This window comes from Citrobacter sp. R56 (genome assembly GCF_016811995.1).
In the GTDB taxonomy this organism is placed as follows: Bacteria; Pseudomonadota; Gammaproteobacteria; order Enterobacterales; family Enterobacteriaceae; genus Citrobacter_D; species Citrobacter_D enshiensis.
In genome coordinates, this window is record NZ_CP069159.1 from 1952716 (window position 1) to 2009050 (window position 56335).

The 56335-nt window shown below is 52.8% G+C and carries 60 protein-coding genes and 1 pseudogene (1 of these 61 cut by a window edge); 26 read left to right on the forward strand and 35 right to left on the reverse strand.

Annotated features, from left to right (window positions below; translation table 11 throughout):
- Positions 1-745, reverse strand: partial view of an arginine--tRNA ligase gene (argS, locus tag JM656_RS09325; protein WP_203360912.1) — the beginning only. The gene continues 989 nt to the left of window position 1, outside the view; 745 of the gene's 1734 nt are visible here — the first part of the coding sequence; it begins with the start codon at positions 743-745; its stop codon lies beyond the left edge, outside the window.
- 239 nt (positions 746-984) lie between these two features.
- On the opposite strand from argS, the gene JM656_RS09330 reads away from it, so the two are divergent.
- Together JM656_RS09330 and cutC are read left to right on the forward strand one after the other, a co-directional pair.
- Positions 985-1554, forward strand: coding sequence for a VOC family protein (locus JM656_RS09330; protein ID WP_203360913.1), 570 nt, complete (start codon positions 985-987; stop codon positions 1552-1554).
- Between the two features lie 71 nt (positions 1555-1625).
- Positions 1626-2372, forward strand: coding sequence for a copper homeostasis protein CutC (cutC, locus tag JM656_RS09335; protein WP_203360914.1), 747 nt, complete (start codon positions 1626-1628; stop codon positions 2370-2372).
- A 147-nt stretch (positions 2373-2519) separates the two neighbouring features.
- Here the strand turns inward: cutC and cmoB are convergent, their stop codons facing one another.
- The 5 genes from cmoB to JM656_RS09360 are packed head-to-tail and all read right to left on the reverse strand — an operon-like array spanning position 2520 to position 6097.
- A complete protein-coding gene (gene cmoB / locus JM656_RS09340; protein ID WP_203360915.1) occupies positions 2520-3488 on the reverse strand; it encodes a tRNA 5-methoxyuridine(34)/uridine 5-oxyacetic acid(34) synthase CmoB in 969 nt (322 codons plus the stop codon).
- The gene (gene cmoA, locus JM656_RS09345; protein WP_203360916.1) at positions 3485-4228 is read right to left on the reverse strand and encodes a carboxy-S-adenosyl-L-methionine synthase CmoA; all 744 of its coding nucleotides are present in this window, start codon (positions 4226-4228) and stop codon (positions 3485-3487) included. Before cmoA ends, cmoB begins: the two co-directional genes overlap by 4 nt.
- A gap of 40 nt (positions 4229-4268) precedes the next feature.
- Positions 4269-4664 carry an MAPEG family protein gene (locus JM656_RS09350; protein ID WP_192612502.1) on the reverse strand — a complete coding sequence of 132 codons (396 nt, stop codon included), beginning with the start codon at positions 4662-4664 and terminating at the stop codon, positions 4269-4271.
- A 51-nt stretch (positions 4665-4715) separates the two neighbouring features.
- Complete coding sequence (locus tag JM656_RS09355; RefSeq protein ID WP_203360917.1) at positions 4716-5534, reverse strand: DUF72 domain-containing protein; 819 nt, start codon at positions 5532-5534, stop codon at positions 4716-4718.
- Positions 5531-6097 (reverse strand): hydrolase, encoded by a 567-nt coding sequence (locus JM656_RS09360; RefSeq protein WP_203360918.1) that lies wholly within the window; start codon positions 6095-6097, stop codon positions 5531-5533. Before JM656_RS09360 ends, JM656_RS09355 begins: the two co-directional genes overlap by 4 nt.
- A 322-nt stretch (positions 6098-6419) precedes the next feature.
- Between JM656_RS09360 and aspS the strand changes: the two genes are divergently transcribed.
- From aspS to ruvB, 6 genes are all read left to right on the forward strand, one after another.
- Complete coding sequence (gene aspS, locus JM656_RS09365) at positions 6420-8192, forward strand: aspartate--tRNA ligase (RefSeq protein ID WP_203360919.1); 1773 nt, start codon at positions 6420-6422, stop codon at positions 8190-8192.
- 117 nt (positions 8193-8309) lie between these two features.
- Entirely contained in the window at positions 8310-8762 is a 453-nt protein-coding gene (nudB, locus tag JM656_RS09370; protein ID WP_192614362.1) for a dihydroneopterin triphosphate diphosphatase, read from the forward strand.
- A 27-nt stretch (positions 8763-8789) separates the two neighbouring features.
- On the forward strand, positions 8790-9533 hold the full coding sequence (locus JM656_RS09375; RefSeq protein WP_192612498.1) for a YebC/PmpR family DNA-binding transcriptional regulator: 744 nt from the start codon (positions 8790-8792) through the stop codon (positions 9531-9533).
- A gap of 34 nt (positions 9534-9567) precedes the next feature.
- A complete protein-coding gene (gene ruvC, locus JM656_RS09380) occupies positions 9568-10089 on the forward strand; it encodes a crossover junction endodeoxyribonuclease RuvC (protein WP_203360920.1) in 522 nt (173 codons plus the stop codon).
- Between the two features lie 81 nt (positions 10090-10170).
- Entirely contained in the window at positions 10171-10782 is a 612-nt protein-coding gene (gene ruvA, locus JM656_RS09385) for a Holliday junction branch migration protein RuvA (protein WP_203360921.1), read from the forward strand.
- 8 nt (positions 10783-10790) lie between these two features.
- Positions 10791-11801 (forward strand): Holliday junction branch migration DNA helicase RuvB, encoded by a 1011-nt coding sequence (gene ruvB, locus JM656_RS09390; protein WP_192612496.1) that lies wholly within the window; start codon positions 10791-10793, stop codon positions 11799-11801.
- 76 nt (positions 11802-11877) lie between these two features.
- On the opposite strand, the gene znuB is transcribed toward ruvB, so the two are convergent.
- On the reverse strand, positions 11878-12663 hold the full coding sequence (gene znuB / locus JM656_RS09395) for a zinc ABC transporter permease subunit ZnuB (RefSeq protein ID WP_203360922.1): 786 nt from the start codon (positions 12661-12663) through the stop codon (positions 11878-11880).
- Entirely contained in the window at positions 12660-13415 is a 756-nt protein-coding gene (znuC, locus tag JM656_RS09400; protein ID WP_192612494.1) for a zinc ABC transporter ATP-binding protein ZnuC, read from the reverse strand. The genes znuB and znuC overlap by 4 nt, the downstream gene beginning before the upstream one ends.
- Before the next feature lie 78 nt (positions 13416-13493).
- On the opposite strand from znuC, the gene znuA reads away from it, so the two are divergent.
- The 10 genes from znuA (at position 13494) to JM656_RS09450 (ending at position 22253) form a co-directional block, all read left to right on the forward strand.
- Positions 13494-14438, forward strand: a complete 945-nt coding sequence (znuA, locus tag JM656_RS09405) for a zinc ABC transporter substrate-binding protein ZnuA (RefSeq protein WP_203360923.1) — start codon at positions 13494-13496, stop codon at positions 14436-14438.
- 15 nt (positions 14439-14453) lie between these two features.
- Positions 14454-15776, forward strand: a complete 1323-nt coding sequence (gene mepM, locus JM656_RS09410) for a murein DD-endopeptidase MepM (protein ID WP_203360924.1) — start codon at positions 14454-14456, stop codon at positions 15774-15776.
- 256 nt (positions 15777-16032) lie between these two features.
- Positions 16033-16392 (forward strand): purine nucleoside phosphoramidase, encoded by a 360-nt coding sequence (gene hinT, locus JM656_RS09415; RefSeq protein WP_061381942.1) that lies wholly within the window; start codon positions 16033-16035, stop codon positions 16390-16392.
- A 2-nt stretch (positions 16393-16394) separates the two neighbouring features.
- Positions 16395-16769: a YcfL family protein gene (locus JM656_RS09420; RefSeq protein WP_203361262.1), complete on the forward strand. Its 375-nt coding sequence runs from the start codon at positions 16395-16397 to the stop codon at positions 16767-16769.
- Positions 16770-16782: 13 nt separating this feature from the next.
- Positions 16783-17427: a penicillin-binding protein activator LpoB gene (gene lpoB, locus JM656_RS09425; protein ID WP_203361263.1), complete on the forward strand. Its 645-nt coding sequence runs from the start codon at positions 16783-16785 to the stop codon at positions 17425-17427.
- Positions 17408-18232 (forward strand): thiamine kinase, encoded by an 825-nt coding sequence (gene thiK, locus JM656_RS09430; protein WP_203360925.1) that lies wholly within the window; start codon positions 17408-17410, stop codon positions 18230-18232. Before lpoB ends, thiK begins: the two co-directional genes overlap by 20 nt.
- Positions 18233-18242: 10 nt before the next feature.
- Positions 18243-19268: a beta-N-acetylhexosaminidase gene (gene nagZ / locus JM656_RS09435; RefSeq protein WP_203360926.1), complete on the forward strand. Its 1026-nt coding sequence runs from the start codon at positions 18243-18245 to the stop codon at positions 19266-19268.
- A gap of 38 nt (positions 19269-19306) precedes the next feature.
- Positions 19307-19849 (forward strand): alpha/beta hydrolase YcfP, encoded by a 543-nt coding sequence (ycfP, locus tag JM656_RS09440; RefSeq protein WP_192612489.1) that lies wholly within the window; start codon positions 19307-19309, stop codon positions 19847-19849.
- 237 nt (positions 19850-20086) lie between these two features.
- On the forward strand, positions 20087-21391 hold the full coding sequence (gene ndh / locus JM656_RS09445) for an NADH-quinone dehydrogenase (RefSeq protein WP_203360927.1): 1305 nt from the start codon (positions 20087-20089) through the stop codon (positions 21389-21391).
- A gap of 322 nt (positions 21392-21713) precedes the next feature.
- A complete protein-coding gene (locus JM656_RS09450; RefSeq protein ID WP_203360928.1) occupies positions 21714-22253 on the forward strand; it encodes a glycine zipper 2TM domain-containing protein in 540 nt (179 codons plus the stop codon).
- 119 nt (positions 22254-22372) lie between these two features.
- Here the strand turns inward: JM656_RS09450 and comR are convergent, their stop codons facing one another.
- On the reverse strand, positions 22373-23005 hold the full coding sequence (gene comR, locus JM656_RS09455; RefSeq protein WP_203360929.1) for a TetR family copper-responsive transcriptional repressor ComR: 633 nt from the start codon (positions 23003-23005) through the stop codon (positions 22373-22375).
- Between the two features lie 241 nt (positions 23006-23246).
- On the opposite strand from comR, the gene bhsA reads away from it, so the two are divergent.
- Positions 23247-23504, forward strand: a complete 258-nt coding sequence (gene bhsA, locus JM656_RS09460; protein ID WP_192612485.1) for a multiple stress resistance protein BhsA — start codon at positions 23247-23249, stop codon at positions 23502-23504.
- Positions 23505-23583: 79 nt separating this feature from the next.
- Here bhsA and JM656_RS09465 read toward each other — a convergent pair whose 3' ends face one another.
- The 3 genes from JM656_RS09465 to JM656_RS09475 form a co-directional block, all read right to left on the reverse strand.
- Complete coding sequence (locus JM656_RS09465; protein WP_203360930.1) at positions 23584-24549, reverse strand: L,D-transpeptidase family protein; 966 nt, start codon at positions 24547-24549, stop codon at positions 23584-23586.
- Between the two features lie 147 nt (positions 24550-24696).
- On the reverse strand, positions 24697-28143 hold the full coding sequence (gene mfd, locus JM656_RS09470) for a transcription-repair coupling factor (RefSeq protein ID WP_203360931.1): 3447 nt from the start codon (positions 28141-28143) through the stop codon (positions 24697-24699).
- Between the two features lie 128 nt (positions 28144-28271).
- The gene (locus tag JM656_RS09475) at positions 28272-29345 is read right to left on the reverse strand and encodes an acyltransferase family protein (protein ID WP_203361264.1); all 1074 of its coding nucleotides are present in this window, start codon (positions 29343-29345) and stop codon (positions 28272-28274) included.
- A 260-nt stretch (positions 29346-29605) separates the two neighbouring features.
- On the opposite strand from JM656_RS09475, the gene lolC reads away from it, so the two are divergent.
- The 5 genes from lolC to cobB are packed head-to-tail and all read left to right on the forward strand — an operon-like array spanning position 29606 to position 34520.
- Positions 29606-30805 carry a lipoprotein-releasing ABC transporter permease subunit LolC gene (gene lolC, locus JM656_RS09480; protein ID WP_203360932.1) on the forward strand — a complete coding sequence of 400 codons (1200 nt, stop codon included), beginning with the start codon at positions 29606-29608 and terminating at the stop codon, positions 30803-30805.
- On the forward strand, positions 30798-31499 hold the full coding sequence (gene lolD, locus JM656_RS09485; RefSeq protein ID WP_203360933.1) for a lipoprotein-releasing ABC transporter ATP-binding protein LolD: 702 nt from the start codon (positions 30798-30800) through the stop codon (positions 31497-31499). Before lolC ends, lolD begins: the two co-directional genes overlap by 8 nt.
- Positions 31499-32743: a lipoprotein-releasing ABC transporter permease subunit LolE gene (gene lolE / locus JM656_RS09490; RefSeq protein WP_203360934.1), complete on the forward strand. Its 1245-nt coding sequence runs from the start codon at positions 31499-31501 to the stop codon at positions 32741-32743. Before lolD ends, lolE begins: the two co-directional genes overlap by 1 nt.
- Positions 32744-32771: 28 nt before the next feature.
- Positions 32772-33683, forward strand: coding sequence for an N-acetylglucosamine kinase (gene nagK, locus JM656_RS09495; protein ID WP_203360935.1), 912 nt, complete (start codon positions 32772-32774; stop codon positions 33681-33683).
- A 15-nt stretch (positions 33684-33698) separates the two neighbouring features.
- Positions 33699-34520, forward strand: coding sequence for a Sir2 family NAD+-dependent deacetylase (gene cobB, locus JM656_RS09500; protein ID WP_203360936.1), 822 nt, complete (start codon positions 33699-33701; stop codon positions 34518-34520).
- Positions 34521-34566: 46 nt separating this feature from the next.
- Here the strand turns inward: cobB and potD are convergent, their stop codons facing one another.
- The 6 genes from potD to potA all read right to left on the reverse strand — a co-directional run bounded on the left by potD (position 34567) and on the right by potA (position 40070).
- A complete protein-coding gene (gene potD / locus JM656_RS09505) occupies positions 34567-35613 on the reverse strand; it encodes a spermidine/putrescine ABC transporter substrate-binding protein PotD (RefSeq protein ID WP_203360937.1) in 1047 nt (348 codons plus the stop codon).
- A 24-nt stretch (positions 35614-35637) separates the two neighbouring features.
- Positions 35638-36417 carry a spermidine/putrescine ABC transporter permease PotC gene (gene potC / locus JM656_RS09510; protein WP_192612477.1) on the reverse strand — a complete coding sequence of 260 codons (780 nt, stop codon included), beginning with the start codon at positions 36415-36417 and terminating at the stop codon, positions 35638-35640.
- A 235-nt stretch (positions 36418-36652) separates the two neighbouring features.
- Positions 36653-37057 carry a hypothetical protein gene (locus JM656_RS09515; protein WP_203360938.1) on the reverse strand — a complete coding sequence of 135 codons (405 nt, stop codon included), beginning with the start codon at positions 37055-37057 and terminating at the stop codon, positions 36653-36655.
- Between the two features lie 237 nt (positions 37058-37294).
- Positions 37295-37582, reverse strand: coding sequence for a hypothetical protein (locus JM656_RS09520; protein WP_203360939.1), 288 nt, complete (start codon positions 37580-37582; stop codon positions 37295-37297).
- Positions 37583-38086: 504 nt separating this feature from the next.
- Entirely contained in the window at positions 38087-38950 is an 864-nt protein-coding gene (gene potB / locus JM656_RS09525; protein ID WP_203360940.1) for a spermidine/putrescine ABC transporter permease PotB, read from the reverse strand.
- Positions 38934-40070, reverse strand: a complete 1137-nt coding sequence (gene potA, locus JM656_RS09530) for a spermidine/putrescine ABC transporter ATP-binding protein PotA (RefSeq protein WP_203360941.1) — start codon at positions 40068-40070, stop codon at positions 38934-38936. Before potA ends, potB begins: the two co-directional genes overlap by 17 nt.
- Positions 40071-40319: 249 nt before the next feature.
- Between potA and pepT the strand changes: the two genes are divergently transcribed.
- Positions 40320-41546: a peptidase T gene (gene pepT, locus JM656_RS09535; RefSeq protein WP_192612472.1), complete on the forward strand. Its 1227-nt coding sequence runs from the start codon at positions 40320-40322 to the stop codon at positions 41544-41546.
- Between the two features lie 59 nt (positions 41547-41605).
- Here the strand turns inward: pepT and roxA are convergent, their stop codons facing one another.
- The 9 genes from roxA to rluE form a co-directional block, all read right to left on the reverse strand.
- Positions 41606-42727 (reverse strand): [50S ribosomal protein L16]-arginine 3-hydroxylase, encoded by a 1122-nt coding sequence (roxA, locus tag JM656_RS09540; protein ID WP_192612471.1) that lies wholly within the window; start codon positions 42725-42727, stop codon positions 41606-41608.
- Positions 42728-42818: 91 nt separating this feature from the next.
- Entirely contained in the window at positions 42819-44282 is a 1464-nt protein-coding gene (gene phoQ / locus JM656_RS09545) for a two-component system sensor histidine kinase PhoQ (RefSeq protein WP_203360942.1), read from the reverse strand.
- Positions 44282-44953, reverse strand: coding sequence for a two-component system response regulator PhoP (gene phoP, locus JM656_RS09550; RefSeq protein ID WP_192612469.1), 672 nt, complete (start codon positions 44951-44953; stop codon positions 44282-44284). Before phoP ends, phoQ begins: the two co-directional genes overlap by 1 nt.
- A gap of 171 nt (positions 44954-45124) precedes the next feature.
- A complete protein-coding gene (purB, locus tag JM656_RS09555) occupies positions 45125-46495 on the reverse strand; it encodes an adenylosuccinate lyase (RefSeq protein ID WP_203360943.1) in 1371 nt (456 codons plus the stop codon).
- 3 nt (positions 46496-46498) lie between these two features.
- On the reverse strand, positions 46499-47140 hold the full coding sequence (hflD, locus tag JM656_RS09560; protein WP_192612467.1) for a high frequency lysogenization protein HflD: 642 nt from the start codon (positions 47138-47140) through the stop codon (positions 46499-46501).
- 35 nt (positions 47141-47175) lie between these two features.
- Positions 47176-48282 carry a tRNA 2-thiouridine(34) synthase MnmA gene (gene mnmA / locus JM656_RS09565; protein WP_203360944.1) on the reverse strand — a complete coding sequence of 369 codons (1107 nt, stop codon included), beginning with the start codon at positions 48280-48282 and terminating at the stop codon, positions 47176-47178.
- 53 nt (positions 48283-48335) lie between these two features.
- Positions 48336-48797 carry an NUDIX hydrolase gene (locus tag JM656_RS09570; RefSeq protein ID WP_192612465.1) on the reverse strand — a complete coding sequence of 154 codons (462 nt, stop codon included), beginning with the start codon at positions 48795-48797 and terminating at the stop codon, positions 48336-48338.
- Positions 48798-48807: 10 nt separating this feature from the next.
- Positions 48808-49731 carry a hypothetical protein gene (locus JM656_RS09575; RefSeq protein WP_203360945.1) on the reverse strand — a complete coding sequence of 308 codons (924 nt, stop codon included), beginning with the start codon at positions 49729-49731 and terminating at the stop codon, positions 48808-48810.
- A gap of 38 nt (positions 49732-49769) precedes the next feature.
- On the reverse strand, positions 49770-50435 hold the full coding sequence (gene rluE, locus JM656_RS09580; RefSeq protein ID WP_203360946.1) for a 23S rRNA pseudouridine(2457) synthase RluE: 666 nt from the start codon (positions 50433-50435) through the stop codon (positions 49770-49772).
- Between the two features lie 171 nt (positions 50436-50606).
- On the opposite strand from rluE, the gene icd reads away from it, so the two are divergent.
- Complete coding sequence (icd, locus tag JM656_RS09585; protein WP_192612462.1) at positions 50607-51857, forward strand: NADP-dependent isocitrate dehydrogenase; 1251 nt, start codon at positions 50607-50609, stop codon at positions 51855-51857.
- A 113-nt stretch (positions 51858-51970) separates the two neighbouring features.
- Here the strand turns inward: icd and JM656_RS09590 are convergent, their stop codons facing one another.
- The 8 genes and pseudogenes from JM656_RS09590 to JM656_RS09625 form a co-directional block, all read right to left on the reverse strand.
- Positions 51971-53113 carry a phage integrase Arm DNA-binding domain-containing protein gene (locus JM656_RS09590; RefSeq protein WP_203360947.1) on the reverse strand — a complete coding sequence of 381 codons (1143 nt, stop codon included), beginning with the start codon at positions 53111-53113 and terminating at the stop codon, positions 51971-51973.
- On the reverse strand, positions 53103-53339 hold the full coding sequence (locus JM656_RS09595) for an excisionase (RefSeq protein ID WP_203360948.1): 237 nt from the start codon (positions 53337-53339) through the stop codon (positions 53103-53105). The genes JM656_RS09590 and JM656_RS09595 overlap by 11 nt, the downstream gene beginning before the upstream one ends.
- 39 nt (positions 53340-53378) lie before the next feature.
- On the reverse strand, positions 53379-53876 hold the full coding sequence (locus JM656_RS09600; protein ID WP_203360949.1) for a hypothetical protein: 498 nt from the start codon (positions 53874-53876) through the stop codon (positions 53379-53381).
- Positions 53877-53879: 3 nt separating this feature from the next.
- Positions 53880-54083: a hypothetical protein gene (locus JM656_RS09605; protein ID WP_203360950.1), complete on the reverse strand. Its 204-nt coding sequence runs from the start codon at positions 54081-54083 to the stop codon at positions 53880-53882.
- A gap of 1 nt (position 54084) precedes the next feature.
- A pseudogene (locus JM656_RS09610) lies at positions 54085-54420 on the reverse strand (ead/Ea22-like family protein); the annotation flags it as partial.
- Positions 54421-54437: 17 nt separating this feature from the next.
- Positions 54438-54638, reverse strand: a complete 201-nt coding sequence (locus JM656_RS09615) for a hypothetical protein (protein ID WP_203360951.1) — start codon at positions 54636-54638, stop codon at positions 54438-54440.
- Positions 54635-55090, reverse strand: coding sequence for a hypothetical protein (locus JM656_RS09620; RefSeq protein ID WP_203361357.1), 456 nt, complete (start codon positions 55088-55090; stop codon positions 54635-54637). Before JM656_RS09620 ends, JM656_RS09615 begins: the two co-directional genes overlap by 4 nt.
- Complete coding sequence (locus JM656_RS09625) at positions 55087-55617, reverse strand: HD family hydrolase (protein ID WP_203360952.1); 531 nt, start codon at positions 55615-55617, stop codon at positions 55087-55089. Before JM656_RS09625 ends, JM656_RS09620 begins: the two co-directional genes overlap by 4 nt.
- Between the last annotated feature and the right edge of the window lie 718 nt (positions 55618-56335).

Consider the following 56335-nt stretch of genomic DNA (forward strand, 5'->3'; position numbering starts at 1 on the left):
TCACATTCAGGCGATCGTAGGTTAACTGGTTCTGCGTCATGGTGATGTCGACCAGTTTGCGCCACATTTCGCGGAAGTACGCGTCGCCGCCTTGCAGTTTCACCACGTAGTTACGTGCGCGCTCGGCAAACACTTCATCTTCATCATAGTGCTTCTTCGCATCACGATAGAATCCCTCCAGGTCAGCCAGCGCCATTTCACCGGCGTTTTCCTGCTGCTGTTTTTCCAGCCAGGCGATCAGCATACCAAACTGCGTGCCCCAGTCGCCGACGTGGTTGGCGCGAATCACATGGTGGCCCAGAAACTCCAGGGTACGCACGGCTGCGTCACCGATAATGGTCGAGCGCAGGTGGCCGACGTGCATCTCTTTAGCGACGTTAGGCGCAGAGTAATCCACTACAACTGTCTGCTTTTCTGGGAGAGCGACGCCCAGACGGTCACTGGTCAGCGCCTGCTGTACGTTTTGGGCGAGAAACGCCGCATCGAGGAAAATATTGATAAAGCCCGGACCGGCAATTTCAACCTTGCTGGCGATGCCGTTGAGATCCAGATGAGTCAGCACCTGCTCTGCAAGTTGTCGCGGCGCCATACCCAGTTTTTTAGCAACTGCCATCATGCCGTTGGCCTGATAGTCGCCGAACTGTACTTTTGCTGACTGACGAACCTGAGGTTCGCAATCTGCAGGCGCGCCTGCAGCAATCATGGCCTGACGGACTTTTTCTGAGAGAAGAGCCTGAATATTCACCGGAATACCTTACGTTTAAGACGCGGGGTGACTGTGCCCGCGCCAGTTTAAGAATTTAGGGCGGGAGTATACTGCAAATGCCCGTTTGCGTCAGCCCTGGCGCATGTCGTCGCTGCTCTGAAATCGCCTCAACATAATGAGGCATCACTGTTCACGGCGCGTTGACCACAATCAGCGGTTGGTTGCCGCCCCGCAACAGAGTAAATTAGCGGCTTTGAAGATGAAGAAGAGTATCCAAAATGGCGAACTGGCAATCTATTGACGAACTGCATGATATTTCCGCAGATTTACCGCGTTTTACGCTGGCGTTAACGGCGCTTTCTACTCGCCTCGGTCTGGATCTGGCCCCCCTTGAGGCCGACCATATCTCTCTTCGCTGCCATCAGAATGCGACCGCAGAGCGGTGGCGCCGTGGGTTTGAGCAGTGCGGCGAGCTCCTGTCGGAAAATATCATCAACGGCAGACCGATCTGTCTGTTCAAATTGAAGACGCCTGTTTGTGTCGGACACTGGCAATTCAGCGTTGTGGAATTACCGTGGCCGGGCGAAAAACGCTATCCGCATGAAGGCTGGGAACATATTGAAATTGTGTTGCCCGGCGAGCCGGAAACATTGAACGCCCGGGCGCTGGCGCTGCTCTCTGACGATGGTTTAAGCCAGCCGGGCATTTTTGTGAAAACCAGTTCGCCCAAAGGCGAGCACGAACGTCTGCCAAACCCGACGCTGGCGGTGACGGATGGTAAGGTCACCATTAAGTTTCACCCGTGGTCGATTGAAGCTATTGTGGCAAGCGAACAGTCAGGGCAATGAGTTTGTGAGCGTCTGCGACGTTTAGCGCAAACCGACATGGCATGATATACGATTCAGAAAAAGGAGTGAGTATGGCATTGCTCGAGATTTGTTGTTACAGCATGGAGTGCGCGTTAACCGCGCAGCAAAACGGTGCCGATCGGATCGAGTTGTGTTCAGCACCGAAAGAGGGCGGATTGACGCCTTCTCTGGGTGTGCTGCGTTCGGTTCGTCAACACGTAACGATTCCCGTGCATCCGATTATTCGCCCGCGTGGCGGTGATTTTTGCTATACCGACGGTGAGTTTGCCGCCATGCTGGACGATGTGCGCACGGTCAGAGAATTGGGTTTTCCCGGACTGGTGGTGGGCATTCTGGACGTGGACGGTAACGTGGATATGCCGCGAATGGAAAAAATAATGGCCGCTGCAGGGTCGTTGGCCGTGACGTTTCATCGTGCCTTCGATATGTGCGCTAATCCATTAAATGCGCTTAAGAATCTGGCAGATTTGGGTGTTGCGAGAGTGCTGACATCCGGGCAAAAATCTGACGCACTGCAAGGTTTACCAATAATTATGGAACTAATTGCACAAGCCGGTGCTCCAATAATTATGGCCGGAGCAGGGGTTCGTGCAAAAAATTTGCAGGATTTCCTGAATGCAGGTGTCAGGGAAGTACACAGTTCTGCCGGAACCCAGGTTGCCTCGCCAATGCGTTATCGCAATCAGGGACTGTCGATGTCAGCGGATACGCAAGCGGATGAATATTCCCGCAGTGTGGTTGACGGGGCGGCGGTTGCAGAGATGAAAGGAATCATTGTTCGTCATCAGGCCAACTGATTTTTACCGTTGCATCATGTCGCCCAATATGATGCTTGCTCGTACCAGGCCCCTGCAATTTCAACAGGGGCCTTTTTTTATCTTTTTCCTGCCTATTTCGGGCTGTAACTGCGTTGGTCGCCTGAACTATTTTGGAGAAATCCAGCGTTACGGTTTACGCGCAATCAACACCGCACGCAGAGGGGCAGGGTAACCCTCAACCGTTTTGCTACTGTCGTTCGGGTCAAGGAAATCGGCCAGCGACTCGGTCACCATCCATTCGGTACGGCGCTGCTCTTCGGTTGATGTAACACAAACGTCCGCGATACGCACATCGACAAAACCGCATTTCTCCAGCCAGTTTTTTAACGCCAGCGCGGAAGGAATAAAGTAGACGTTACGCATTTGCGCGTAGCGATCGCCGGGCACCAGAACGGTATTTTCATCGCCCTCGACGACCAGCGTCTCAAGCACCAGTTCACCGTCTTTGACCAGCTGATCTTTTAACTGCCACAGATGCTCCAGCGGCGAGCGGCGATGATAAAGCACGCCCATTGAAAATACGGTATCAAACGCATTCAGAGCTGGCAGTTGTTCGATCCCCTGCGGCAGCAGATGCGCACGCTGATCGTTACCTAACAATTTCCGCACCGCTTCAAACTGGCACAGGAACAGCTGCGTTGGGTCGATCCCGACGGCGAGATGTGCGCCAGCGCCAATCATGCGCCACATGTGATAGCCGCTGCCGCAGCCCACATCCAGAATTGTGCGACCGGTAAGATCGGACAGATGCGGCAATACGCGATCCCACTTCCAGTCAGAACGCCATTCGGTATCAATATTGACGCCGTACAACGAGTACGGGCCTTTACGCCACGGCATCAGGTTGCGCATCAGGGTATCGATACGTTTAAGCTGGCCTTCGCTCAGCGGTGTTTCGCTTTCGGCGGTAACACTGTGCAGCAAATCCAGACGGTGCGGCGTTAACTCTGGCAGAAATTCAACCGCGTTCGACCACTGTTTAAACAGACCATGCTGATCGCGCTGCCAGGCCGCAATTTGCGCGGGCAGGGTTTCAAGCCAGTGGGAAAGGTGATTTTTGGCAATCAGCTGATAAAAGTTTCCGAACTCGATCATGCAGAAACCTCAGCTTTTAGCGCCACCAGAGAACCAAAGTTGAAGCACTGGAACCACAGTTCGCTGTGTTCAAATCCGGCCTGACGCAGACGTGCTTTATGGGTTTCGACGGAATCGGTCAGCATGACGTTTTCCAGCATGCTACGTTTCTGGCTGATTTCCAGCTCACTGTAGCCGTTGGCACGTTTGAAGTCATGATGCATGTTGAACAGCAATTCGCCGACCTGCGCATCTTCAAAACTGAACTTCTCTGACAGCACCAGCGCGCCGCCCGGATTCAACCCCTGATAAATCTTATCCAGCAATGCCTGGCGCTCGGGCGGCTCAAGGAATTGCAGGGTAAAATTCAGCACCACCATTGAGGCGTTTTCGATAGTGATATGACGAATATCGCCTTCCACAACCTCAACGGGTGTCGGGGCTTTGTAGGCATCAATGTGGCGGCGGCAGCGTTCAACCATCGCCGGAGAGTTGTCGACGGCGATTATCTTGCAATTGTCATGGTGGATGTTGCGACGCACCGAGAGCGTCGCCGCGCCCAGAGAACAACCCAGATCGTAGACCTGTGTGTTGGGTTTAACAAAACGTTCAGCCAGCATACCAATCATCGAGATAATATTGGAGTAGCCAGGAACGGAACGCTGGATCATATCCGGGAAGACTTCAGCTACCCGTTCATCAAAGGTCCAGTCACCCAGGCTGGCGATAGGCGCAGAAAAAAGCGTGTCGCGGTGAGACATAACGTAAAAGTCCGGGAAAAATAAAGGGGCGTATTGTGCGCTAATGCAGGGAGAAAACCAACTCCCAGGGCATATACCAGAGATTTGCCAGCACCATCAGCAACAGGGCACACCAGGTTGCGCTCATACCGGAACGCCGCCAGCGAAATAGCCGGTGATAGAACCCGTAATAATGCATGAGCCGACCGGCAATGAGAATCAGGCCGCAGATGTGCACCATCCATGTTTCCGCACCGTTCATCTCCATAAACAGCAGCAGCACCAGCGCAACAGGAATATATTCCACCGCATTGCCATGAATACGAATCGCGCTTTGTAGCTCGCTAAAACCGCCGTCACCATAGGCAACGCGGTACTGCATCCGTAGACGAACAACGTCAAAGGAGAACTTCATCAACAATAACGCACCCAATACGGCATATAGCGCGCTTACCATACAAACTCCCTTTAAAATGGCTGATGGCACTGTCTATGATAGGTGGCATTTTCAGAAAAGAGAAGATTGCTGTGGAATAGACGGTGCGGCGCCAATACCAGGAATAACGGCATGTAAATCCTGCCAGATGGCGTCTACTAACTCCGGAGCCTGCGCGATATCGGGCGTGTGTAAAAAAAGGTAGGGCGTCGTGGACTGTTCCCAGAGCGGTAATTTGTTTAACCAGGCGGTGAAAAAATCACGATTTTGTACCATGTCATCGCTGCCAATAAATCGCACCATCGGATGACCGGCAGTGACAACCGCATGTACAGGGACTCTGGGTTTCTTGCGCTGCGCCTCGCGTATCGCCTCATTGTGAGGGCGAGCGGCATGGACCGGACGGCTATCGAGAATGACCCGGTTGACGCCTCTCTCGTGTAAACCACGATTGAGCTGTTGTTCCTCTTCGCCTTTTGCAAAGAATCCCGGATGACGGACTTCAACACCGTACGTGAAGCGCCCGGGCAGGGCATCCAGAAAATGCCACAAAGCCGGAAGTTCGCGAGGTGAAAATGTGGCGGGAAGCTGGAGCCAGTATTGACCAATGCGCCCCTCAAGCGGCGACATGCGGGTCAAAAACTCCAGCACTAAATCGTCACAGTTTTTCAGCGCGGCTTGATGCGTGATGGTCGCCGGAAACTTAAAACAGAACCGAAAATCGTCAGTAGTCTGCGCGTGCCAGCGTTCAACGACCTCGGCTTTAGGAAGCGCGTACAAGGTGGTATTGCCCTCCACACAATTGAAGTGGCGGGCATATTCTTCAAGGCTGGTTATCCCCAGACGCACCCACTTTGGGTGCGACCATTGCGGTAAGCCGATGTAAATCATAGCGCTTTCAGGATTTCTTCCACGCGACGCACCCGGGCGATGCGCGGGAAAATGTGCGTGACGCTGCTCTGGTGTTGCTCGGTACTTGCCGCGCTACAGGCATCTTCGGCAATGATCAGCCGAAAGCCCAGTTCCCAGGCGTTGCGGGCCGTGGATTCCACGCCGATGTTGGTGGAGATCCCGCACAGGACGAGCGTGTCAATGCCGCGACGGCGCAGTTGCAGTTCCAGGTCAGTGCCGTAGAACGCCCCCCACTGGCGTTTAGTGACCTCAAGATCGCTGTCGGCTTTGCCCAAAGCTACCGGGTAGTGCCACCAGTTTTCCGGCAACGCTTTCGCAGGGGATGGGGCATCGACAGGCTGTTTTAGTGCTTCTGCGTAATCCGGCGACCAGCCGACACGCACCATCACCACCGGTGAGCCGTGAACACGGAATTTTTCCGCCAGACGTGCAGCGCGATCCACGACGTCTGATGCGGTATATGGGCCTGTGGCGAAGGGTAAAATGCCCTCCTGCAAATCAATGACCACCAGCGCGGTGGTTGAGGCGTTCAGTTCCAGCATAAAGACTCCCGTATTTTCAACGCTATTTCGCTCTATCTTAGTCGCGGTCCTGGAGGCGAGGGGCAACAAATTTTGTCTTTTTTTTGCGTATACGCAATACCTGCGGCGTAAACATGCGTACAGTCAGTGTCTGGTTCGGAGTCTGTTCTGGTTCAAAGTGGTAAGTAATCGAACCTTGATGGGATAGACTCTTATCGTGCGGCAGAATTTCCAGTATAATAGCCGCCTTTTTTCATTCAGTTGTGACATTCAGCTAACGCTGCGACTTGGTCACCTGCGAGGCAGGCGACATTCCGCCTGCGGCAAAGTTAAGGGATATCTCATGCGTACAGAATATTGCGGGCAGCTACGTCTGTCCCACGAGGGGCAGCAGGTGACTCTGTGTGGTTGGGTCAACCGTCGTCGTGATCTTGGTAGCCTGATCTTTATCGATATGCGCGACCGCGAAGGTATCGTGCAGGTATTTTTCGACCCGGACCGTGCGGACGCATTAAAGCTGGCCTCCGAACTGCGTAATGAGTTCTGCATCCAGGTTACGGGTACCGTACGCGCGCGTGACGCGAAAAACGTTAACGCCGATATGGCGACGGGCGAAATTGAAGTACTGGCGTCCGATCTGACCATCATCAACCGTTCAGAATCACTGCCGCTGGACTCTAACCACGTTAATACCGAAGAAGCGCGTCTGAAGTATCGCTACCTGGACCTGCGTCGTCCGGAAATGGCGCAGCGTCTGAAAACACGCGCCAAAATTACCAGCCTGGTGCGTCGCTTTATGGATGACCACGGTTTCCTCGACATCGAAACCCCGATGCTGACCAAAGCCACGCCAGAAGGCGCGCGTGACTATCTGGTGCCTTCGCGCGTTCACAAAGGTAAATTTTACGCGCTGCCGCAGTCTCCACAGCTGTTCAAACAGCTGCTGATGATGTCTGGCTTTGATCGCTATTATCAGATCGTAAAATGCTTCCGCGACGAAGACTTACGTGCCGACCGCCAGCCTGAATTTACCCAGGTCGACGTGGAGACCTCCTTCATGACGGCACCGCAGGTGCGTGAAGTGATGGAAGCGCTGGTGCGTAATCTGTGGCAGGAAGTGAAAGGGGTGGATCTGGGTGATTTCCCGATCATGACTTTCGCCGAAGCTGAGCGTCGTTACGGTTCCGATAAGCCGGATCTGCGTAACCCGATGGAACTGGTGGACGTTGCCGATCTGCTGAAATCCGTCGATTTCGCCGTATTCTCCGGTCCGGCGAACGATCCGAAAGGCCGCGTTGCTGCTCTGCGTGTGCCGGGTGGTGCCAGCTTAAGCCGTAAGCAAATCGACGACTACGGTAACTTTATCAAGATCTACGGTGCGAAAGGTTTGGCTTACATTAAAGTCACCGAGCGTGCGAAAGGTCTGGAAGGGATCACCAGCCCTGTTGCCAAGTTCCTGAACGCTGAAATCGTGGAAGCTATTCTGGATCGTACCGCTGCGCAAGACGGCGATATGATTTTCTTCGGCGCTGACAGCAAGAAAGTGGTTGCCGACTCTATGGGCGCACTGCGCCTTAAACTGGGTAAAGATCTGAGCCTGACCGACGAAACCAAATGGGCGCCGTTGTGGGTTATCGACTTCCCGATGTTTGAAGACGACGGTGAAGGTGGCCTGACGGCGATGCACCATCCGTTTACTGCACCGAAAGACATGACGGCTGCTGAGCTTCAGGCTGCGCCTGAAAATGCTGTTGCCAACGCGTACGATATGGTGATCAACGGCTACGAAGTGGGCGGCGGTTCCGTTCGTATCCACAACGGCGAAATGCAGCAAACCGTGTTTGGTATTCTGGGCATCAACGAACAAGAGCAGCGTGAGAAGTTCGGCTTCCTGCTGGATGCGCTGAAATATGGCACGCCGCCGCACGCAGGCCTGGCGTTTGGTCTGGATCGTCTGACCATGCTGCTGACGGGTACTGATAACATTCGTGACGTTATTGCCTTCCCGAAAACCACGGCTGCTGCCTGCCTGATGACTGAAGCGCCAAGCTTTGCTAATGAAGCTGCGCTGGCAGAACTGAGCATTCAGGTTGTGAAGAAGGCCGAGAATAACTGATATGGCTGCTGTACACGAAATCATTCGCGTTGCATCGCGGCGGCAACTGAGTGAATACCCATGAGCATAGAGAACTATGTGAATGGGATGAACGATGGCAGCCAACAAAGAGGCAGCGTGAAGGATAAAGTGTATAAGCGTCCCGTTTCGGTTCTGGTTGTTATTTTTGCCCAAGATACGAAGCGGGTGCTGATGTTACAGCGACGCGACGATCCCGAGTTCTGGCAGTCGGTCACCGGCAGTCTGGAAGAGGGTGAAACCGCGTCGCAAGCCGCCATGCGCGAAGTAAAGGAAGAGGTCACCATTGATGTTGCGACAGAGCAACTGACCTTAATTGACTGCCAGCGCACGGTGGAGTTTGAGATTTTTACTCATTTACGTCATCGCTATGCGCCGGGAATCGTGCGTAATACCGAATCCTGGTTTTGCCTGGCGCTTCCCTCTGAACGAGAGATCGTGTTCACCGAACACCTGACCTATCGTTGGGTTAATGCGGCTGAAGCTGCACAGTTAACCAAGTCGTGGAGTAACCGGCAGGCGATTGAAGAATTTGTTATTAACGTCGCCTGAGAAGGCGCGCTTTTGGAGATATTATTTATGGCAGGTCATAGTAAATGGGCCAACACCAGACATCGTAAAGCAGCGCAAGATTCTAAGCGCGGCAAGATTTTCACCAAGATCATTCGTGAACTGGTGACGGCGGCCAAGCTGGGTGGCGGTGATCCGGACGCTAACCCGCGTCTGCGTGCAGCTATAGATAAAGCACTGTCTAACAACATGACGCGTGACACGCTGAACCGTGCAATCGCGCGTGGCGTGGGCGGTGATGATGATGCGAATATGGAAACCATCATCTATGAAGGTTATGGTCCAGGCGGCACCGCGGTGATGATCGAATGTCTGTCTGACAACCGTAACCGTACGGTAGCGGAAGTGCGTCACGCATTCAGCAAAACTGGCGGCAACCTCGGTACCGACGGTTCCGTGGCGTATCTGTTCAGCAAAAAAGGCGTTATCTCCTTTGAAAAGGGCGACGAAGACACCATCATGGAAGCGGCGCTGGAAGCCGGTGCTGAAGACGTTGTGACCTTTGACGACGGCGCGATTGATGTCTATACCGCGTGGGAAGAGATGGGCAAAGTGCGTGACGCACTGGAAGCCGCCGGTCTGAAAGCCGACAGCGCTGAAGTCTCAATGATCCCGTCTACCAAAGCGGATATGGATGCGGAAACAGCACCTAAACTGATGCGTCTGATCGACCTGCTGGAAGATTGTGATGACGTGCAGGAAGTTTACCACAACGGTGAAATCTCCGATGAGGTTGCAGCGACGTTAGAATGACGTGGTTGAGCGATAACATAACAGGAGATGCGTGATGTCCATTATTCTCGGCATTGACCCGGGCTCGCGCATCACCGGTTATGGCGTGATCCGCCAGGTCGGTCGGCAACTGACCTACCTGGGCAGCGGATGTATTCGTACCAAAGTGGATGATTTACCGTCGCGCCTGAAGCTGATTTATGCGGGCGTGTCGGAAATCATTACCCAGTTTCAGCCGGACTACTTTGCCATTGAGCAGGTTTTTATGGCGAAGAACGCGGATTCCGCGCTCAAGCTGGGTCAGGCGCGTGGTGTGGCGATTGTCGCTGCCGTAAATCAGGATCTGCCGGTGTTTGAATATGCGGCACGTCAGGTCAAGCAGACCGTCGTCGGGATAGGCAGCGCGGAGAAAAGTCAGGTGCAGCATATGGTGCGTACCTTGCTTAAACTCCCCGCTAACCCGCAGGCGGATGCCGCCGATGCGCTGGCGATTGCCATCACCCACTGCCATGTAAGCCAAAACGCGATGCAAATGAGCGACTCCAGACTCAATCTGGCGCGTGGACGACTGCGATAATAGCAAATCAGGCTGGATAAATATCCAGCATTTTTTTATGATACACCTTTGTATCAAGAGCCATTAACGCAGGAGCGTCATGTGATAGGCAGACTCAGAGGCATTATTCTCGAAAAACAACCCCCGTTGGTACTGCTGGAAACGGGCGGTGTCGGCTATGAAGTACATATGCCGATGACCTGCTTTTATGAGCTGCCGGAAGCGGGGCAGGAGGCGATTATCTTCACCCATTTTGTGGTGCGTGAAGATGCTCAACTGCTGTATGGCTTTAACAACAAACAGGAACGTACCCTGTTTAAAGAATTGATTAAGACGAACGGCGTCGGCCCGAAGCTGGCGCTGGCAATCCTCTCGGGCATGTCGGCGCAGCAGTTTGTTAACGCCGTCGAGCGTGAAGATCCCGCCGCCCTGGTGAAACTACCGGGCATTGGCAAGAAAACGGCCGAGCGTCTGATTGTCGAAATGAAAGATCGCTTCAAAGGGTTGCATGGCGATCTGTTTACGCCTGCCTCCGATCTGGTGCTGACCTCTCCGGCCAGCCCGGCAACAGATGATGCTGAACAGGAAGCGGTTGCCGCGCTGGTGGCGCTGGGCTATAAACCTCAGGAAGCCAGCCGGATGGTCAGCAAAATTGCCCGCCCGGATGCCAGCAGCGAAACATTGATCCGCGAAGCGCTCCGCGCCGCGCTGTGAGGTAGAGGATGATAGAAGCAGACCGCCTGATTTCAGCAGAAAGCACGTTGCCAGAAGATGTGGCAGATCGGGCGATTCGTCCCAAACTGCTGGCGGAGTACGTTGGTCAGCCACAGGTGCGCTCGCAGATGGAGATTTTTATCCAGGCGGCGAAACTGCGCGGCGATGCGCTTGACCACCTGCTGATTTTCGGCCCGCCGGGTCTGGGTAAAACCACGCTGGCGAATATTGTCGCCAATGAAATGGGAGTGAACCTGCGCACCACCTCCGGTCCGGTGCTGGAGAAAGCAGGGGACCTAGCGGCGATGCTCACTAACCTTGAGCCTCACGACGTTCTGTTTATCGACGAAATTCATCGCCTGTCTCCGGTGGTCGAAGAGGTATTGTACCCGGCGATGGAGGACTATCAGCTCGATATCATGATTGGTGAAGGTCCGGCGGCGCGCTCGATAAAAATCGATCTGCCTCCCTTTACGCTGATTGGCGCAACCACTCGCGCGGGTTCATTAACCTCGCCGTTGCGTGACCGTTTTGGCATCGTTCAGCGTCTGGAGTTTTACCAGGTTGCGGATCTGCAGCATATCGTCGGGCGTAGCGCGCGTTATATGGGGCTGGAAATGAGCGATGAAGGCGCACTGGAAGTCGCTCGCCGCGCGCGCGGCACGCCACGTATCGCCAACCGTCTGCTGCGCCGCGTGCGTGACTTTGCTGAAGTGAAGCATGACGGCACGATCTCGGCGGATATTGCCGCTCAGGCGCTGGATATGCTTAATGTCGATGCGGAAGGGTTCGACTATATGGACCGCAAACTCTTGCTGGCGGTGATCGATAAGTTCTTCGGTGGGCCTGTTGGGTTAGATAACCTGGCGGCGGCTATCGGCGAAGAGCGCGAAACGATTGAGGACGTGCTGGAACCGTATCTGATTCAGCAGGGCTTTTTACAGCGTACCCCGCGTGGGCGTATGGCAACGGTGCGTGCGTGGAATCACTTTGGGATCACACCGCCGGAAATGCCCTGAGCGTAGCGCCGGATAGCGATGCTAGCGCATCCTATCCGGCCTGGAAATACCGCGCAATCCGGCAAAAAAACAGGCCTCAACTGGCCTGTTTTTTCATCATGGTAAGGATAAACAGCAGCGCAGCGCACAGAACGACCGAAGGGCCGGCTGGCGTGTCGTAAAATGCCGAAAAGGTCAGCCCGCCTGTAACCGCTACCATTCCTACAATCACCGCAACGCCTGCCATTTGCTCTGGCGTACGGGCAAAGCGACGCGCCGTGGCAGCAGGGATTATCAGCAATGAGGTGATGATCAGCGCGCCAACAAACTTCATTGCCACCCCGATCGTTAACGCCGTCACCAGCATCAGCAGAAGTTTCACGCGCTGAATTTTCACCCCATCAACAAACGCCAGGTCCGGGCTGATGGTCATGGACAGCAAATTGCGCCACTGCCAGAACAAAATCGCCAGAACAATGACGACGCCAATGGCGATGGAGATCAGATCTTCAGGCGTAACTGCCAGTAAATCGCCAAACAGATAGGCCATCAAATCGACACGGATATTCGACATCAGGCTGACCACCACCAGACCCAGCGACAGGGCGCTGTGCGCCATAATGCCCAGCAGAGTGTCGATCGCAAGGTGAGGGCGCTTCTCAAGCCACACCAGACCTGCTGCCAGCACCAGCGTGACGGCGATGACCGCGTAAAACGGATTCACATCCAGCAGCAGACCAAATGCCACGCCTAACAGCGAAGCGTGCGCCAGCGTATCGCCAAAATACGACATCCGACGCCAGACCACGAACGAGCCCAGCGGACCTGCAGCGCAGGCCAGCATGATCCCGGCGAACCAGCCGGGTAACAAAAATTCAATCATGAGTGACCATTTCCCCGGCGCAATACAATACGGCCCTGTAAATCATGGCGATGATTATGATGATGGCGATAAATGCCTAACTGCTCTGCGCCGCGCGGCCCAAACATGGAGATAAACTCCGGGTGCATTGAGACAATTTCTGGTGTACCGGAGCAGCAAATGTGGTGATTCAGACACAGCACTTCGTCTGTTTTGGCCATCACCAGGTGCAGGTCATGCGACACCATCAACACCGCGCAGTCGAGTTCTCGACGCAACTGGTCGATGAGATCGTAAAGCGCCACCTGACCGTTGACATCGACGCCCTGCGTTGGCTCATCCAGCACCAGCAACTGCGGTTGATTCAATAACGCGCGCGCCAACAGCACACGTTGCGTTTCCCCGCCGGATAACTTTTGCATGGGCGCGTTAATCAGATGGCCTGCCTGAACGCGTTTAAGCGCAGGAAGAATGTCTGATTTATGCGTGCCGGGTCGTAAGCGTAAAAAACGGTTTACGGTGAGTGGGAGCGTGGTATCGAGATACAGTTTCTGCGGGACATAGCCGACGCGTAGCTGGCCGTTACGCTTGATAACGCCTTCATCAGGTGTTACGAGCCCTAATACCACACGTACCAGGGTGGACTTCCCGGCACCGTTAGGGCCAAGGAGAGTCAAAATTTTTCCGGGTCTGAGTTCAAGCGACACGTCAGAAAGGACGCGGCGTTGACCATAAGAGACCGAGACATTTTCCAGTGAAACCAAAGTCGTCATGTCAATTTTAGGCTTGCAGAAGTTATAGAATGTTATAATATCACATTTCACACATTCATTACGATGATTCGTTGCATTATGTTACATAAAAATACGCTTCTTTTCGCAGCATTATCCGCTGCTCTTTGGGGGAGTGCAACACACGCCGCAAATGCCTCTGTCGTTGCCTCCCTTAAGCCCCTGGGGTTCATTGCTTCCGCGATTGCTGATGGTGTAACAGAGACCGAGGTTTTATTGCCGGATGGCGCCTCGGAACATGATTACTCACTGCGTCCTTCCGACGTAAAACGCTTACAGGGCGCGGACTTAGTTGTCTGGATTGGTCCAGAGATGGAAGCGTTCATGGAAAAGTCAGTAAAGAACATTCCAGAGTCAAAACAGGTAACGATTGCGCAGCTTCCGTCGGTGAAACCGTTGCTCATGAAAGGGGGGGACGACGACGACGACGAGCATGATCATGACCCTGCTCATGATGAAAAAGGTGACGACCATCACCATCACGGCGACTACAACATGCATCTTTGGCTTTCCCCAGAGATAGCGCGGTCTTCAGCGGTTGCAATCCATGATAAATTAGTGGAACTTATGCCGCAAAGTCGAGCCAAACTTGACGCCAACCTGAAGGATTTTGAGGCACAATTAGCCCAGGTCGATAAACAGGTCGGTAACGAGCTCGCACCGCTCAAGGGGAAAGGGTACTTCGTTTTTCATGACGCTTATGGTTACTACGAAAAACACTTCGGACTGACGCCGCTTGGTCACTTCACCGTCAACCCTGAGATTCAACCTGGTGCGCAGCGTTTACATGAAATAAGAACACAGTTGGTTGAGCAAAAAGCAACCTGCGTTTTTGCTGAGCCACAGTTCAGGCCAGCGGTCGTTGAAGCCGTTGCGAGAGGGACATCCGTTCGAATGGGAACGTTGGATCCCCTCGGAACGCATATTGCACTGGGTAAAACGAGCTATTCAGCGTTTTTGACTCAATTAGCGAACCAGTATGCGAGCTGCCTGAAAGGAGATTAACGAGGAAGTGAATACGTGCAACAGATAGCCCGCTCTGTCGCTCTGGCATTTAATAATCTGCCCAGACCCCATCGCGTCATGCTGGGGTCCCTTACTGTTCTGACACTTGCTGTCGCGGTGTGGCGCCCATACGTTTATCACCCAGAGTCCGCGCCGATCGTCAAAACCATCGAACTGGAAAAAAGTGAGATTCGGTCGCTGTTACCTGAGGCGAGCGAACCTATCGATCAGGCTGCGCAGGAAGATGAAGAGATTCCTCAGGATGAACTGGATGACAAAACCTCCGGTGAGGTGGGCGTCCACGAATATGTGGTCTCCACCGGCGATACGCTGAGCAGCATCCTGAACCAGTACGGCATTGAAATGGGCGATATCAGCCAGCTTGCCGCTGCAGACAAAGAATTGCGAAACCTGAAAATCGGTCAACAACTCTCCTGGACGCTGACTGCTGACGGCGATTTACAACGTCTGACCTGGGAAGTCTCCCGCCGCGAAACCCGCACTTACGATCGCACGGCTGCCAATGGTTTTAAGATGAGCAGCGAGATGCAGCAAGGTGACTGGGTTAACAGCCTGATGAAAGGCACCGTCGGCGGCAGTTTTGTCTCCAGTGCGAAAGAGGCAGGACTCACCAGCGCGGAAATTAGCGCCGTGATCAAAGCCATGCAGTGGCAGATGGACTTCCGCAAACTGAAAAAAGGCGATGAATTCTCGGTACTGATGTCACGTGAGATGCTGGATGGCAAACGCGAACAAAGCCAGTTGTTGGGCGTGCGGTTACGTTCTGACGGTAAAGACTACTACGCGATTCGCGCTGAGGACGGTAAGTTCTACGATCGCAATGGTACCGGACTTGCCAAAGGATTTATGCGTTTCCCGACGGCGAAACAGTTCCGTATTTCGTCCAACTTTAACCCTCGTCGTCTGAACCCGGTGACAGGACGTGTTGCACCGCATAAAGGCGTCGATTTCGCGATGCCGCAAGGTACGCCGGTACTGTCGGTTGGTGACGGTGAAGTGGTGGTCGCAAAACGTAGCGGTGCGGCGGGTTACTACGTCGCGATCCGTCATGGACGCACTTACACCACCCGTTATATGCACTTGCGTAAACTGTTAGTGAAACCGGGGCAAAAAGTGAAACGTGGCGATCGCATCGCGCTTTCAGGGAATACCGGAAGATCAACCGGTCCGCATCTGCACTATGAAGTATGGGTCAACCAACAAGCGGTGAACCCGCTGACGGCGAAACTGCCGCGTACGGAAGGGCTGACAGGATCGGATCGCCGTGATTATCTGGCCCAGGTGAAAGACGTCCTGCCGCAGTTGCGTTTCGACTAACCCGTTTAGCATGTTCCTCTAAAGCCGGTACACAATGTGTACCGGCTTTTTTGTTTCTGCCGGGCGTTCAACCGAAACGGTGGGTTGCTAGAAGAGGGGGAAATGGCGATAAGCGCAGCACCAGATAAGCTTTTACTGAATAAATCGCGGGTTAAAGTTGAAAGAGCGTGAGTAACTCGCTCATACTCTATACTCGCAATGCGGCTCAGCGTAGCATGGTGAAACGTAAGAGCTAATTATGAAAAAGGAAAACGTCGTGGCAGAAGAAACTATTTTCAGCAAAATCATCCGTCGTGAAATTCCCTCGGATATCGTTTATCAGGACGATCTGGTCACTGCATTTCGTGATATCTCTCCCCAGGCGCCGACACATATCCTCATTATTCCAAATATCCTGATCCCCACCGTCAATGACGTGACGGCTGAGCACGAGCAGGCGCTGGGTCGGATGATCACCGTGGCGGCGAAAATCGCCGAACAGGAAGGTATTGCTGCTGACGGTTATCGTTTAATTATGAATACCAATCGCCATGGCGGACAAGAGGTGTATCACATCCATATGCACCTGTTAGGCGGTCGCGCACTGGGTCCAATGCTTGCGCATAAAGGTCTTTGATGATGACGAGAGGATGCGTTGCGCTGTCGTTGGCGGTGCTGTTGCTCGTTGGCTGCCGTTCACATCCTGAAATACCGGTGAGTGATGAGCAGACGCTGGTCATGGAATCAACGCTACTGGCGGCGGGGATCACCGCAGAGCCTCCGGCGTTGACGACGTCCGATATTCAGACTTCTGCCTCCTCGCGACTTTATAACGAAAGACAAGAACCCGTTACCGTTCATTATCGCTTTTATTGGTATGACGCCAGAGGACTGGAAATGCATCCTCTGGAGAAGCCGCGTAGCGTAACAATCCCGGCGCACTCGTCGGTTACGTTATACGGAAGCGCCAATTATCTGGGGGCGCACAAAGTTAGACTTTATCTTTATTTGTAAGAGGTGAATCTTGATAACTAAAATACATCGCTACGCACTGGTAGCCGCGCTGGCGATATTCCTCTCGGGATGTGTGACCCAACGAGAACAACCCGCGCCGGTCGATGAAGCGAAACCGACACCTGAACAGCCTGTTCAGCCGGAGCAACCAGTGCCTGTCGTACCGACGGTGCCGACGGTTCCTCAGCAACCGGGTCCCATTGAGCATGAAGATCAGACTGCGCAACCCGCACCGCGCGTCCGTCACTATGACTGGAACGGTGCCATGCAACCGATGGTCGGAAAAATGTTGCAGGCGGGAGGGATTGCGGCAGGGAATGTCCTGCTGGTCGACAGCGTAAACAACCGTACCAATGGCTCCCTCAATGCGGGTGAAGCGACGGATACGTTACGCAATGCGCTGGCGAATAACGGCAAATTTACGCTGGTGTCGGTACAGCAGTTGTCGCTGGCAAAACAACAGTTAGGGTTGTCTCCGCAAGACAGTCTGGGAACCCGCAGTAAAGCCATCGGGATTGCCCGCAACGTGGGCGCGCAATACGTGCTCTATTCCAGTGCGACGGGTAACGTCAATGCCCCTACGCTGCAAATGCAGCTCATGCTGGTGCAAACTGGCGAGATAATCTGGTCGGGTAAAGGTGCAGTCCAGCAAAAATAACCGACTGACGCGCGACGACGTGTTGTCGCGCTATTTCCCGCAATACCATCCCGTCGCCGCGAACAACCACGGATTAAGCGGCGGGAGCGTCATCATTGAAAATGCGACCCATCGTCTGGTTCTTCGTTGTCATCATGATCCTCAGGCGCCGGAGTCGCATTTTTTGCGGCAGTACCGGGCGCTCTCACGCTTGCCCGCCACGCTTGTGACCCGTCCCCGATTCTATACGCCAGGCTGGATGGCCGTGGACTATTTAGCGGGCGACGTAAAATCCGGATTACCGGACGCCGACGCGCTGGCGGGCTTGCTGTATCATCTGCATCAGCAACCGTGCTTTGGCTGGCGGGTAACGCTGCTGCCGTTGCTGGAGCAATACTGGCAGTGTTGCGATCCTGCACGTCGCACGCCGGACTGGTTACGACGGTTAAAACGGCTGCGAACAGTGCGTGAACCTCGCCCTCTGCGTCTCGGGCCTTTGCATATGGATGTCCATAGCGGCAATCTGGTGCACACGGCGTCAGGGTTACGATTGATTGACTGGGAATATGCCGGAGACGGCGATATTGCGCTGGAACTGGCGGCGGTGTGGGTTGATGATGCGTTACAGCATCAGCAGTTGGTAGCCGCCTACGCTAAGCGCGCGCATATCGATCCCCGACGCCTCTGGCGACAGGTCCAGTTATGGCATCCCTGGGTGATGATGCTGAAAGCGGGATGGTTTGAGTACCGCTGGCAGCAGACCGGCGAACAACAATTTATCAGGCTGGCCGATGAAACCTGGCGTCAGCTAACAACGAAAAAATAAGGAGAGCAGTGTGGGCCCAGTAATGTTGGATGTTGAAGGATTTGAACTGGATGCCGAAGAGCGCGAGATTCTGGCGCATCCGCAGGTAGGCGGTCTCATTCTCTTCACCCGTAATTACCATGATCCGGAGCAGTTGCGTGAACTGGTACGCCAAATTCGGGCGGCGTCGCGTAATCATCTGGTGGTGGCGGTCGATCAGGAAGGCGGACGCGTACAACGTTTTCGCGAAGGCTTTACTCGCTTACCGGCCGCGCAATCTTTTGCCGCGTTGAAGGGGCTGGAAGAGGGCGGAAAGCTGGCTCAGGAGGCGGGCTGGCTGATGGCCAGTGAAATGATCGCCATGGATATCGATATCAGCTTTGCGCCGGTTCTTGATGTCGGGCATATCAGCGCGGCCATTGGCGAGCGTTCTTATCATGCCGATCCGCAAAAAGCGTTGGCAATGGCCACGCGCTTCATTGACGGTATGCATGCCGCGGGCATGAAAACCACTGGCAAACACTTCCCGGGCCACGGGGCGGTTACGGCGGACTCACACAAAGAAACGCCTCGCGACCCCCGTCCACAAGCGGAAATCCGCGCCAAAGACATGTCTGTTTTCCAGGCGTTGATCACCGGGAACAAGCTCGACGCCATTATGCCAGCGCACGTGATTTACAGCGATGTGGACCCGCGTCCGGCGAGCGGCTCTGCGCACTGGCTGAAAACAGTTCTGCGCGGTGAACTGGGATTTGACGGCGTGATTTTCTCTGACGATTTGTCGATGGAAGGCGCGGCGATTATGGGCAGCTACGCAGAACGTGGTCAGGCTTCACTGGATGCAGGTTGCGATATGATCCTGGTCTGCAATAATCGTAAAGGTGCGGTCAGCGTGTTAGATAATCTGTCGCCGATCAATGCAGAACGTGTTACACATTTGTATCATAAAGGTTCATTTTCGCGCCAGGAACTCATGGATTCTGAGCGCTGGAAAACCGTCAGCGCCCAGCTTATCCAACTGCATGAACGCTGGCAGGAAGAGAAAGCAGGTCAATAACACTCCCGTCAGGGGAGTCGGGTTTTGGTGAGGATGCGATGATTATCTATTTACACGGTTTTGACTCTAACAGTCCGGGTAACCACGAGAAAGTGCTGCAACTGCAATTTATTGACCCGGATGTCAGGCTGATCAGCTACAGCACGAGGCATCCTAAACATGATATGCAGCATCTGCTGAAAGAAGTGGACAAAATGTTGCAGCTCAACGTGGACGAACGCCCGTTGATTTGTGGTGTGGGTCTTGGCGGCTACTGGGCGGAACGAATCGGTTTTCTCTGTGACATTCGCCAGGTGGTGTTTAATCCGAATCTGTTCCCTTATGAGAACATGGAAGGCAAAATCGACCGTCCGGAAGAGTACGCCGATATCGCCACCAAGTGCGTAACCAACTTTCGGGAAAAGAACCGCGATCGTTGCCTGGTGATCCTTTCTCGCCATGATGAAGCCTTGAACAGCCAACGTTCGTCAGAAGAGTTGCACCATTTCTACGAAATTGTGTGGGATGAGGAGCAAACCCATAAGTTCAAGAATATCTCGTCTCATTTGCAGCGAATTAAAGCCTTTAAGACCCTGGGTTAACAGGGTCAGACTGTTTTGTAAGACCAGCCTTCGGGCTGGTTTTTTTATGCATATTGCCAGTGTTGTCTAACTTTTCAGCGAGAAAACTTGATGCACATCAATTTTGGTATGACCAATGCACCGTTCGTGTTATTCTCACTCTCGAAGTCGCTTTTCATTGTCGTAACTTGTTGTTAATTAAAGGCTATGCCTATAACGTTTAATTAACAATTGGTTAATAAATTTAAGGGGGTCACCTTGACTACACCATTGAAAAAAATCGTGATTGTCGGCGGTGGTGCTGGCGGGCTCGAAATGGCGACGCAGTTGGGCAAAAAACTGGGCCGCAAGAAAAAAGCGAAAATCACGCTGGTGGACAGAAATCACAGCCATCTGTGGAAACCGCTGTTGCACGAAGTGGCGACCGGTTCGCTGGATGAAGGTGTGGATGCGCTGAGCTACCTGGCGCATGCGCGCAATCATGGTTTCCAGTTTCAGCTTGGATCAGTGATGGATATCGATCGTGAAGCAAAAACGATAACCATTGCCGAACTGCGCGATGAAAAAGGGGAGCTGTTGGTGCCGGAGCGTAAAATCGCCTATGACACGCTGGTGATGGCGCTGGGAAGTACCTCCAATGATTTCAATACGCCAGGCGTGAAAGAGCACTGCATTTTCCTCGATAACCCACATCAGGCGCGCCGTTTCCATCACGAAATGTTGAACCTGTTTTTGAAATACTCCGCTAACCTGGGAGCGAACGGTAAGGTTAACATCGCCATTGTGGGCGGGGGCGCAACGGGCGTTGAGCTCTCGGCAGAACTGCATAATGCAGTGAAACAACTGCACAGTTACGGTTACAAAGGGCTGACCAACGAAGCGCTGAATGTGACGCTGGTTGAAGCCGGTGAACGTATTCTGCCAGCATTGCCGCCACGTATTTCTGGCGCAGCGCATAGCGAATTGACCAAACTGGGCGTGCGGGTGTTGACGCAGACGATGGTGACCAGTGCTGATGCCGGCGGACTTCACACCAAAGATGGCGAATATATCGAAGCCGATCTGATGGTGTGGGCGGCAGGTATTAAAGCGCCAGACTTTATGAAAGATATCGGCGGTCTGGAAACCAACCGTATCAATCAACTGGTGGTGGAACCGACCCTGCAAACCTCCCGCGACCCTGACGTATATGCCATTGGCGACTGTGCATCTTGTGCGCGTCCGGAAGGGGGCTTTGTACCGCCGCGTGCTCAGGCGGCACACCAGATGGCAACCTGCGCGATGAACAATATCCTGGCGCAGATGAACGGCAAACCGCTGAAAGCGTACCAGTACAAAGATCACGGCTCTCTGGTGTCTCTCTCCAACTTCTCTACCGTGGGGAGTCTGATGGGGAATCTGACGCGCGGATCAATGATGGTGGAAGGGCGCATCGCCCGCTTCGTTTATGTTTCGCTGTATCGTATGCACCAGATTGCGTTGCACGGCTACTTCAAAACCGGGTTGATGATGCTGGTTGGCAGCATTAACCGTGTGATTCGCCCACGTCTGAAACTGCATTAATTAACGCTTTACTCACCGGCCATTCGTGCCGGTGAGTTTTTTACAGAAAATCCGCCCATCAGTTAACACCGGCCATTTAAGCTAATGACTGAGGGGAAACACCGGGATTTGGTTCCCGGAGGGACGCCAAACCCGGTGGTCGCCCCGGATATCTCGGTTTTAAACTAACGGCGTTATCCCGCCAGTCCTTGTTATGCGCTTCGGAGTACTCCGAATCCTCCTGTTTCGCCACTCAAACCCCTACTTTTCATCCGTTGTCTGATTTGCTTACTTCCCCACCCGTTGCAAAATTGTTACTAATAGCAAAAAAGGAGGAGTTCCCGTGAATAAATCAATGTTGGCGGGTATCGGGATTGGCGTAGCGGCTGCGCTGGGCGTTGCGGCTGTCGCCAGTCTTAATGTCTTAGAGCGTGGCCCGCAGTATGCTCAGGTTGTTTCTGCAACACCGATTAAGGAAACGGTTAAAACTCCGCGTCAGGAGTGCCATAACGTCACGGTCACGCACCGTAAACCCGTCCAGGATGAAAACCGTGTCGCCGGTTCCGTACTTGGCGCGGTTGCCGGTGGGGTTATTGGTCATCAGTTTGGCGGTGGTCGCGGTAAAGATGTGGCCACGGTCGTGGGTGCGCTGGGCGGCGGTTATGCCGGCAACCAGATCCAGGGCTCAATGCAGGAAAATGATACCTACACCTCAACCCAGCAGCGTTGTAAAACGGTGTATGACAAGTCTGAAAAGATGCTGGGTTATGATGTCACTTACAAAATTGGCGACCAGCAGGGCAAGATTCGCATGGACAAAGATCCCGGTGCGCAGATCCCACTGGATAACAACGGCCAGCTCATTTTGACTAACAAAGCGTAAAAATAGCTCTACTCTGCACACTTGCCCCTCATTCGCTCAGGCTGAGGGGCTTTTTTATGTCTGCGATGACTATCAGGAGCGGGCGATTGAGTGAATTCGATATGCCCAGCTCGGACAGACTATTTCAGCAGCTCAGGCCACAGTTTTAGCGTGGTGTGGGTGATCAACATCAGCTTCTCGAATGTTGCACCTTCGCGGGCGCTTATCGACATCCCCTGCAATATACAGTTCAGAAACTCCGCCAGACTCTGCGGATTACAGTGCGCAGGAATTTCGCCCCGTTCTTGCCGTTGACACAGAAATTGGGTCAGTGTCTGTTCCTGCATCGCATGGCGTGATTTGACCGTATGCGCAATATCACGAGAAGAGGCTGCCAGCGTCGCGGATGTATTAATCATAAAGCATCCGGCGGGGGTCTCTTTACTGGTGAAGCAGGTCGCAACGGCGGTGAAGTAATCTTCGAGTGCCGATTCAACACTTTTTTCTTCGCAGAAGAGCTGTGCCTCGTGCTTTGCCGCAAAACGGCTAATGTAGCGATCCAGCACGGCGCGAAATAACCCTTCTTTGTTGGTAAATTCCGCATATAGCGTCGGCGCTTTCGCCCCGGTTGCTTCTACGAGGTCGGAGAGCGATGTCGCTTCATAGCCATGTTGCCAGAAGAGTGTCATGGCCTTATCAAGCGCGGCTTCCCTGTCGAACACTTTTGGTCGGCCACGGCTTTTTTTTGCGCAACTTGTTGGGGTAGTTGTCATGGTGCCGTTGTACTAGGTTAGGTTTATTGAACAACCATTATAAAAATAAACCCGCTCAGTCTCCAGCGGATTAAGGATAAAAATAAATTAATCTTACGGCGCTGAAAAATAAGGCATTTATAATTAAAGTAACGACCATTATAAAAATACATTGACGTGTGACCTGGATCACATCTATCATTTACCTATCGATCGTTAAGTTAATACTAACGACATCATTCATCTGCTACAGGTCACTATCATGAAAAACGTAAAAACCCTTATCGCTGCCGCTGTTCTGAGCTCACTTTCATTCGCCAGCTTCGCGGCTGTTGAAGTTCAGGCTACGCCTGCCGGTCAACAAAAAGTGGGTACCATCTCTGCGAATGCAGGGACCAATCTGGGTTCTCTGGAAGATCAACTGGCGCAGAAAGCGGATGAGATGGGGGCGAAATCCTTCCGTATTACTTCCGTTACCGGTCCTAACACTCTTCACGGAACGGCGGTTATTTACAAATAAGCATGACTCCCTCATCAATGCCTGTTTAATTGCCACAAAAAACCCCGCGATGTTTGCGGGGTTTTTATATGCTGAGTCTCTACATCGCCTGTGGTGTGGCATCCTGATGGCGGGTGACATCCACCGGCATACCGGAACGCACTTCCATAACATGTTCCATGACCGCCGCATCGGTCTGCGCTGAGGCTTTAAATGCCTGCATGGCGCTGTTCAGGTTAATGGGCAATACCTGCGGGTCATCGTTCAGATTCTTCGACAACGGCTGATGCACTTCCACCAGACGTACACCGCCCGGTTCTACAGAGGCTTTGATTGGCGTATTGATGATATTCACTTTTGTCCCAGGCGTGACCTGGCGGAATAATGTCTCAATATCACCGTCACGTAAGCGAATACACCCTGAGCTGACGCGCATGCCTATACCAAAATCGGCATTGGTGCCATGCAGCAGATAAACCCCGCCGTAGGCAGCTAAGCGAATCGCATGATGCCCCATAGGATTATCCGGTCCGGCAGGGACCACGGCAGGGAGGTCAACCCCTTGCGCTTTGTAACGGGCGCGAATATTCGCCGTTGGGGTCCAGGTCGGATTGGCGCGTTTGTCAGAGATGGTTGTCACCATCGTTGGCGTCAGCGTATCGCCGCCTAACTGACCGATACCGATCGGGTAGACGGTGACCACGTTTTTCCCCGGCGGGTAATAGTACAGACGTAACTCCGCAAGGTTGATAACGATCCCTTCGCGCGGCGCGTCTGGCAGGAGGGTTTGCAACGGAATAGTCAGTACGCTGCCTGCGCGCGGAACATAAGGGTCAACGCCCGGGTTGGCCTGTAGCAGCGCCAGAAAACCGACATTGTATTTCTTTGCGATCGACTCCAGCGAACCGCCGTTGTTTTCAACGACGTGAAATTTGTTTTCGCCCACCAGCTTGCTGCCCGCCGGAGGCAGTGGCCAGGTGTTCGCTTTGGCAGGCAGCGCAACCGCCACGGTCGCGGCTAGGGCACAAAATGCCAGCCAGCGAGAAAAACGCATGTGTAATCTCATCACCATAAATCCATGTAAATCACAGGGTTATTGTTGCGATAACGTAAACGAGGATTATGACGGCTGGGTATGTCGGGAAGTGCAGGGAAATGCAAAGAGTTTGTAAATCCTGTGCCGGGTGAAGACTGACCTCACCCGGCACAGTGATTACGCGACGGCGTTTTCTTCCAGTTGTCGCATGAACTGACGTACCCATTCGATGCGGGTTTTACGTTCACCCAGTTCCTGAATAAATTTCAGTCGGGTTGGCCCGTCCAGACGGAAGTGCTGCGGCTGTTTCTGCAACAGACCGATAAGCCAGACGGGGTTGACGTGGTTTTTCTCAGCGAACTCGATGATGCCGCCTTTCTCGTTGCCTTCCAGCTTTTTAATGCCGAGTTTTTGCGCCTGCTGGCGCAGACGGGCAATCTCCAGCAGCGTGCGGGCGGGATCAGGCAACAGACCAAAACGGTCGATCAGTTCAACTTTTATCTCTTCCAGTTCGTTTTCGCTTTTCGCACTGGCGATACGCTTGTAGAACGAGAGACGGGTGTTCACATCAGGGATAAAATCATCCGGCAACAGCGACGGCATACGCAGTTCGACTTCCGTCTGTTGGCTGGTGAGGTCTTCCAGCGACGGTTCGCGCCCGGCTTTCAGTGCATCGACGGCGTTTTCCAGCAGTTCCATATACAGCGAGAAACCGATGGTTTCCATCGAGCCGCTCTGATCTTCGCCGAGTAATTCCCCCGCGCCACGAATTTCGAGATCATGCGTTGCCAGCGCGAAGCCCGCCCCCAGATCCTCAAGCGACGCGATGGCCTCAAGGCGTTTTTGCGCATCGGTGGTCATGGCTTTTGGATGCGGCGTCAGCAGCCAGGCATACGCCTGATGGTGCGAGCGACCAACACGGCCACGCAACTGGTGCAATTGCGCCAGACCGAAGTGGTCCGCGCGTTCGATAATGATGGTATTGGCGGTGGGAATGTCGATCCCGGTTTCGATAATCGTGGTACAGACCAGGACGTTAAAGCGCTGATGGTGGAAATCATTCATCACGCGTTCCAGTTCACGTTCGCGCATCTGTCCGTGCCCAATCGCGATACGCGCTTCGGGCACCAGTTCCGCCAGCCGGTCCGCCGTTTTCTGAATATTCTCTACATCGTTGAACAGGTAATACACCTGGCCTCCACGCAACACCTCACGCAGGATCGCCTCACGCACCACCAGATTGTCGTATTCACGGACAAAGGTTTTGACCGCCAGACGACGGGCGGGCGGGGTGGCAATGATAGAGAGATCGCGCATACCGCTCATCGCCATATTCAGCGTACGTGGGATCGGCGTTGCCGTCAGCGTCAGAATGTCTACGTCGGCGCGCATGGCCTTAATACGCTCTTTGTGACGGACACCAAAACGGTGCTCTTCGTCGACAATCAGCAGGCCTAAATCTTTCAGTTTTACATCGCTTTGCAGCAGTTTATGGGTGCCGATCAAAATATCGATCTTACCTTCGGCGACCTGCTCAAGAATTTGCGTCTGCTCTTTGGCGCTACGGAAGCGAGAGAGCATCTCAATACGCACCGGCCAGTTGGCAAAACGATCGCGGAAGTTGTCGAAATGCTGCTGGGCAAGCAGGGTGGTCGGGACCAGAACCGCCACCTGTTTGTGGTTTTCCACCGCCAGAAACGCGGCGCGCATCGCCACTTCGGTTTTACCAAAACCAACATCGCCGCAGACTAAGCGGTCCATCGCCAGCGGCTGGCACATATCACTGAGGACCGCGTTGATGGCCTGCGCCTGGTCAGGCGTGGTTTCAAACGGGAAGCTGTCGCAGAATAACTGGTATTGCTCACGATCGTGCTTAAAGGCGAAGCCCTCTTTAGCCGCGCGTTGGGCATAAATATCCAGCAACTCTGCCGCCACATCGCGTACTTTTTCCGCCGCTTTCTGCCTGGCGCGTGACCACGCGTCACCGCCCAGTTTATGCAGCGGCGCATTGTCTTCCGCACCGCCTGCGTAACGGCTGATCAGGTGCAACGACGACACCGGAACATACAATTTGGCGTCATTGGCGTAGGTGAGCATCAGATATTCAGCGGTGATGCCGCCAGCTTCCAGCGTGGTCATACCGGCATAGCGACCGACGCCATGCTCAAGGTGGACGACAGGCTGACCCGGATGCAACTCGGCCAGGTTGCGGATCAGCGTATCCGGGTTGATAGTCCGGCGGGTATCCTGACGACGCCGCGCGACGCGCTCGCCGAGCAGATCGCTTTCGCAGATCAGCGCCAGATTACGCTGGGTGTCGACAAATCCATGTTCCGCCGCGCCAATCATCAGGTAGCGACCTGAATCGCTCGCTTCATCCAGACGTAAAATTCGCTTAGGCGCAATCTTGATGCGGGCAAGCAGTTCACCGAGGGCTTCCCGGCGACCTTCGCTTTCTACGGAGAAAATGACCGGACCGGTAAAGGCTTCCAGAAACTTACGCAGGGCATCCAGCGGGGCTTTGTGCTGCGCCTGCACCGCCAGGTCGGGGAGTTTCTGGAAACCCAGATTGGTATTGGCGGCTTTTTCCGGCAGATGTTCGGTTTTGAGTTGTACCCGGGGCCAACGTTTAAGCTCGGAAAAAAGTTCATCAACGCGTAGCCAGAGCGATTCCGGCGGTAGAAGCGGGCGCATGGGGTCAACGCCGCGATTTTCGAAACGTGACAGGGTATCGGCCTGGAAGCGCTCGGCGCTGTTTTCCAGGTTCCCGGTGTTCACCAGTAGCGTATTCGCCGGAAAGTAACTAAACAACGGCGGCAGCGGCTCGCTGAAAAACAGCGGCTGCCAATATTCGATTCCCGCCGGTAACGTGCCTTTGCTGACCTGCTGATAAATATGTTCAGGGTCGCGTTTCACCTCAAAGGTGTCGCGCCACTGGCTACGGAACAACTCAATGGCCGCTTTGTCCGTCGGGAATTCGTGCGCAGGTAGCAGGTTAATCGCCTCAACTTCTTCCAGCGTGCGTTGGGTGTCGCTGTCGAACAGGCGCAGGCTGTCAATCTCATCATCAAAGAAATCGAGTCGGTAAGGCTGCTCGCTGCCCATCGGGAACAGATCCAGTAACGCGCCGCGGGTGGCGTATTCTCCGTGTTCCATAACCTGATCAACATGACGATATCCTGCGCTCTCCAGTTGCGCGCGTAAGGCATCGCGCGACAATCGCTGGCCCTTTTTCATCACCAGCGCGTGACCATGCAGATAATTGTGCGGGCAGACGCGCTGCATCAGGGTATTGACCGGCACGATCAGCACGCCACGTTGCATCGACGGGAGTTGATACAGCGTGGAGAGACGCGAGGAGATGATCTCCTGGTGCGGCGAAAAACTGTCGTAGGGGAGCGTTTCCCAGTCTGCCAGATTCATCACCATCTGATCGGTGAACTGGCCAATTTCATCATGCAGACGCAGAGCATTTTGCATATCCGGCGCAATGAGCACGATGGGGCCCGCGTGACGCTCGGCAATCTCCGCGACCTGTGTGGCGCAAGCAGCGCCGGTAAGCTCACCCAACTGGCGCTGATCGCCGGCTTTCGTCGGCAGAGTATAACGTTGTTGTTCAGGCATTCGGTTGTCAGGATCTCTTTTGGGTATACACCACACTATGGGGGCATATGACTGATAAGCAATGCTCTTTATTATCCTTGATCATCACTCATTAGCAAATGATTCGCCCCCGTACAGGGGCGAAAAACTTACGCGGACGGGCTCGTGACGGCCTGGCGGGAAGGGGGAGAAAAGAAGAGATCGGCGAAGACCTTCTGCGATACAGTGCGCACGGCAAGCCCCGCCAGAGTACAAAGCAGCAGACTGAGGAAGGGATAGACCAGCAACAGCGCGAACTCAATCTGAGGCGACCATGACGCCTGATTCAGTTTAGGCGTCAGGGTTAAGCTGAACGCTTCTACCAGAATACGGTGGGTGGTGTAGATAGCAATGGTGTTGGAGCCGATGACGTTGAGCAGACCGGACGAACGCATGCCGTAACGCTGCTCGAACTGATAAAACGCTTTCATGATCAGTACGATTGAAACAAATGAAAGAAGCAATGCGATGTTTGCCAGCCATGCGGCAACCGCCACTACCGCGAGGGTCAGCATGGCAACAGGATGACGCCGTAGCGGCGTCTGTTTTATGCCCGTCATGAGCGACCCGCCAAACCAGGCACCGAGGCTGTACCAGGGGAGATTGCGGATCACGCTGTTCATCCCCCACCACGGCGTCGGGAGAAAATTGATAGTGACGCTCAGTAAGACAAAGACGGCAAACAGCGGTTTTGCCCAGCGGGTGAAGAGTTTACACAGGACAAAATAGACTATCAGCGCATACAGATACCACAGGCTGGTACTGGCGGTGAGCATCCCGTGCAGAAATGCGTTTACGCTGGTAGCGTAGGCCGCATTTGCGCTACTGCTGATATCCCGGTCAGGCGCCAGCCAGTGATTGAGCGAGGTTAATGCCAGCCATTGCACAACGCCCCACAGCGCGAAGACCCACAGAATACTCCAGATGCGTTTTTCCACGCACGCCTTCCAGGGGACCGCATCAATATAGCGGCGGATCAAATACCCCGAAATAAAGAAAAAAACGGGCATACGAAACGGCGCAAGGTAGAGATTGAAATAGATCCAACATTTAGACAGCACCTGCGAAAAGGGATGCTGGAAGGTGGTGAGGTGAGGGTAGAAGGTGATTACCGAGTGATAGACTACCACCAGACAAATACATAACCCTTTGATTTGGTTAATCCATAATTCTTTTTGTTTCATAAAGACGGCCTGCCCGTAGTGTTCGACGTAGCCTGCGATCCTGCGGGTCATGCGTGGTGCTGTAATGGGTAACAATCTGCTTTTTGTATTTTTAAGATAAAGATCAGGTCAGGATGAGAGCGCGGAGTGGGTCACTTTAGTAAGTTGATTTGTGGATACTTTTAGGAATAACACTGACGAACACTTGCGGTTCAGTCATTTACCCATTCCGCTTTCGCTTATATACTCGTGACTTTGCTAACCGCAACCAGACGGATTTCATGTATCAACCTGTCGCTCTATTCATCGGCCTGCGCTACATGCGTGGGCGTGCAGCAGATCGCTTCGGTCGCTTTGTCTCCTGGCTCTCCACCATTGGCATTACCCTTGGGGTGATGGCGCTGGTGACGGTATTGTCGGTCATGAACGGTTTTGAACGTGAACTGCAAAACAACATTCTTGGCCTGATGCCTCAGGCAATTCTCTCGTCTGAGCAAGGTTCCCTTAATCCTCAGCATTTACCGGAAAAAGCCGTTGTCTTAAACGGCGTGAATCGTATTGCGCCTCTGACGACAGGCGATGTCGTCCTGCAAAGTGCGCGCAGTGTGGCGGTTGGGGTCATGCTGGGCATCGATCCGGCGCAAAAAGATCCGTTAACGCCGTATCTGGTCAATGTGAAGCAAACCTCCCTCGAAGCGGGCAAGTATAATGTCATCCTTGGCGAGCAGCTCGCCGGGCAGTTGGGGGTCAATCGTGGCGATCAAATTCGCGTGATGGTGCCTTCCGCCAGCCAGTTTACCCCGATGGGACGCCTGCCAAGCCAGCGCTTATTTACGGTGATTGGCACGTTCGCGGCGAACAGCGAGGTCGATGGCTACCAGATGCTGGTCAATATTCAGGATGCCTCGCGTTTGATGCGTTATCCGGCGGGGAATATCACCGGCTGGCGTTTGTGGCTGAACGAACCGCTGAAAGTCGACACCCTCAGCCAGCAAACATTGCCGGCAGGGACAAAATGGCAGGACTGGCGTGAGCGCAAAGGAGAACTGTTCCAGGCGGTAAGAATGGAAAAAAACATGATGGGGCTGCTGTTGAGCCTGATCGTGGCGGTCGCCGCATTCAACATTATTACTTCGCTGGGCCTGATGGTGATGGAGAAGCAAGGAGAAGTGGCTATTTTGCAAACGCAGGGGCTGACGCCGCGCCAAATCATGATGGTCTTTATGGTTCAGGGCGCGAGTGCCGGTATCATCGGCGCACTGCTGGGGGCGGCGCTGGGCGCATTACTTGCCAGTCAGTTGAATAATCTGATGCCGGTGATTGGTGCGATCCTGGACGGCGCCGCGCTGCCTGTGGCCATTGAGCCGCTGCAGGTTATTGTCATCGCGCTGGTGGCAATGGCTATCGCACTGCTTTCTACGCTTTATCCTTCCTGGCGCGCTGCCGCCACTCAACCCGCTGAGGCTTTACGTTATGAATAAGATCCTGTTGCAATGCGACAACCTGTGCAAACGCTATCAGGAAGGCACTGTGCAAACCGACGTGCTGCATGATGTCAGTTTTAGCGTAGGCGAAGGCGAAATGATGGCGATCGTGGGCAGCTCCGGTTCGGGGAAAAGTACCTTGCTGCATCTGCTGGGCGGACTGGATACGCCGACCTCAGGCGATGTGATATTTAGCGGCCAACCGATGAGTAAGCTCTCCTCGACCGCAAAAGCGGAGCTGCGCAATCAGAAGCTCGGTTTTATCTATCAGTTCCACCATCTGCTGCCGGATTTCAGCGCGCTGGAAAACGTTGCCATGCCGTTGCTGATCGGCAAAAAGAAACCGGCGGAAATTAGCGAACGCGCGCGTGAAATGCTCAAAGCGGTGGGACTGGATCATCGCGCCAGTCACCGTCCTTCTGAGCTTTCCGGCGGTGAGCGCCAGCGTGTGGCGATTGCGCGTGCGCTGGTCAACAACCCACGCCTGGTGCTGGCGGATGAACCCACGGGGAACCTGGATGCGCGTAACGCCGACAGTATTTTCCAGCTTTTGGGCGAGTTGAACCGTTCACAGGGCACCGCATTTTTGGTCGTCACCCACGATCTGCAACTGGCGAAACGGATGAACCGTCAGCTTGAAATGCGTGACGGTCGCCTGACGGCGGAATTGAGCCTGATGGGAGTAGAGTAATGGCTTCGCCTTTATCGTTATTGATTGGGCTGCGTTTTAGCCGTGGTCGTCGGCGTGGCGGAATGGTCTCGCTGATCTCTGTGATTTCTACGATCGGCATTGCACTGGGAGTGGCGGTCCTGATCGTCGGTTTAAGCGCGATGAACGGTTTTGAACGTGAGCTGAACAACCGTATTCTGGCCGTGGTTCCGCACGGTGAAATTGAAGCGGTTAATCAGCCGTGGACTAACTGGCGCGACGCGCTGGAGAACGTACAGAAGGTGCCGGGTATTGCGGCAGCAGCGCCCTACATCAACTTTACCGGACTGGTGGAGAGCGGCGCTAATCTGCGCGCTATTCAGGTGAAAGGGGTCGATCCTAAACAGGAACAGCAGTTGAGCGCGCTGCCCTCGTTTGTGCAAAACCATGCCTGGGATAACTTTAAGGCCGGTGAACAGCAAATTATCATCGGCAAAGGCGTGGCAGATGCCCTGAAAGTCAAACAGGGCGACTGGGTTTCGATCATGATCCCGAATTCCAATGCGGATCATAAACTGATGCAGCCCAAACGCGTGCGCCTGCATGTCGCGGGGATTTTGCAACTGAGCGGCCAGCTGGATCACAGTTTCGCGATGATCCCGATGACCGATGCTCAACAGTATCTGGAGATGGGATCCAGTGTTTCGGGTATTGCGATCAAAGTTAACGATGTCTTTAACGCCAACAAACTGGTGCGTGACGCGGGCGAAGTCACCAATAGCTATGTTTACATTAAAAGCTGGATTGGGACTTACGGCTATATGTACCGCGATATTCAGATGATCCGCGCCATTATGTATCTGGCGATGGTGCTGGTGATCGGCGTGGCCTGTTTTAATATCGTCTCGACTTTAGTGATGGCGGTAAAAGACAAGAGTGGCGATATTGCCGTATTAAGAACACTGGGCGCCAAAGACGGTTTGATTCGTGCCATTTTCGTCTGGTATGGACTGCTGGCGGGGCTGTTTGGCAGCCTGTGTGGGGTGGTTATCGGTGTTGTCGTTTCATTGCAACTGACCCCCATCATCGAAGGTATTGAGACGATTATCGGCCATCAGTTCTTGTCCGGGGATATCTATTTTATCGACTTCCTGCCATCCGAATTACACTGGCTGGATGTCCTTTACGTGCTGGTCACGGCATTGTTGCTGAGTTTGTTAGCCAGTTGGTATCCGGCGCGGCGCGCCAGTAATATCGATCCAGCGAGAGTTCTCAGCGGCCAGTAACTGCGGTACACAGAAACAAGGAGCGGCGATGTATTACGGGTTTGACATTGGCGGGACCAAAATTGCGTTAGGCGTGTTTGATAACAAACGGCATTTGCAGTGGGAAAAGCGTGTGCCAACCCCTCGCGACAGCTATGTGGCTTTTCTGGATGCCGTGTGTGATTTGGTCGCTGAGGCCGATGCGCGATTTGGCGTTAAAGGCAGCGTCGGCATCGGTATTCCCGGTATGCCTGAGACGGCGGACGGTACGTTGTACGCCGCCAATGTGCCTGCCGCCAGCGGCAAACCTCTACGTGCCGACCTCAGCGCTCGCCTGGATCGTGATGTTCGCCTGGATAACGACGCCAACTGTTTTGCCCTCTCCGAAGCCTGGGACGATGAGTTTACGCAGTATCCGCTGGTGATGGGGCTGATCCTCGGCACCGGTGTCGGTGGCGGTCTGGTTATCAATGGAAAATCGATCGCCGGACACAGCTACATTACCGGTGAATTTGGTCATATCCGCTTACCGGTGGATGCACTCACGCTGATGGGTTTTGACTTCCCATTACGCCGCTGTGGTTGTGGGCAACTGGGCTGTATCGAAAACTATCTTTCCGGCCGTGGATTTGCATGGCTGTATCAGCATTACTATCATCAACCTTTGCAGGCTCCTGAAATCATTGCGCTGTGGGAGCAGGGTGATGTTCAGGCGCGAGCCCACGTTGAACGCTATCTGGATTTATTAGCGGTCTGTCTGGGCAATATCCTGACTATTGTCGATCCCGACCTGGTCGTGATCGGCGGCGGTTTATCGAATTTCACAGCGATAACAACGCAGTTGGCGGACCGATTGCCACAACATCTCTTGCCCGTCGCCCGGGTGCCGCGTATTGAACGAGCACGACATGGGGATGCGGGTGGAATGCGCGGCGCCGCCTTCTTACATCTTACCGACTAATCAAAAGAGGTTGTTATGCAGTCGCGTCGGGGTCATCGATTAAGTCGTTTTCGTAAAAACAAACGCCATTTACGCGAACGTCTGCGTCAACGGATCTTTTTCAGAGACAGAGTGGTGCCGGAAATGATGGAAAAACCAAGAGTATTAGTACTTACAGGGGCAGGGATCTCAGCAGAATCCGGCATTCGTACGTTTCGTGCCGCCGATGGTCTCTGGGAAGAGCATCGCGTGGAAGATGTGGCGACCCCGGAAGGATTTGCGCGCAACCCTACACTGGTCCAGTCATTTTATAACGCGCGTCGACAGCAACTGCAGCAACCCGAAATTCAGCCGAATGCGGCACATATTGCACTGGCAAAACTGGAAGAAGCCCTCGGTGAGAACTTCTTACTGGTGACGCAGAATATCGACAATCTTCATGAGCGTGCGGGCAGCGAGAATATTATCCACATGCATGGTGAGTTGTTGAAGGTGCGCTGTTCCCAGAGCGGGCAGATCCTGGAGTGGGCAGGCGATGTCACCCCCGACGATAAGTGTCACTGTTGCCAGTTCCCGGCGCCGTTGCGCCCGCATGTGGTGTGGTTTGGCGAAATGCCGCTGGGAATGGATGACATCTACATGGCGCTGGCAATGGCGGATATTTTTATCGCGATTGGCACCTCGGGGCATGTTTATCCGGCGGCGGGTTTTGTCCATGAAGCGCGACTGCACGGCGCACATACGATCGAACTGAACCTTGAACCGAGCCAGGTCGGCAGTGAATTTGAAGAGAAGTATTACGGCCCTGCGAGTCAGGTGGTGCCGGAGTTTGTCGAGAAGTTGTTGAAAGGATTGTAAAGTGAAAGGCCCGGTTCGCACTGCGACACCGGGCCTTCCTGCTGAATTAGCGTCCTGCTTTCAGCTTCTGGTAATACTCTTCATAAATGGCGCTGGCCGCACCGACATCATTCTGCCATTCCCCTTTTTTGATGGTTTCTGCATCAGGGTACAGCGATTTGTCGTTGGCGACGTCCGGGCTTAACAGTTTACGGGCCGCCAGGTTAGGCGTCGGGTAACCGATGGTTTCCGCCACTTGTTTCGCGACATCCGGGCGCAGCAGGAAGTTAATCAGTTTCAACGCGCCTTCTTTGTTTTTGGCGTTTGCCGGAATCGACAGGCTGTCCATCCAGAAGATCCCGCCTTCTTTCGGCCAGACCACTTCCAGCGGCGTACCGGCCTGACGCGCAACCCAGGCTGAACCGTTCCACACCATTCCCAGATTCACTTCGCCTTCCATATACGGGTTAGCCGGGTTGTCAGAGTTAAACGCCGCCACGTTGGGCATCAGCTTTTTCAGCTCGTTGTAGGCCGCTTCAATCTCTTTCGGATCGGTTGTGTTACCTGAATAACCCAGTTTACGCAGCGCCACCTGGAACACTTCACGCGCATCATCCGTCAGCAACAGACTGCCTTTGTACTCCGGCTTCCACAGGTCGGCCCAGCTGGTGACGGTTTTCGGATCGATGGTCTCACTGTTGACGCCAATCGCCGTGGCACCCCAAATGTAAGGGATAGAGTAGTCGTTGTTCGGGTCAAACGGCTTGTTGAGCATCTCAGGGTCGAGATTGTTGAAGTTGGTTAACGCCGACTTGTCGATCTTCTGGATCATGCCCTCTTTGCGCATTTTGTCGACGTAGTAGGTGGAAGGAACCACCAGGTCGTAGGCACCGTCTTTGTACGTTTTGAGCTTGGCGTACATGGTCTCATTCGACTCGTAGGTCGAATAGATAACCTTAATACCGGTCTCTTTGGTGAACTGCTCAAGCAGTCCTGGCGGAACATACTCGGTCCAGTTGTAGAAATAGAGTGTGTTGTTATCTTTGGCGTGAGCTGCGCTCATACCCAGTGCCAGAGCACCCGCGGCAAGCAGGTGGCGTGACCATTTGTTCATTTAACGTCCCCTGAATTACGAGCCTTAACGGCCCTTCGTTTTATCACGAGCAATAAGCTGGCTGGCAATAACCATCACCAGCGACAGTACTAACAATATTGTTGCCAGCGCATTCACCTCGGGTGATACGCCCACTTTCACCATCGAATAGATCTTCAACGGTAAAATTTCATAGCCAGGTCCGGTGACAAATGACGACACCACTACGTCATCCATCGACAAGGTAAAACTCAGTAACCAACCCGCCGCCACAGCGGGCATGGCCAACGGTAAAATGATCTTGCGCAGAATAGTGACTTCGCTGGCGCCCAGATCTTTTGCGGCTTCCAGCATCCGTACATCAAAGCCTTTCAGACGTGAATAGACGGTCACGACGACAAATGGCAGACAGAACGTGATGTGGGAAAAGAGCAGCGACCAGAACCCCAGTTGAATGCCAAGCAGCATAAACAGCACCAGCAGGGAGATGGCCATGACGATGTCCGGTGACATCATGACGACAAACAGCATGCCGCTGACGAAAGGTTTGCCGCGAAAGCGGTAGCGATACAGTGCGACGGCGGTGAGCGAACCAATGAGCGTGGCAAAGGTTGCCGAGACAACGGCCATCGTGAGTGAATGCTGTGCAGCCTGGAGCAGACTGTCATTGTTGAGCAATAAGCTGTACCAGTTAGTGGTAAACCCTTGCCAGTTGATGCCAAAGCGCGAGCTGTTAAAGGAGTTCACAATCAAGATGATGATTGGAATATACAGATAAGCATAAATGGTGGTCATAAAACCACCGCGAAGCAGTCTACCGATCATTCGAGATCCACCTCCTTGCGTTGCAGAAGGGACAGTTTCAGAGTATTGAAATTATTCAATTTTTCCTTTATCTCCAAAATATCTCCAAAACTCGTTGATTAAATAGCGCGCAAAAAAACGCGGCCATCACATGAGGCCGCGCATTTTACAACAATTTTCCTGGCTATCGGGAAAAAATGGCTGATTTAATGACGGGCGTTATACGTTTTGCCCACCAATACAGCCGGATGGAGGATTACTGTACGATGACCCCCATCACCATCCCGTTACTCTGGTTCATATCAAATTTGGCGGTAAAGCCGGATTTGCGCCACTGGGTGCGTTCTTCGTTTTGCGATTGCCATCCCTGGGACTCCATATAATCGACCGCTTCCCCCTGATACTTTCCGGCAATGTGGCGATCAATTGTACGGGCGATGTCAGCCGCGGCGTCAGGGTCTGCCTGGTGGTGGCGGTTCGCTTGTGCGGCATTCTGTTGCTTAGAATGATGAGGGTTGCATGTTCCGTTTGTTTCACTAACCTGTGTACAACCCGAACTTTCCAGCTGTGCCCGATAAGACTCACTGATAGCAAAAGCACTATGAAAATAGAGTCCGCCGAACACCATAATGAGTGCTGCTGTAATATTTTTACTTTTCATATTTTTAACTCTCAATTTTTTACCTGCCAAAATAAAAATAACATCAGAGTTATTCGTTTTCGGCAGTGCTAATATTTGTATCGCTCAGCAAAATATTATGCCGGGATTTTTATTACATACGACTTACACAAATAACACGCTGACTGGCAAGGAGATAAAAGGATAATGCAGGCAGGGGTTTTTCCTGCAAGCTCAGTATTTTATTTCCTGTGAGAGGGTGAACCTCGTTTAACGCTATTAATACCAGCAGCGGGAACCATTATCGGCCTGGCTTGCATCGGGAATGTCTGCGCATGCAGGTAGTGTGATGCCATCGCGGGTAATCATGTTTTTATCCTGATGGTGATGTTTGTGGTGGCGCTGCGGGTTATTACCACAGGTTCCATTGGCATCTTCTACCTGCGTACAGCCTTGCTGTTCAAGGTTTTTGGCATATGCATCGTGGCCTTGTGGCGGTGCAATAACACACCCGGATAACAAGACCGACAAACTACCGATGGCTAACAACATTGATACTTTATTCATTATTTTACTCTCAGGTTATATGACTCAGAAAACTATCTCCTTCCTGTGTTTTTTACGCAGTGGTTGTACTTGCATCCCTATGCAAAGATAGCTTTATGAGTGGTCTGATGAGATTATTCTATTAAAGTTGTCGGTTGTTCAACAAATAAATATAGCATTATATGTTTTTTTAAATTCTTGTTTTACCACGTCATTATTCCCATGACAGTTATTGTGTTATCGGCTTGTTTTAAGGATATTGGTTTTTGGTATGCAGCAGTTAATTTTTACTGTTAATTAATTGAGAGGCGGTTTTAATAATTATCTGGGAATTGTCTTATGTCGAAAGAGGTATTATCCAGCGACTGTGTATCGTATTGCTTAAAACTTTCAGATGAAACCTGTGAGATAGATAAAATAGTGAACGGCAAGTCAGTGTGGAAATAGAAGGCGAGTGAACAATAAAAAAACCGGCGACCTTACGGTGCCGGTTTTTGCCATCATCAATGCAATGAACGTGGCGGTTTAATCGCTGAGTTCGCTTGCTTTTCTGTTCAGCAGACGCGATGCACGCCAGTAAACCAGCAGCATCAGCCCCATCACAATGGTCAGCGTAATGCTGGTGGCGGCGCCAAACGGCCAGTCGCGAATGTTCAGAAACTGCACCTTAATGACGTTACCAATCAGCAGGTTTTTGGCGCCCCCCATCAGGTCTGAGACATAGAACAGTCCCATCGCGGGTAACATCACCAGCAGACAGCCCGCGATAATCCCCGGCATGGTCAGTGGAAGGATAATGCGGATAAAGGTCTGCAACTTGTTGGCACCCAAATCACGCGCCGCTTCTAACAGCGGCTTATCCAGCTTTTCAATGCTGGAGTAGAGCGGCATCACCATAAACGGCAACAGGATATAGACCAGACCAATAATGACGGCGCTGGGGGTAAACATGATGCGAATCGGCGTATCGATAACGCCCAGCCAGAGCAGGAACTCGTTGAGATAGCCTTTGGTGCTAAGAAAAATTTTCAGCCCGTAGATGCGGATCAGTGAGTTAGTCCAGAACGGGACGATCAGCAAGAACAGCAATAGCGGACGAACTTTTTCCGGCAATTTTGCCAGAAACCAGGCGAATGGATAACCGAGAACCAGACAGGCGAGGGTGGCAATCAACGCCATATTGAGCGAGTGCAGCAGCACCTCAAAATAGAGCGGATCGAGCAGACGCGCGTAGTTATCCAGCGTAAAGACCATTTTGACGAAATTAGCGTCATCGCGGGTCAAAAAACTGGTACCAATGATCATCAGGTTGGGCAAAAAGACAAACAACACAAGCCAACCGACGATGGTGACAATCACCACATTCTGGAACTTACTCGTGTTCTTCATCAGCCAGTACGACCTCCCAGCTTTCTACCCAATTGATGGCCATTTTTTGGTCGAGCGAGTGATCAAAATCGGGATCGTCTTCATTGAAGAATTCGCTCACCATTACCATTTTGCCGTTTTCCAGCTCGACGACCGATTCCAGCGTCATCCCTTTGTAGTTGCGCTCGCGAACGTAACCAATAAGGCCTTCAATGTGGTTGTCGTCATTGATTTCATCAACGCGCAGGTCTTCCGGGCGCAGCAAGACATGTAACATTTGCCCTGGGACAACCGCAAAATTGACGTAAATGTTGCATTCACGACCTTCCACATTCGCACGAACGCGTTGCTCGTCAAGACGCTCGATCACGGTGGCGTTAAACATATTGATCTCGCCGATGAAACCGGCCACGAAGAGGTTTTTCGGTTCTTCGTAGATCTCGCGCGGGGTGCCGTCCTGTTCAATAACGCCGTCGCGCATCACCACGATACGGTCAGACATGGTCAACGCTTCTTCTTGATCGTGGGTAACGAACACAAAAGTGATGCCGAGTTTACGCTGCAACGCTTTCAGTTCGTTCTGCATCTGCTTGCGCAACTTGTAATCCAGCGCTGACAGCGATTCGTCCAGCAGAAGCAAGCGCGGTTTGTTCACCACGGCACGGGCGATCGCCACGCGTTGTTGTTGTCCGCCGGAGAGTTGATGGGGTTTACGCTGGGCAAATTCTTCGAGTTGCACCATGCGCAGTGCGTCGGTAACGCGGGGCGTGATTTCGGCGGCGGGGGTTTTTTGCATGCGTAACCCGAAAGCCACATTTTCAAACACCGTCATGTGAGGGAATAGCGCATAACTTTGGAATACCGTATTCACATAACGGTTTTCTGCCGGAACATCGGTGATGTCCTGGTTATCCAGCATGATATGGCCGGAGTCCACATTTTCCAGACCGGCAATCAGGCGTAGAACGGTTGTTTTACCGCAGCCAGAGGGGCCAAGCAGCGTGAGAAATTCACCATTATTAATGGTCAAATTCAGGTTAGAAATGACCTCTTTGCCATCAAAACTTTTGCGAATTCCCGCCAATTGCACCAGCGGTGAAAGCGAACGCGGTTGTTTATTCAATTTTTTACTCTGTCCCATGTAGACGCAACGGATGGCTGACCGATGCGGGGTTTGTGGTTGACCACCTTGGTGACTCTTAATGAGGGCGGTTATTCTACGGCAAACCACTGAAATCGCCAATCCTTGTTGCGAATTGCGGGGTTAGCTTTATATTCAGGAAGGGCTACGGATCGAAATATTCTCGTTTAGGGGATAAAAGTGACCTGACGCAATATTTGTCTTTTCTTGCTTATTGATAATGTTGTCACAAAAAGTGAGGGTGACTGCATGGATAAACTACTTGAGCGTTTTTTGCACTATGTGTCGTTGGATACCCAGTCAAAGCCGGGTGTACGACAAGTTCCCAGCACCGAGGGACAGTGGAAGCTATTACAGTTACTCAAACAACAGCTCGAAGAGATGGGGCTGGTTGACGTTACGTTAAGTGACAAAGGGACCGTGATGGCGACGTTGCCAGCCAATGTCCCTGGTGATATTCCTGCCATCGGTTTTATTTCCCATGTGGATACCTCACCGGATTTCAGTGGTAAAAACGTGAATCCGCAAATTGTGGAAAACTATCGCGGTGGCGATATTGCGTTGGGCATTGGTGATGAAGTGCTATCGCCGGTGATGTTCCCGGTTTTGCATCAATTGCTGGGGCAAACGCTGATCACCACTGACGGTAAAACGCTGCTCGGCGCGGATGACAAAGCGGGTGTGGCAGAAATCATGACCGCGCTGGCGGTACTGAAACACAAAGCGATTCCGCACGGCGATATTCGCGTCGCCTTTACGCCAGATGAAGAGGTTGGCAAAGGGGCGAAACACTTCGATGTTGCCGCCTTTAATGCGCAATGGGCTTACACCGTTGATGGCGGCGGCGTTGGCGAGCTGGAGTTTGAGAACTTCAACGCCGCCTCCGTCAATATCAAAATCGTGGGTAACAATGTGCATCCGGGCACCGCAAAAGGGGTGATGGTGAATGCGCTGTCGCTGGCTGCGCGAATTCATGCGGAAGTTCCGGCGGATGAAAGCCCTGAAACCACAGACGGTTACGAAGGCTTCTACCATCTTGCCAGCATGAAAGGCACCGTCGATCGGGCCGATATGCACTACATTATTCGCGATTTTGACCGCAAGCAGTTTGAAGCGCGTAAGCGTAAAATCATGGATATTGCCAAGAAGGTCGGCAAAGGGCTGCATCCGGACTGCTACATTGAGCTGGTGATTGAAGACAGCTACTACAACATGCATGAAAAGGTTGTTGAGCATCCACACATTCTGAATATCGCTCAGCAGGCAATGCGTGATTGTGACATTGAGCCAGTAATGAAACCGATTCGCGGCGGTACCGACGGGGCGCAGCTGTCGTTTATGGGATTACCGTGTCCGAACCTTTTCACCGGGGGTTACAACTATCATGGCAAGCATGAATTTGTGACGCTGGAAGGGATGGAAAAAGCGGTACAGGTGATTGTGCGTATTGCAGAACTGACGGCAAAGCAAAAGTAATGGGTATCGGTAGATGCCGGATAAGGTGTAAGCCACTATCCGGCATCTACCGTAATAACTTATCCTTCGAAGAACCAGTACCCGCTGTTGACCAGCGCGGCCAGCATCGCAAGGAACGACGGATCGTCCAGCGCGTCCTCAAAGTTTTCGGCGGTCAGCACGATATGGCTGGCGAGCGCTTCCAGTGCCGGACGGTGCGGAGAGTCGATCTTTTCACCGTTTGCGTATATATCGTCACCAATGCGCAGTACACGCAACCCACCAAGACGAACCAGCACATCGCCTTGCTTCAGGGCGTCATAAATCTCATCGGGCTGATAGGGCGGCTCTGGCGGCGCGATGTCCAGTTCGTGACGAGACTGAGAAATAAACTCACCAAACCACTGTTTGAAATGTTCCGGCTGATTGATTAACCCGAGCATCATTTCACGCAATTTATCCATTTCCTGCGGCAGGATGTCGGCAGGATGATCGCGAGGCGGCATATCGGGGTCGCTGTAATACGTGCTGCCCAGTTCGCGCTGCAGAACATAATCGGCAAAACCGCTGATCAGCTCGCGAGTATTGGGCGCGCGGAACCCGACGGAGTAGTTCATGGCATTTTCCAGCGCATAACCCTCGTGTGGGAATCCCGGTGGAATATACAGAATATCGCCAGGCTCCAGCTCTTCATCAATAATGGCGTCGAAAGGATCAACCTGTAACAGGTCGGGATGCGGGCAATGCTGCTTCAACTGCAGCTTTTCGCCCACCCGCCAGCGACGACGGCCCGTTCCCTGAATAATAAAGACATCATACTGATCCAGATGGGGGCCTACGCCGCCGCCGGGAACGGAAAACGAGATCATCAGGTCGTCGATACGCCAGTCAGGCAACGCGCGGAAAGGGCGCATCAGCGCGGCAGTCGGTTCATGCCAGTGGTTCACGGCCTGCACCAGCAGTGACCAGTTGTTCTCACCGAGATGGTCGTAGCTTTCGAAGGGACCGTGGCTCACCTGCCATTTGCCATCCTGATGACTGACAAGACGGCTGTCGACTTCACTTTCCATTGCCAGTCCTGCCAGTTCGTCAGGAGAGAGCGGATCAATAAAGTTGGTGAACCCACGCTTCAACACCACCGGACGTTTTTGCCAGTGGCGTTCGAGAAACTCGGGCCAGTTGAGAGTTAATTGGTATTCCATATTGAGTATCCGCAGGCTGGTATCTGACACCGATTATAACGGATGCGTAACCCGATGCGGTGAACTATATACACAAATATTACATGCCGCGTTATTCGTCTTTCTGGCCCGGATGCTGTCGACCGAAAATAACCTCCATGCGTGCGCCACCCAGCAAGCTGTCGTTGGCGATAATTTGCCCGTCATACTGCTCGGTAATCTCACGTGCCACCGCCAGTCCGACGCCTTGCCCGGGTCGCAGGGTATCAACACGCTGGCCACGATCAAAGACCAGCGCGCGCTTACTGTGCGGGATCCCCGGTCCGTCATCCTCAACCAAAATATGCAGATGATCGTCGGTCTGGCGGGCGGAGATTTCGACAAACTCAAGGCAGTATTTACAGGCATTATCCAGCACGTTGCCCATCACTTCGACAAAGTCGTTTTGCTCACCGACAAAACTGATTTCTGGCGAGATATCGAGACTGATATTGACCCCTTTACGCTGGTAGACCTTATTCAGCGCAGAGGTCAGATTATCCAGAAGCGGCGCGACAGGATGCAGTTCGCGGCTCAGCAAAACACCGCTGCCGCGCATGCTGGCGCGGTGCAGGTAATAGCCGATCTGCTGCGAAATACGGCTAATTTGTTCGAGCATCACCGGTTCGGCTTCGTTGACGCTCATCTTTTCGCTGCGCAGGGAACGCAGTGTACTTTGCAGCACCGCCAGTGGGGTTTTCAGGCTGTGCGTGAGGTCGGTCAGGGTCGTGCGATATTTGTCGTAACGTTCGCGCTCGCTTTTTAGCAGTCGGTTGAGGTTACGCACAAGGCTGGTCAGTTCGCGTGTGGTTTCAGGGTTAAGCATGTCGCGATGATGCTCTTCCAGCTCACGCACTTCTCGCGCCAGCGCCTCAATAGGCCGCAGACTCCACCAGGCGGCGACCCACAGCAGGGGGATCACCAACAGCAGGTTGGCGGCCAGCACATAGATAAACCAACTCCACACCATATAAGAGCGTTTCAGCTCGATGGGGATAGTATCAACAACGACGATAGTGAGTTGCGGCATGCGCGCGGTGGCGGGGTAAATATTCACGGCCACAGAGTGGGTCATTTCGGCATCGTCGTCATCTTCGCGCACTTCTTTAAGCTGCTGCTGGACGGAGTGATCGTCACTCAGCAATGCGCTGGTGGCGTCGACATCGGCTTCAATTTCGTGAAAGCCATTGGTTTTCAGCCAGTCAGGGTGAACCTGTTTGACCAGCCAGGGCACATCACGCTGCGCCCATAACAATTTGCCGTTCTCGTCATAAATCAATGACATCGTTGGGCTTTGCATATCGAGATGCTCAGGGAGTTCTACCTGAAGCTTGTTGTTTTCCCATTTTGCGAGGGTATAGAACAGATTGCTTTCCCCGCGCAGCAGGCGGAACGTTGTCTTATCGAAGCTAACGCTGTAACCGATCAGCGCCACCATGCCGTAAGCCAGGGAAAGGACCAGCACAACGCCCGCCGTCGCCAGTAAAAAGCGGACCCGCAGCGACAGGGGAAAAAAGTGACGCAGTAATTTATTCATTAGCGCAGTTCGAAAAGATATCCCTGACCACGCACGGTAGTGATCACGTCGTTAGGGTACTGGGCCTGGATTTTTTTGCGCAGGCGCCCCATAAGTACATCAATAGTATGGCTTTCACGGAGTTCGGCATCCGGGTAAAGCTGCAACATCAACGAATCTTTACTGACGACTTTGCCATTATTGCGGATCAGCGTTTCCATAATGGTGTACTCAAACGCCGTCAGCTTAATCACTTCGTCATTGACCGACAGTTCGCGGCGGGAGAGATCGACCTGAAAAGGTGGCAGTGAAATCACCTGGGAGGCCAGGCCACTGTTGCGGCGCATCAACGCCTGCATACGTGCCATCACCTCTTCAATATGAAACGGTTTTGTCACGTAGTCGTCGGCCCCGGCACTGAGCACTTCGACTTTGTCCTGCCAGCCTTCACGCGCGGTTAATACGAGGACGGGCAGAGAAACCTCGTTGCTACGCCAGCGGCGGATAAGGGACAGACCATCTTCATCCGGGAGACCTAAATCGACAATCGCAATATCAGGCAGATGTTCGTTAAGGTAATAATCGGCTTCCTTTGCGTCTTCTGCGTCATCCACCTGGTGTCCTAAATCCTGCAGTTGAACCTTCAGGTGGTGGCGTAACAATGCATTATCCTCAACAACCAGTACGCGCATTCTCTTTTCTCCCTAAGTAAATGGTATGAATAGTTTAACGCGATTATGTTGTTGTGGGGATAAACATTGACTAAACCGGAGGGGAGGGACGTGTTGGATGGCGGCGCGAACACCTTATCAGGCCTACACGATCGTAGGCCCGGTAAGCGTCAGCGCCACCGGGCAAGGTATTTACTTCAGCTCGTCAACCATGGTGATGGCGCGACCAATGTAGTTGGCCGGGGTCATGGCTTTCAGGCGAACTTTCTCTTCTTCCGGCAGTGCCAGACCGTCGATAAACTGCTTCATGCCTTCGGCATCGACGCGCTTACCGCGGGTCAGCTCTTTCAGCTTCTCATACGGTTTTTCAATGCCGTAACGACGCATGACGGTCTGGATCGGCTCCGCCAGCACTTCCCAGTTGTGATCCAGTTCGTCCAGCAGACGATCGCGGTTCACTTCCAGTTTGCTCACGCCTTTCAGGGTGGACTGGTAGGCGATCAGCGCATAGCCGATACCGACACCCAGGTTACGCAGTACGGTAGAGTCTGTCAGGTCACGCTGCCAGCGGGATACCGGCAGTTTGCTCGCCAGATGTTGCAGTACCGCGTTAGACAGGCCCAGGTTGCCTTCGGAGTTTTCAAAGTCAATCGGGTTAACTTTGTGCGGCATGGTAGAGGAACCAATTTCACCGGCGATGGTTTTCTGTTTGAAGTGATTGAGGGCAACGTAACCCCAGACATCACGGTCAAAGTCGATCAGAATGGTGTTAAAACGGGCAATGCAATCAAACAGCTCGGCGATGTAATCATGCGGCTCGATCTGCGTGGTGTACGGGTTCCACTGGATGCCCAGCGAGGTGACGAACTCTTCGCTGAACTGGTGCCAGTCAACTTCCGGGTACGCAGCGATGTGGGCGTTATAGTTGCCGACCGCGCCGTTGATTTTACCGAGAATTTCTACCTGATTTAACTGGCGGAACTGGCGCTCCATACGGTACGCCACGTTAGCCATCTCTTTACCGATGGTTGATGGCGTGGCGGGTTGGCCGTGGGTGCGCGACAGCAGCGGAATATCGCGATACTGTACGGCCAGATCTTTAATGCCATCAATCAGTTGACGCCAGTACGGAAGGATCACTTCATCACGGGCGGTTTTCAGCATCAATGCGTGAGACAGGTTGTTGATGTCTTCGGAGGTGCAGGCGAAGTGGATGAATTCAGAAACCGCATGCAGTTCCGGGTTTCCGGCCACTTTTTCTTTCAGGAAATACTCTACTGCCTTCACGTCGTGGTTTGTCGTGCGCTCAATGGTTTTGATACGTGAAGCATCTTCTTCATTGAAGTTTGCCACGATAGTATCAAGGAAACCGTTTGCGTCGGCAGCAAAAGCAGGAACTTCCTTGATCGCTGCGTGCGCGGCCAGTTTTTGCAGCCAGCGTACTTCAACTTGTACACGGAATTTCAGCAAACCGTATTCGCTGAAAATCCCGCGCAGCGCGCTGACTTTATCGCCGTAGCGTCCATCGACAGGGGAAACGGCGGTCAGTGAGGATAATTCCATAAATCATAACTCCGGGGTTAAATGAGCAAGAATTTGTTTGGCCTGAGTGGTCAGACGATTGCGAGAAAACATTAATTGCAGACGGCCTCCGCCAACCTGATGCCAGAGCACGGCCGCACGGATACCTGCAAGGAGAGAGGCGCGAACTTTTGCCTGAACCTGAGGACTTTGCAGAACAGCAGGAGAACCGGTCACCTGAATGCGCGGCCCCAGTGGGCTAATGACGTCAACATAGATGCCCGCCATGGCGCTCATCAGCGTTTCCGACTGCAAATCAAAATGGTCAAGCTGGCGCTGTAAACCGTTGATTCGCTCGCCCAGCGTATCCATCGCCCCTTTTGCTGCCGCCAGTTTGCGCTCCAGCACCATCAGGCTCAGGGTGTAGCGGGTGAGCTCTGCGTTTAAGCCCTGACGGCTGCTGGCGTTGAGCACGCCGAGCAGGGTCTCCAGTCCGAGGCGCAGATTGGCCTCGCTGCCACCGAACACGCCCAGCGTAGAGCTGGGGTTCATATCGATGACGCTGTTCAGTGAAACGTGTAGCGCATCGGCATCACAGTGTCCCTGGTGCGCCAGTTCTTGCACCAGGCGTGCCGACTGGCAAATACCGGCCAGCGCGAGGGTGATGTCATAAAAATTCTTTGCCACGATCACTGCTTCCTTGTATCAGTCTAAGAGAATAATTATACCGGCAGGGGCAGGCGCTGCTCGATAATACCGCCGCCGAGACACACTTCACCCATGTAAAAGACCGCTGACTGACCCGGCGTAACGGCTGCAACCGGCTCATCGAAGACAACTTCAATGCGATCGTCGTCCAGAGCGTTAACCGTGCAAGGGATGTCGGTTTGACGGTAACGGGTTTTCACCGTGCAGCGCAGGGTTCCGCTGAACGGCTCGCGATCAACCCAGTGCAATTGTTGCGCGATCAACCCGACAGACATCAGACGCGGGTGTTCATGACCCTGAGCAACAACCAGAATGTTGTTCTCAACATCTTTGTCTACGACATACCACGGATCTTCAGAACCTTCTTTGGTTCCGCCAATCCCCAGACCTTTGCGCTGGCCAAGGGTGTGGTACATCAACCCCTGATGCTGCCCGATCTCATCGCCGTCAACAGTGACAATTTTGCCGGGTTGTGCCGGGAGGTAACGGCCTAAGAATTCACGGAATTTACGTTCACCGATAAAACAAATACCGGTGGAATCTTTTTTCTTCGCGGTGATGAGCCCCAGATCTTCGGCAATTTTGCGTACCTGCGGTTTCTCAAGTTCACCTACAGGGAACAGACTTTGCGCGATCTGCTCATGGCCGAGCGTATAGAGGAAATAGCTCTGGTCTTTATTGCCATCAAGGCCACGAAGCAGGCGACTTTTGCCGTCTACATCGGCACGGCGCACGTAGTGACCGGTGGCGATGTAATCGGCACCTAAATCTTCAGCGGCAAATTCGAGGAAGGCTTTAAATTTGATTTCTTTATTGCACAGAATATCCGGGTTCGGCGTACGACCGGCTTTGTACTCTTCGAGGAAGAGTTCGAAAACGTTGTCCCAGTATTCTGCAGCAAAGTTTACGGTATGCAGTTCAATGCCGAGCTTATCGCAGACGGCCTGAGCATCCGCAAGATCGGCGGCCGCTGTGCAATATTCCTCACCGTCGTCCTCTTCCCAGTTCTTCATGAACAGGCCTTCTACCTGATAACCCTGTTGCAGCAACAGCCAGGCAGAAACGGAGGAATCGACACCGCCGGACATGCCGACGATCACTTTTTTTGGGCTTTCAGACATTGGAATACTCACGACATTGAACTTCAAGGCGGCATATTCTATCACGCAGCCATTTACTTGACACCCTCTGTAAACGGCCAGTTAAATTCACCGATCATCGCGAGGGGATAACGTTGCCCGCTCTGGTAACAGCGCACACTCTCGGCAACCAGCGGAGAACGCAGGTTTGGCGCATTGAGTATCTCTTGTGCACTCACCCAGCGGCAGCAATCTATATCGCTGTCATGGGGTTCGGTATCGCACATATTGGCAAGCTCAATGCAAAACAGAAAACGTAAGAACGGCGTTTTATCAGGGGCAATCCACTGGTGCATACGAATAAAGTGCTGAGGCTGCGCGCTGATGCCGGTCTCTTCCCACAGTTCACGCGCGACGGCCTCGGCTAATGTCTCATCCGCTTCCAGATGCCCGGCGGGCTGGTTCCACAGCGCTTTGCCGTTGATGGTTTCCTCAACGACTAAAAATTTTCCTTCTGCATGCACAATGCAGGCGACGGTGACGTGCGGTTTAAACATCGGTTACCTCTTATTCTTCTTTAAATCCTTCAGCGACATCCGGCCAGCTAATCTCGCCGCTGGTCTTATCGATACTAATGTAGGCCGTTGGCGGAGAGGTTGCGGGATCGGCGCCCCCACGGCACAACGCGGCCTGATGGTCTTCGCGCACGATAAACTCAATGGCCTTTTTCGCGTTCCAGCTCTCATAAAAGACACATTGATAGTCGTGACGCAAATTGAGTGTGGCAATGCGTGTCGCCTTATCCGTAGATAACGGATTGATATCATCGCGATAACGATCACCGTTGTTTACAGGCTGCAACTGCGATTTCTTTAACCAGCCGCGAACGGCGCGGCGATCGGCGGTGTAATACACGACCTCAAGAAAATCATCTTCTGATTGTTCTTGGGCGGAAACAACGTCGTCTGGGATCAGGAATAGGGAGGCATTGCGACACTGCTCATCCGGCATCGTATAAAAAGAGGCGCGCCCACTCCCCTGAACCTGGTAATGGTTATTCGTGGTCGGTGCGTGCCGGACCCGCCCGGGCATTGCGTTATTCGCCCACTGTTGACAGGTTTCGTTTACAGGCAAGGGATTCGCCACGGGAGCCAGACCTTCAGCGGTGACCCATCCGGTTGCAAACAAGCCTTTAGCATCACGATAACGGATGTAGCGAAACGTCTGGATGGGGGCATCTTTCGATTGCTTGATTTGCTGGCTTCTCAGGACTTCCACCGTGTCGCCGTTGATCAAATGGGCGGGGAGTCGGCATTCCGAATGTGGCGCAGAATAGAAATGCAGGCGAGAGTTCGTTTTCACCTCGGCGGTTTCATAAAGATATTCCGCCGCGCCTGCGCTGTCGCCCGCAATAACGTCACAGTCCTGCTTTGCAACGCAAAATGGCGATACAACGGATAACACTAACGCGGCGATAACACGGCTACCCATAATTCTTCATCCCTGATGATGTCGGTTAATGTGCTTCGTCAGACACTGTGTGACGACAGATGTTCCCGCCACTCGCCGTTCGCCAGTCCATCGAGCGTATAGTCGCCCATAGCGTAGCGGATCAGCCGCAGCGTCGGATGCCCGACATGGGCGGTCATTCGGCGAACCTGGCGATTACGGCCTTCATATAACGTGATTTTAAGCCACGTGGTAGGAATATTTTTGCGTTCGCGAATCGGCGGGTTTCTTGGCCATAGCCATTCCGGTTCAGCCACCATATCCACGCCTGCGGGTAGAGTGGGGCCATCATTCAGCGTAATGCCGTGACGCAGGGCATTCAGCGCTTCACTGCCGGGTTCCCCTTCAACCTGCACATAATATATTTTGCCGGTGCGTTTGCCTGGCTGCGTGAGTCGTGCCTGCAATGCGCCGTCGTTAGTGAGCACTAAAAGCCCTTCGCTGTCCCTGTCGAGACGGCCTGCGGCATAGACACCCTGCACGGGAATAAAATCTTTCAACGTGCTGCGGCCCGCTTCATCGGTAAATTGCGGCAAAACATCGTAAGGTTTATTGAACAAAACCACGCGTTTTGGCTGGTTTTCTTTGCGCTGCCTGGTGGTTTGTCGTGAGCTGAATCGCTCAAGGCGGTGATTTCTAAAAGATGTTTTTTGCATGGTATTTTCAGGCCTTATCAATTGACGCATTATAGCCTAATAACGAGTGTCTTTCATGGCGACAAACAATAGGGTAGTATTGACACGCTCATTACAAAACATTAACAAAAAATTGCTCTAACGCATCCGTGTAGCAGGACGCAATTGCACATGCAGCGTGATGACAGACGAGCAAACCAGAAGCGCTCGAAGGAGAGGTGAATGGAAAGTAAAGTAGTTGTTCCGGCTGAAGGCAAAAAGATCACCCTGCAAAACGGCAAACTGAACGTGCCGCACAATCCGATTATCCCATTCATTGAAGGCGACGGCATCGGTGTTGATGTAACCCCTCCGATGATCAAAGTTGTGAATGCTGCAGTCGAGAAAGCCTATAAAGGCGAGCGTAAAATCTCCTGGATGGAAATCTACACCGGTGAGAAATCCACTCAGGTATACGGTCAGGACGTCTGGCTGCCGACTGAAACCCTGGATCTGATTCGTGATTACCGCGTCGCCATTAAAGGTCCCCTGACGACCCCAGTCGGTGGCGGTATTCGCTCTCTGAACGTTGCACTGCGTCAGGAACTTGACCTGTACGTCTGTCTGCGTCCGGTTCGTTATTATCAGGGCACCCCAAGCCCGGTTAAACATCCTGAACTGACCGACATGGTCATCTTCCGTGAAAACTCTGAAGACATCTACGCGGGTATCGAATGGAAAGCAGACTCTGCTGATGCAGAGAAAGTGATTAAATTCCTGCGTGAAGAGATGGGCGTGAAGAAAATTCGCTTCCCGGAACATTGTGGCATTGGTATCAAACCGTGCTCCGAAGAAGGGACTAAACGTCTGGTGCGTGCGGCGATTGAATATGCAATCACTAACGATCGCGATTCTGTGACCCTGGTGCACAAAGGCAACATCATGAAGTTCACCGAAGGCGCGTTCAAAGACTGGGGTTACCAGTTAGCGCGTGAAGAGTTCGGTGGCGAACTGATCGATGGCGGCCCGTGGGTTAAAATCAAGAACCCGAACACCGGCAAAGAGATCGTGGTTAAAGACGTGATCGCCGATGCGTTCCTGCAGCAGATCCTGTTGCGTCCGGCTGAGTACGACGTTATCGCGTGTATGAACCTGAACGGTGACTACATCTCCGATGCGCTGGCAGCTCAAGTGGGCGGTATTGGTATCGCGCCGGGCGCAAACATCGGTGACGAATGTGCACTGTTTGAAGCTACCCACGGTACGGCACCGAAGTATGCAGGCCAGGATAAAGTGAACCCGGGTTCAATTATTCTGTCTGCCGAAATGATGTTGCGCCACATGCAGTGGTTCGAAGCCGCTGATTTAATTGTTAAAGGTATGGAAGGCGCGATCGCCGCGAAGACCGTTACCTATGACTTCGAACGTCTGATGGACGGCGCTAAACTGCTGAAATGTTCAGAGTTTGGTGACGCGATCATCGAAAACATGTAATCCAGTTTCTGGGTTGTGTGAGAACGGGAGCCGGTTGGTTCCCGTTTTTTTATGCCATTGAAAATTCTTCCCCAAAACTTTCCCCAAAACTCTTCCCCAAAATACCCTCGTTTTTACCCCGTTTTCATCCCAACAATGACCCAGTCTTTTCCTCGATCATCATTATATTTATCGGTCATTTTTTTGGATTTATGTCCCAGTAACTTCTGAGTATCCAGCCCTTGTTCACGATACAGGCGTTCGGATAATGAACGTTGTTCGTGGAAGGTTGGGGGAGTACCGTTTTTCCACTCTAAGCCACTTTTGTCTCTGGCTTTTTTGAAGGTGGATGTCAGGCTGCTGCTCGATACCCGATCACCTCTATTTGCCTGGGATGTGGTATGCCTGAAATGAACAAGGTATTTACTGACGACAGCATCCCGGCATTTTGAGATGACATCTCTGAGCGTAAGTCCCAGCACATCGCATTTAAGATCTAACGGAATAGCCAGACGAGAGCCTGTTTTTTCCTGTTCAATATGCAACATTTCATCCCATACATCGGCGAACTTCATATTGCATATATCACCCAGACGCTGACCAGTAATTATGGCTAATAACATACCGCACTGAAGATAAGGCTGTTGCTGCTCTGCCGTCTTATAAATAACACTCCATTCATCAAAAGAAAGGCGCTGCCTCGTTATTCTATTTCTCGGTTGCTTTGTGGCTTGTGCAGGGTTGTATCCAGGGGCAACGTGTCCGGCATGTTGCGCCTCTTTAAAAATATCAATGAACACCATTCTGACAACTTGAGCCATGCGATTGTGTCCCTCTGCTTTTACTGCATCGGTTATTTCGGCAATATCGAGTGCTGAAATATCCTTCAGATGTTGCAGACCGCAATGTTCTCTGAATAAACGAACAGGCTTACCTTTTTGACGATAGGAATTAGGTTTAAGTTCGTTGTTTTTCAGTCTTTCCTCCTGAATGTCCATGTATTTATCGAGCCACTCAGTTACCGTTATATCGGTACGTCTGCCTTTCATCCTCGCCAGACGATCATTCACACTTAGGATCTGCCTGGTTCGCTGCTCGGCAATAATTGTGTTTGCTTCTGTGGCAACTTGCTTAGCCTCGGATTCATCAGTTCCAAGGCTGTGAAAACGACCTGAAATGGGGTGTTTATATTGCCAGTAAACCTTGCCGGTGCGTTTATCCAGCTTACAGTACAAGTTTGGGATAGAAATCTTGTGAGAACGCGGTCTAGCAGCCATCAGCAATAATCCGTTGTAGTCTTGGGCTGGCATTCACGGGAAGTTTCGGTTCCGCAAGCGCACCAACAAAGCGAGCATTACGATCGACCATCCAGCACCGACCTACTTTTATGGCTGGTGGAACCATCATTTTGCCTTTTGCGTACCCTTTTAGAACTCGTTCACTTGGTGCGAGCTCACCAAACTCTTCCTTTGCCCAGTCAAGTAGGGGGATCATTCGCGACATTAGTCTCTCCACTAGCCCGGCTGCACCCGGGATGTAAAATCAAATATCAGTATTGGTGATAGTAAGCAAACCATGTAGCGCGGATTTGTATAAAGGCTCAGAGTCCCAGCCTGAAATATCCCAACCGCCATTACTAGGATTGCCGTATGAAATTGCACGTTCGCCAACACTGTTAACGTGCATCCATGCAACGGGCTCAGAATTTCTGGCTAAAATCACCTCATTAATCAGCTTCACCGCGTCAGACATCGCATAGCCAATATCTCCACCGTCACGTTGTGCTGCGGCTTTGCTGAGTATGTCGCGCATCTGGTGAAGACGACGGGATGTCAGAGGGGAGTGTGCCGGGTGGTTGTTGATGTTACTATCAGCCTCCAGCGATGCCATCGCGATACGCGCTAGCTCCAACTCAATTGACCACGTGCGCTCTTTGAGAGGTTCTAACTCGCCAGTCAGCATCATCTCTGCAAACTCAATGCGGGAATGCGCTGATGCAACAAGCTGTTCTTTGGTGAATGTCATGGTAATAGTTGTCATTGGTTAGTCATTCCAGTCAGTGAGTTCTTCTGCCAAGCGGTCATCAGCCTCAGCCTGATCGTGAATATCAGCATCGATTTCAATGCTGGCCCCAGCCCAATCACGGGCGCAGGCTTTGCGGTGCTTCCGGTTTCCCATTCCCCACCCTGGATTTTTCAGCTCTTTGTTCCACGCCCGAAGCATGAATTTCATCGGTGACTTAGCCATCTCACTCTCCTTTGATTTTGATGCCAGCGGCGCGGAGTGCTTCGATAACGTCACTCGGACGATAAATTTTCACACCGCCGTAACTGTTTAACTCTTTTGGGAGAGTAACGGTCCTCGCCTCCAGTTCTGCTATGCGCTTCTCTGCGGCTTCCAGCGCCCTAACCAATTCGTCTACCGTTCCGGCAGCCTGTAACGCGTAATCGGTGATAACCAGTTCATGCTCAATCTCGGTTCCGTTTTCATTCGTTGAGGTGATAGCAAAATAATCTGAGTCAATTTCGTTATCGGCTAAGTGCCGGAGCGTATCGGCGACCAGTTGACCGTTTTCGATTAGCAGCGCCTGTTTGTTGAGTGTCATTGGGCTGCCTCCCCTTCGGGTTTTTTAGCGATAAATCGGGATGGTGACCAGTCGCAATAGGTGTCTGACTCAGTGTGACCAAACATAGCTTTGCAGCGGCGAATGTGATGGCAATTACCACATGTCACACCAGCCGGTAAACGCATCTTGTCAGGATCGGCAGGGTCGTAATTCAGCGCTTTGGTGTTGATGCTCATTTGGCCTCCTGGCGAAGCTGTGCGGCGAAGCCATTACAAAGCTCACTGGCATCCTGCAGAACTAATCGGGCTTCTTCATGCAATCCCTGGGCATACTGTTTCAGGTATTCTCCAGCGCTCTCCACACCCTGAGCCCGCACTTCAGCCAGGAAAGCGTCGGTGGCTGGCGTTTCTGGTTCGAACCCGTCAGCGCTGACGTAGCGTGTACACTCCGATTCGTAGAATGTTTCTGTTTCAATATGCGCAACATAGCAATCGCTGTGGATAAAACATTTCAGCGCCGCACTATCCGTAGCCAATTTACCGCGCTGATCCATTGCCTCTTTCAACGCGCTAAAAGTGACATCAAGCCGTGCTGCCAGGCTTTGCATTAATTCGGCTGCTGCTGGTGGAAGGTCTGGCGCAGCCACATGTGCGGCTGCCACAAGTTCATTCACTTTCAGGTGGCTCATGACTGGCTCCCTGCTAGCTCGCTAAACCGGTTGATGAACATGCCGTAGGACTGGCCAGGGCGGACAGGGTTGATGATGAATAGATCCGTAGGTATTACGCCCTCGAGGCAGGGCCACACAGAACCTTCGTCAATCTCAAAATCTCGGCGTTCGCTGGCGAGCATTACCAGATCGGCATATTTCACGGTTGGGTGTTGCTCAGCCGGTAACCCGAATTTTTGGCGAATCGCTGCGTCCACTCGTGCTTCGATGGCCTGGTAATCCGGCAGCAGACGCTTAAGCGGTGAGGGAATATCCTGCAGGTAGGCTTCGGCGGCATCGTGCAGCAGTGCTTCTAAGGCAAATTCCTGTGGCACGAGGTGGCTGGTTAAAACACTATGCTGGCCGACGCTGTAAAACTCAGGAAGATGCCCAGCAAAGCGGCAGATATGAGACAGCGCTGTAGCGATATCCTCGATCACTATATTGTCCTGTTGGATATCGAGGTAATTAAAGTGTTTGCCAGATAATGTCTGAATGTAGCTCATAGCTTTCTCCATATTGGCGCGCTGCACCGCGCAGATTTTGGTTGCACAAATCCCTCGCCAAAAGGCGACTAAAAATTAAGGTTTCGTTTCAGTAAATACCCCATCAAGAGGCACTTAGTGCAACGGGCGACTGCAATCGCCTGTTGGTTTTCTCCATACTCGAAGTTGTGGCGGTGGTGCCTCCACCTGCCAGCCTGGCCGGGACTGGCGACGTACACTTATCAGGAACGCATTCATTTTTAAGGTTGAATGTGATGGCCACGTCACGAGCGCTGAGCCGCAATTACCACAACTGGAAGCGCACTCCGCCTATTTCACACCTGTCACCCATAACTGGTAAGTGAAGGAGTGCGCTTGCATGTTGTGCCCTGAAAAAGGCTGGCGGTGACCGGACAAACGGGAAAACACCGGGCCGCCAGAACAGGGATGTACTACTTATTGCTTTGGCCTGCTTTTAACCACATCAGGCGCGGTGGTAGGAATCTTCGGGCGGGGGCCAGTGACTAGCTGGCATCCCTACGGTACTTTTCACCGACAACCGCGGGTTAGACGGTTCCGTTTCGTCGGATAGAGCTGTCGATGCTGGTAGTCACTCCAGCCCGTAACCCCTCCCGAAGATACCTGTTAGCGAATCATCCGGTCATTCATACGCCACCGCCGGCTACTTAGTGGGCGTCCTGCCTCTCCGCTATTGATGAATAAAATCTAACTTAACTTA

Bases quoted from the DNA above. Each gene is read 5' to 3' on its own strand.
- JM656_RS09330 (WP_203360913.1), top strand. From the start codon at position 985: ATGGCGAACTGGCAATCTATTGACGAACTGCATGATATTTCCGCAGAT.
- cutC (WP_203360914.1), top strand. From the start codon at position 1,626: ATGGCATTGCTCGAGATTTGTTGTTACAGCATGGAGTGCGCGTTAACC.
- cmoB (WP_203360915.1), bottom strand. From the start codon at position 3,488: ATGATCGAGTTCGGAAACTTTTATCAGCTGATTGCCAAAAATCACCTT.
- cmoA (WP_203360916.1), bottom strand. From the start codon at position 4,228: ATGTCTCACCGCGACACGCTTTTTTCTGCGCCTATCGCCAGCCTGGGT.
- JM656_RS09350 (WP_192612502.1), bottom strand. From the start codon at position 4,664: ATGGTAAGCGCGCTATATGCCGTATTGGGTGCGTTATTGTTGATGAAG.
- JM656_RS09355 (WP_203360917.1), bottom strand. From the start codon at position 5,534: ATGATTTACATCGGCTTACCGCAATGGTCGCACCCAAAGTGGGTGCGT.
- JM656_RS09360 (WP_203360918.1), bottom strand. From the start codon at position 6,097: ATGCTGGAACTGAACGCCTCAACCACCGCGCTGGTGGTCATTGATTTG.
- aspS (WP_203360919.1), top strand. From the start codon at position 6,420: ATGCGTACAGAATATTGCGGGCAGCTACGTCTGTCCCACGAGGGGCAG.
- JM656_RS09375 (WP_192612498.1), top strand. From the start codon at position 8,790: ATGGCAGGTCATAGTAAATGGGCCAACACCAGACATCGTAAAGCAGCG.
- ruvC (WP_203360920.1), top strand. From the start codon at position 9,568: ATGTCCATTATTCTCGGCATTGACCCGGGCTCGCGCATCACCGGTTAT.
- ruvB (WP_192612496.1), top strand. From the start codon at position 10,791: ATGATAGAAGCAGACCGCCTGATTTCAGCAGAAAGCACGTTGCCAGAA.
- znuB (WP_203360922.1), bottom strand. From the start codon at position 12,663: ATGATTGAATTTTTGTTACCCGGCTGGTTCGCCGGGATCATGCTGGCC.
- znuC (WP_192612494.1), bottom strand. From the start codon at position 13,415: ATGACGACTTTGGTTTCACTGGAAAATGTCTCGGTCTCTTATGGTCAA.
- znuA (WP_203360923.1), top strand. From the start codon at position 13,494: ATGTTACATAAAAATACGCTTCTTTTCGCAGCATTATCCGCTGCTCTT.
- JM656_RS09420 (WP_203361262.1), top strand. From the start codon at position 16,395: ATGACGAGAGGATGCGTTGCGCTGTCGTTGGCGGTGCTGTTGCTCGTT.
- ycfP (WP_192612489.1), top strand. From the start codon at position 19,307: ATGATTATCTATTTACACGGTTTTGACTCTAACAGTCCGGGTAACCAC.
- comR (WP_203360929.1), bottom strand. From the start codon at position 23,005: ATGACAACTACCCCAACAAGTTGCGCAAAAAAAAGCCGTGGCCGACCA.
- bhsA (WP_192612485.1), top strand. From the start codon at position 23,247: ATGAAAAACGTAAAAACCCTTATCGCTGCCGCTGTTCTGAGCTCACTT.
- JM656_RS09465 (WP_203360930.1), bottom strand. From the start codon at position 24,549: ATGAGATTACACATGCGTTTTTCTCGCTGGCTGGCATTTTGTGCCCTA.
- mfd (WP_203360931.1), bottom strand. From the start codon at position 28,143: ATGCCTGAACAACAACGTTATACTCTGCCGACGAAAGCCGGCGATCAG.
- JM656_RS09475 (WP_203361264.1), bottom strand. From the start codon at position 29,345: ATGAAACAAAAAGAATTATGGATTAACCAAATCAAAGGGTTATGTATT.
- lolC (WP_203360932.1), top strand. From the start codon at position 29,606: ATGTATCAACCTGTCGCTCTATTCATCGGCCTGCGCTACATGCGTGGG.
- lolD (WP_203360933.1), top strand. From the start codon at position 30,798: ATGAATAAGATCCTGTTGCAATGCGACAACCTGTGCAAACGCTATCAG.
- lolE (WP_203360934.1), top strand. From the start codon at position 31,499: ATGGCTTCGCCTTTATCGTTATTGATTGGGCTGCGTTTTAGCCGTGGT.
- nagK (WP_203360935.1), top strand. From the start codon at position 32,772: ATGTATTACGGGTTTGACATTGGCGGGACCAAAATTGCGTTAGGCGTG.
- cobB (WP_203360936.1), top strand. From the start codon at position 33,699: ATGCAGTCGCGTCGGGGTCATCGATTAAGTCGTTTTCGTAAAAACAAA.
- potD (WP_203360937.1), bottom strand. From the start codon at position 35,613: ATGAACAAATGGTCACGCCACCTGCTTGCCGCGGGTGCTCTGGCACTG.
- potC (WP_192612477.1), bottom strand. From the start codon at position 36,417: ATGATCGGTAGACTGCTTCGCGGTGGTTTTATGACCACCATTTATGCT.
- JM656_RS09515 (WP_203360938.1), bottom strand. From the start codon at position 37,057: ATGAAAAGTAAAAATATTACAGCAGCACTCATTATGGTGTTCGGCGGA.
- JM656_RS09520 (WP_203360939.1), bottom strand. From the start codon at position 37,582: ATGAATAAAGTATCAATGTTGTTAGCCATCGGTAGTTTGTCGGTCTTG.
- potB (WP_203360940.1), bottom strand. From the start codon at position 38,950: ATGAAGAACACGAGTAAGTTCCAGAATGTGGTGATTGTCACCATCGTC.
- potA (WP_203360941.1), bottom strand. From the start codon at position 40,070: ATGGGACAGAGTAAAAAATTGAATAAACAACCGCGTTCGCTTTCACCG.
- pepT (WP_192612472.1), top strand. From the start codon at position 40,320: ATGGATAAACTACTTGAGCGTTTTTTGCACTATGTGTCGTTGGATACC.
- roxA (WP_192612471.1), bottom strand. From the start codon at position 42,727: ATGGAATACCAATTAACTCTCAACTGGCCCGAGTTTCTCGAACGCCAC.
- phoQ (WP_203360942.1), bottom strand. From the start codon at position 44,282: ATGAATAAATTACTGCGTCACTTTTTTCCCCTGTCGCTGCGGGTCCGC.
- phoP (WP_192612469.1), bottom strand. From the start codon at position 44,953: ATGCGCGTACTGGTTGTTGAGGATAATGCATTGTTACGCCACCACCTG.
- purB (WP_203360943.1), bottom strand. From the start codon at position 46,495: ATGGAATTATCCTCACTGACCGCCGTTTCCCCTGTCGATGGACGCTAC.
- mnmA (WP_203360944.1), bottom strand. From the start codon at position 48,282: ATGTCTGAAAGCCCAAAAAAAGTGATCGTCGGCATGTCCGGCGGTGTC.
- JM656_RS09570 (WP_192612465.1), bottom strand. From the start codon at position 48,797: ATGTTTAAACCGCACGTCACCGTCGCCTGCATTGTGCATGCAGAAGGA.
- JM656_RS09575 (WP_203360945.1), bottom strand. From the start codon at position 49,731: ATGGGTAGCCGTGTTATCGCCGCGTTAGTGTTATCCGTTGTATCGCCA.
- rluE (WP_203360946.1), bottom strand. From the start codon at position 50,435: ATGCGTCAATTGATAAGGCCTGAAAATACCATGCAAAAAACATCTTTT.
- icd (WP_192612462.1), top strand. From the start codon at position 50,607: ATGGAAAGTAAAGTAGTTGTTCCGGCTGAAGGCAAAAAGATCACCCTG.
- JM656_RS09590 (WP_203360947.1), bottom strand. From the start codon at position 53,113: ATGGCTGCTAGACCGCGTTCTCACAAGATTTCTATCCCAAACTTGTAC.
- JM656_RS09595 (WP_203360948.1), bottom strand. From the start codon at position 53,339: ATGTCGCGAATGATCCCCCTACTTGACTGGGCAAAGGAAGAGTTTGGT.
- JM656_RS09600 (WP_203360949.1), bottom strand. From the start codon at position 53,876: ATGACAACTATTACCATGACATTCACCAAAGAACAGCTTGTTGCATCA.
- JM656_RS09605 (WP_203360950.1), bottom strand. From the start codon at position 54,083: ATGGCTAAGTCACCGATGAAATTCATGCTTCGGGCGTGGAACAAAGAG.
- JM656_RS09615 (WP_203360951.1), bottom strand. From the start codon at position 54,638: ATGAGCATCAACACCAAAGCGCTGAATTACGACCCTGCCGATCCTGAC.
- JM656_RS09620 (WP_203361357.1), bottom strand. From the start codon at position 55,090: ATGAGCCACCTGAAAGTGAATGAACTTGTGGCAGCCGCACATGTGGCT.
- JM656_RS09625 (WP_203360952.1), bottom strand. From the start codon at position 55,617: ATGAGCTACATTCAGACATTATCTGGCAAACACTTTAATTACCTCGAT.